Here is a 57,671-nt window from a genome sequence, read left to right as displayed (position 1 = left end):
CAAGGTTGTAAAGTTTAACGCAAAAACAATTGAACCAAACCACCCCATCAAGTACTGACCCGGTCCCCCAATATTAAAAAAACCAGCCTTACTTGAAACCGCAAATCCTAAAGCTGTCAGAATCAAAGGAGTCATATTACGCAGTGTCTCACCTAGCGAGTAAACATCACCTAATGAACCAATGAATAGATTCTGATAGTTCTGTACTGGATCATAGCCGAATATCAACATCAAGATCGCGCCAATAATGAAACCCGCAATAATTGATATCAAAGGAACGGCTAAAGCCCGTATTGATCTACTATGCAGCATTTAACTAATCTCTCCCATCTCTTCCTACTCAGCTATTTTTCTTCCAGCCATCAGTAACCCCAGTTCCTCACTAGAGGTTCTTCTCGGATCAATTTCCCCCACAATCTGGCCTTCATGCATCACAACTACACGATCTGACAGTTTTAAGATTTCCTCAAGTTCAAAACTCACAAGTAACACACCGTGACCTGAATTACGCTGCTCGACAATCTTTTCATGGATATATTCGATTGCACCGATATCGACCCCACGTGTCGGATTAGCAGCTATCAACAAATCAGGGTGAGCATTTATCTCACGCGCTACGATCACTTTTTGCTGGTTTCCGCCAGAAAGATCTTCTACAAGCTCTTTTTCGCTTTGAGAACGAATATCAAATTTTTCAATCAGTGCGCGTCCGTCTTCATTAATTCTTTTATAATTCAAAAAACCTTTATTGCTGATTGGTTGCTTATAGTAAGATTTTAAAACAAGATTCTCAGCAATCGTCAGCGGCAATATCAATCCTATATTTTGACGATCCTCAGGAATGCATCCGATACCGGCCGCAGCGATTTTACGTGCATTTTGCTGCTGCAGTTGCTTATCGCCAAGCATAATTACTCCTTTTTTGACTTTTTGCAGTCCAGTGATAGCTGCAATCAATTCGCTTTGCCCGTTGCCATCAACTCCTGCAACACCAACAATTTCACCGGCATGAACTGTTAGGCTGAGATTTTTGAGTTTAAGCTGTCCATGCGCTTCAACGTTCAAATTCTCAATCCTAAAAATTTCCTTTCCCTGATCAGTCTCTTGCTTCTTGACAGCAAAATTAACTTTATGCCCGACCATCATTTCTGCCAAACTCTCTTCTTTGGTTTCAGAAACCTCAACGGTATCGACCAACTTGCCCATGCGAATAACAACACAGCGATCAGCAGCTTCTTTAATTTCTTTGAGTTTGTGTGTTATAAAAATAACAGATTTGCCTTCCGCTGCCAGAGTGCGCAACACTTTCATCAGCTGTTTGATTTCTTGCGGTGTCAATGCCGCAGTCGGCTCATCAAAAATGAAAATATTAGCTTTACGGTACAATGCTTTCATGATTTCAACACGCTGTTGCATTCCGACCGTAATATCACGGACTTTTGCATTCAAATCAATTTCTAAGTGGTACTTACCAGCTAAAAGTGTTATATCCGCAGCTGCCTGTTTATAATTAATTCGCCCTGCCTTAAGTGGCTCGTCTCCTAAAATAATGTTCTCCAGTACAGAAAAAGCTGGTATCAGCATAAAATGCTGATGTACCATGCCTATGCCTAATTTCTTTGCTTCACGTGGACTTTCCATTCTTACTATTTTGTCATTGATTATGATATCGCCTGAAGTTGGTTGTAATAGACCTGATAGCATTCCCATTAAAGTTGACTTTCCTGCACCGTTTTCACCAAGCAGGGCCAATATTTCACCTTGTTTCAATTCCAAGGAAATATCGTCATTTGCTTTATAGTTGCCAAAATTTTTGGTAATGTTCTTCATTTGAACAACGTACTTTTCCATACAGTTCTCCTTCTTTAACACGACTTGCATAAGTAGCAAAATGGCGAAGTTTTGGCTTCTCGCCAAATCCTCCACCATTTAAATGTGTGCCAGCCATAGACCAGCATACTGCTTTAGAACTTTATTTAGGGTTTACAGTAATCTCTCCATTTTCAATCTTCTTTTCATATTGTTGAACTGATTTCCAGGCACTAGCAGATAAGTTATCATTGATAATCCCTACACCATTGTCCTTCAAATCATACGTAACTGTCTTGCCGCCTGGAAACTTGTTCTTAGCTGCCTGTTTAGACAAGTCTTCCACAGCCGTTCCAACCTTTTTGACTGCTGATGCTAAGGTAACATTACCACCTTTGTAGGCTCCATCGGCTTTTTGGTCCTGATCGACCCCAACAACCCAAACTTTTTTACCATTTTTTGCTTCATTTTTAGCTGCTGTAAAGACCCCAGCACCAGTTCCACCAGCTGCGTGGAAGATAACATCTTCATTATTGTTAAACATAGCGGTCGCTAAAGACTGTCCAACATCAGCTTTAGTGAATGATCCTGCATACTTAACATCGACCTTGATTTTAGGATTAACAGCTTTAACACCTTGCCTGAATCCGGCCTCAAACGTTTTAATAACATCACTTTGAATTCCGCCAATAAAACCTACGCGCCCTGTTTTAGTAGTTTCAGCTGCTGCAACACCAGCCAAGTAGGAAGACTGTTCCGTTTTAAAAGTCACAGAAGCAACATTTTTCCGGCCTTTTACCACAGAATCAATAATTGCAAAGTTTGTTTTAGGATTGTCTTTGGCCGCTGAACTGATTGCGTTATCGATTTTATAACCAATTCCGAAGATAGTTGCATATTTAGCCTTAATCAGCTTATTAATATTGGGCAGAAAATCTGAGTCATCATTTGACTGGGCATAGTTATAACCATTGATCCCCTTCTTGAGTCCCTGGTCTTTCCCCCAACTCTTTAAACCTTCCCATGCAGACTGATTGAATGACTTATCATCAATTCCTCCACCATCAGTAACTAATGCCGCTGAATATTTTGTTCCCTTATTTGCTGATGAATTACCACCGCATCCCACAAGAATGGTTCCGACCATCAGTGTTGCCGCTAAAACTGCCACTACTTTTTTCTTCAATGAATGCATCCCCCAATTTATTTTTCTACGCCGAAAAGTATACTTTATTCCAAGTTAAAAATCAATACATTTATAGATTATAAACTCCAATTGTTCGTATATATTAAAAAGAAAACTAACAAATGATGTTATAAGTTTACTTAAAGCCAATTTTGACGAACACTATTATTATGATGTATAATCCAATCCATGAAATTAAGTCTTTTTAATTCTGCTTAGAAAGGTCGCAAAATATGACAGAAAAAGTTTATTTTAACCATGATGGAGGCGTTGATGATTTAGTCTCTCTTTTTTTATTATTGCAGATGGACGAAGTGAGCTAGTCGGTGTTGGTGTTGTTGACGCCGATAGTTACGTTATTCCAGCAGCTGAAGCTAGCCGTAAGATTATCGATCGTTTCAGTCATGCGGCTGTTCCACCTGTTGCAATTTCAAACTCGCGCGCAGTCCATCCTTTTCCTAAGGAGTGGCGCTTAGCAGCTTATTCTGAAAACTCGTTGCCATTATTGAACGAAAACGGAAAAATAGAAACTCCTATCACTGCAGAAGCTGCGCACCTTGATCTTTTACACAAACTGCAAGCATCCACAAGCCCTTTATCCTTGCTCTTCACAGGTCCGCTAAGTGACCTTGCCAGAGCTTTAGAAATTGATCCTGCAATCGAAAAAAAATTAAGCGGTTAATTTGGATGGGTGGTACTTTTTTGGATAAAGGGAATGTCGCCGAGCCTGACTGTGATGGTACTCAAGAATGGAATGCTTTCTGGGACCCAGAAGCTGTTAAGAGAGTTTTCGATTCTTCGATACCAATTGACTTGGTTAGCCTCGAAAGCACAAACAATGTGCCACTGACTCAGGCCATCCGGCAACGCTGGGCTTCCCAACGCCGTTTTACAGGACTTGATTTTATTGGCAACAGCTATGCCTTCGTTCCAGAATTAAGTTTCTTTGAGACGAACTCGACGTATTATTTATGGGATGTTTTAACGACCTGCTACTTCTTTGATCCAAGTATCGTTAAGACCAAAGAAATAACTTGTGATGTTAAAGTGGACTTTCCTTCTGATGGGCGCACCTTCTTAACCTCAAAGGGGCGCCGAGCAAACTTAATCTATGACGTTAATAATACTAGATTTTTTGATTTAATTGATGAACTTGCTAAAAAAGCTGATTAGTTTAACTGCATACCCTTTTTCTTCGGTTTTGAATTGGGGTATAATGGTTGAAAGTAACTATTGGATGCGTTGAATTCTGATAACGTTACAAAAACATCTAAAAAGGTGAACCTGATGGCAAAATCAACTGATATCAAATTACCAACGACAATTGAACTTGAAAAGAGCGTCCAGCTTTTTAAAGCTTTTGGCGACCAGACACGCTATAAAATATTGTTTTTACTCACTGAACGCAGCCTTTCAGTTAACGAAATTGCAGAAATAATTGGTATTTCACAGTCTGCGATTTCACATCAATTAAAATTGCTTCGGCAAACTGGACTGGTACGGGGAATCCGTTCTGGACAAAAGGTTAACTATCAGCTATCGGATCGCCATATTATGACGATATTCGAACAGGTTAGGGAACATGTCAGTGAAAAACGCACTGGGGCTGCTAACTAAAAAGCAACTGGGGCTGTGCCAAATTTAACTTTTGGCACAGCCCCTCTTTTATTCCGTATAAACGTGTTCCATAAGTCAAAATTCTCCGTCTAACTTCGAATTACTCATGGCAAAGTACTCGCTACGTTCGTAGTTTCGAGTTAGTACTCAAATTTTCCCGACTTATGTCACACTCCCAGTCGTTTTGCTTTAGAGATTAATGTTCGCTCATATCTAAGGATAGGTCTGCACACTTTTTTTACCAGCTCATTGCTTAATTTCCCAGGAAATTAAAAGTTCAGAAATACCTCCATACTCGTTTCCTATAGAACACTATTCGGCATCCCTTGAAAGTAGTTTTTCTATTTCAGCATGTTTTACTTTACCACTAGCCGTTCGTGGAAGCTGTGGCACCACAACAAATCTCTGTGGCACTTTATAGTGTGCTAGGAACTTGCGCCCATAGTTTTTTAGTTTTTTAACTTTGAGTTTAAAGTCTTTTTCGGTTTCAACAAATGCACAGGGAACTTGCCCCCATTCTTTGTCAAAAACTCCAACCACTGCAATTGCCTTTATACCCGCAACCCGACTATAAACCTTTTCAATCTCAGTCGGAAAAACATTTTCGCCTCCAGAGATAAACATCTCATCCTTACGTCCCTTGATAAATAAAAAACCCTCTTCATCAAAAAAACCAATGTCTCCAGTTTTGAACCAGCCATCTGGCGTCAGCTTAGCTTCAAAGCCTGCTTGATCGTTGAGATAACTTCGGGCAACATTAGGTCCCTTGACTTCAACTTCTCCTATGTGGTTTCTGCCTTTTATACGTACTTCTACCGGAAAAAGGGGCTTACCCACAGCACCAATCTTAGAAGGAGCATCGGCAAAGTTCAATGCTACAATCTGGGAACAAGTCTCAGTCATTCCGTATGACTGAATAACACTGATCTTCTTCTGACGGCAATCATTCAAAATCGCAGCGGCAATTGGTGCACCTCCCAACAAAAATGTGCGAAAGGCATTATTGTACCCTCCTGACGGATATACTTCTAAAAGGCGCTTTAGCATCACTGGGACAACCGACATTATACTTATTGGTCGCGTGGCAAGCAGTTCACTGATTTTCACGGGGTCAAAATGAGGTACTAGAACAACGCCCGTTCCGTATATCAAACTGCGCATCATTATCGACAAACCACTAACATGAAAAATAGGCACAGCACAAAGCCATTGATCATCTGCTTCCAGCCCTAGGTTTAGTACTGAACCAATGGCGGAAAAGAAATGATTGCGGTATGTCTGCAAAACTCCATGCGGTCGTCCGGTGGTCCCTGAGGTATACATAATTGATGCAATACTTTCATCCTCAAAAGTTGGTATTATTTTTAATTTACCGGTTTTAAATTTCTTTATTTCTGAAATGAAGTAATAGTTTTCATTTGATTTCACGAACTCTGAAAATTGCTTTTTCAACGAGTCATCAACGAACATAACTACGACCCCTGCATCTTTTCGCTGTCGTTCTAATTCTGCAAAAGCCAGTCGAAAGTTCAAAAGAACCGGTTGCACACCTATCTGCTGCAATGCAAGTATCATAAAGTAGCTTGCTGGTGTGTTACCTGTGATAAGTGCGGTTCGTTTACCTAGCCGTTTATCAAAACCAACTAATTTTTTTGCAATCCTATACACCGCATCCTGCAATTGCTTGAAAGTCCACGTTTTATCCTCGTACATTAAAGCCAAGCGATGTGGTGCTAGTTTTACCTGTTTAATTAACCAATTTTCCATAATATCGTTTCCTGCCACCTTATTTTAAGGAAACTTTGGAAATTTTCCAAAGTCAGGATGTCTTTTTTCGTTAAATGCATCGCGTCCTTCCTTTGCTTCATCAGTTGTATAATAAAGCATTGTCGCATCTCCAGCGAATTGCTGCAACCCTGCAAGGCCGTCCGTATCAGCATTCATTGCTGCTTTGATAAAACGAAGTGCTGTTGGTGATTTCGTCAGTAGCTCATCACACCATTTCAGCGTTTCCTTCTCAACGTCATCCAATGGTACTACCTTGTTTATCCAATTCATTTCAAGAGCTTCTTGTGCCGTATACCAGTGATTTAAAAACCAAACCTCTTTAGCGCGCTTATGTCCGATGACACGTGCCAAGTAACCTGAACCGTACCCTGCATCAAAGCTTCCAACTTTTGGTCCTGTTTGTCCAAACATGGCATTATCAGCTGCAATTGTCAGATCACAAACCAACTGCAGTACATTTCCGCCACCGACAGACCAGCCTTTTACCATTGCAATTACAGGTTTAGGAATTATTCTGATCAGATGTTGTAAATCTAAAACATTCAACCGCGCAATTTTATCTGGTCCCACATATCCGCCATTACCGCGTATCCCTTGGTCACCGCCTGAGCTAAATGCCTGATTTCCTGCACCAGTTAAAACAATAACGCCGATCGTACTATCATCACGACAAATACTGAATGCTTCCATAAGTTCACTGATAGTTACAGGAGTGAAAGCATTCCTTTTTTCAGGACGATTGATCGTTAGTTTTGCAATTGCACCTGTCCTTTCAAAAATAATCTCAGAATAATCCTTAACTTTCTCCCAACGATGTTTTCCCATATTCTTCTTCCTTTCTGTTAAAATAGAGCTGCAACTAACTTGGGGAGGCTTGACCATGAATCTACTTGAAGAGTTAAATATAAAAATTGAACACAGCACCTCACAAAAAACAATTATCTCTTTAAAAGTGAGTGATGTCATTAAACAACCTTATGGTTTTGTACACGGTGGTATAAATGCTGTGTTAGCTGAAACAGCGGCAAGTATCGCTGCTAACTGTGTAGCACCTGACGGTCAAATCGCTATCGGTGCCAGTGTCAACACTAACCATCTCACACCTGTTTCATATGGCGTTCTCAAAGCAATTGCACACCCCATCCATATTGGCGGTTCCCTGCAGGTGTGGCAGGTTGAAATCTTTCAGTTTCCCTTGCATAAACTGAGCAGCACCAGTGTTGTCACAACTGTATTTCATGCAGCACCCAAGTAATAGTACGCACACAATGTAATTTTAGCACATGAAGCTATTTTCACTTCAACACATGCATCATTCTACTCCTAACTTAGCTATTTCCTGAAAACAAGCTACTTTGTTTCTGATTTGTGAAATTTTGAACCCTTATCTTCCATGAATTTCTTACTTTGTTCAAACATGCTTGAGAAGGTCTTCTCAATTTTATCTGTGTCATGACTCATCCCGCTGCGTATCCATTGTGAAATAACCCCAATAGCACCATTCGTAATATAAGCATAAAAGTAATCAAACTGGACATCTGTCAACCAATTTATACGTTGCATCAGAAATGGACGTGTTGCCTCCTTTGCACCATCAAAAATTTCCTCCAAAAATGTATATCCTTTTTGTTTGTCAATAATAACCTTAACTATTTCTGGATCGGTACTTTTCAATACCTCAAAAATAGTCCCAAGCATTTCACAACTATCACCCTTAAACCTCTGCTTGATCAAATACATGCTTCTTCGATACAGTTCATCTTGCAAATGCTGCATCAGATCAAGTGGATTTCGATAATAACGATAAAAAGTTCCGCGATTGATGTCTGCACTACGGCAGATATCAGTCACAGTTATCGTTTCCAATTCCTTGTACCTTAATAATTCAAGAAAACTTTCCCGAATCACTTTCTTAGTGTAAAGCGTTCTTCGATTATTTCTTTTCCCTGTCACGATATCACTCCGTCATTTGATTTCTATATCTGCAACACCTAGTTTCATCATGGACTAATTCGTTGTACTAAATCTTAAAGCTATATTTGTATAGTCCATTAAAAACATTTAACTACAAAACCTCATCTAAGAAGAACTGCTTTTTTGCTAGGTCTGACATAAAGCGCTCCCAATAAGTAATACGGTGCAAAAATAATAATTCCTGTGACTAACATCCACGCTGCTGGAGACTGCATTGCCATACTTTTATTCATCCAATTGGCCAAAAATGCACCACTGTCTATTAATGCATGTAAAAAAACAGGCAAAAATAGATTGTGCGACCTCAAATAGACTGCACCAAGTATCATTCCTAAACTAAAAGCAAATTCGATTTGATATATAGTCGCCAAAAGCGATTGTTGGGTCAAATTAGTTAAATGAGCAGCACCAAAAACCATACTAGACGCAACTAAAGCTAACAGCGGACCGTACCTCAGGTGGTGCCACTTTGTTACTAAAGTTCGCAGCAATATTCCTCTGAACAGAAGTTCTTCAAAACCGCCTACTAGTAGACTTAACATGAATATTTTACTTGTGAGCATCCAAGGCGGAGCCTGTTTTATCTGAAAGTAGTTCACAAGAGTCGGGATTAGTGTAGGGAGACCCAAAAACAAACCTGTTTTCCAATACTTACGCTTAAAAGCTAAAGGAATTCTAAAATACATCTGGTTCACCGTAATGACCAGCACAAAAATACACAGTTCGCTAAAAAGCATCGTATTCCAGTAATCTATGAATTTTTGTCCCACAATCCAGCGCAATAATTTCAACAAAGTCATTACAAAAATGACAAAAAATAGTACTGCTTTAACATTGTGCTCTTTCATCTCCATGTAGCAAACACCCCATTCAATTTAAGAATAGCACCTTACATTTACTTAGAACAGTTTTAACCTTTATCACTGCAACAACATTTATATTTTTAAATAAATACAGCTATTTTTAGATTTAATTCAAAGTCGAAAAAAAACTAAGCAGCCATACCCTAACCTGATTTTGGGCATAACTGCTTAACTTTTACTGCAATATCTGTATTGACTATAATATCCTTCTCATCTGTCTTTACACTTTTTCTTGTTTGCATCTTGTTGCAATTTAAATTTTGCTAATAATATAATCAGCAAATTCTCTTGTTCCCAGTTCATGCGCATCTGTTATTTTTTGAGCAAAGTCAATAGTGACATAGCGCTGTCCAATTGCAATTGCGACAGCCTGTTCAATAAGCCGCGCAGCTTTTACCCAACCGATGTAATCGAACATCATCGCTCCTGATAAGATTAATGAGGTCGGATTCAGTTTGTTCAACCCAGCAAATTGTGGTGCTGTTCCGTGCGTTGCCTCAAAAATAGCCTGTCCCGTCTGATAATTGATATTTGCACCTGGAGAAATACCGATACCTCCCACCTGAGCCGCTAAAGCATCCGAGATATAATCGCCATTCAAGTTCAACGTAGCAACAACATCAAACGCAGAAGGATTCAATAATGCTTGCTGAAAAAAATTATCTGCAATAATGTCATTAACAATGACCTTTCCATCTTGTTTGGCAGCTACCAGCTGCCGCTGAGCTATCGCTTCGCCTTCTTCGTTTTTGGTATTTTCATAATGAGTCATCGGGTAGACTTTATCTCCAAAACTTTCAGCAATCTCGTATCCCCATTTTTTAAAACCGCCTTCTGTCTTTTTCATAATGTTACCCTTATGCACCAGTGTTACTGTATGCAGCCCATGTTCAAGTGCATATGTGATGGCAGCACCAACAAGGCGTTTACTTCCCTCGCTTGAAACTGGTTTAAGCGCAAATGCTGAAGTCTTAGGAAAACGCACTCTGTCAGCCAAACCTGCTTTTTTGAGCAGCCTCAACAGTTCCTGTCCAGCAGCGCTTCCCGACTCAAAGTCAATTCCTGCGTAGATATCTTCTGTATTTTCTCGAAAAACAGCTATCTTGACTTTATCGGGTTCTTTGACGGGCGACGGCGTTCCAGGATAATATTTTACAGGCCTAAAACACGCAAATAGATCTAACTTCTGTCGCAAAGTCACATTGATGGAGCGGTGTCCCTGTCCAACCGGCGTCGTCAATGGTCCTTTGATCGCAACAAGATATTTTTTCAACGTCGTAACTGTTTCCTCAGGTAACCACTCACCCGTTTCACGAAACGCTTTTTCACCTGCCAAAGCCGGAAACCAATTAACTTTCCGCTTATCCGCATATGCTTTTCTTACTGCCGCATCAAAAACTCGCCTAGCAGCTTCCCAGATTTCAGGACCAATCCCATCCCCTGCTATAAATGGAATCGTTGGATTATTAGGAGTCAAAAGTTCTCCGCCTGCGATTTGAATTCTCTTAACTTCCATAACTTTCATCTCCCCTTATTAGTTCCGCTATCTGACACAATGCCTTTCTTTAGGACCAATATATTCAGAATTAGGTCTAATTAAACATTTCTGACTTCGCTGTTCCATCACATGTGCCAGCCATCCCGCCGTACGACACGCAGCAAAGATCATAGTAAAGGTCTCTTTCTTTAAACCTAAACAGTGATAGATAAGCGCCGTATAATAATCAACATTCGGATGTAATTGTTTATTTTTGAGCATATAATCTGCCAACTGCTGCTGGATTTCAAAATACTTCTGATTGTTTGTTTCTTCAGCTAATTTTGCAGCAATCTCTTTCAAAATAAAAGCCCTTGGATCCCCGTTTTTATAGATTCGATGCCCAAATCCCATTATTTTTCGTTTAGCGTGGGCCTGCTCTGCTACAAAACTTAGGGGATCCATCTCATTTTCTACGATTATGCTCAACATTTCAAAAACGCGTTCATTTGCTCCTCCGTGCAACGGACCTTTCAACGCACAAACAGCTGCAGTCAAACAAGAATAGTAATCGGAAAAAGTCGAAGAAACAACACGTGCTGTGAAAGTTGATGCATTAAATTCATGATCGGCATGCAGAATCATGACTGTATTGAACATTCCAGACAATTCTGCATTGGGCCGTTTTCCTGTCAACATATACAAAAAATTGTCAGCTACGCCTAGAGTGGGATCAAGATCAATCAAAGGATCATCATCGCGGATTCTAACTATTGCTGCGATTGCCGTCAGCATTTTTGAAAGTATCTTAGGCGGTTCGTCATGTTCAACATCATTAGTTGTTCCTAAAAGCGAAGTCGTTGTTCGCAAAATGCTCATGGGATGTTGCGGTTCCCTAGCGATATAACTCAGTAAGCGGATTGTTTCCGCTGGTAAAACCATCTTGCTCACCAAATCATTCCTAAACCTCAACAGTTCATCTTGATCCGGCAAGCGTGTATTCCATAATAGAAAAACAACTTCCTCGAATGTTTTCTGGGCCAGCTCTTCAATCGGATAACCAGCATAGGTTAACCTTTGATTATCCGTCGAACTGATTTTTGTTTGCCCTGCGACAATACCAGCCAATCCCTTTACGTAACTCATCTAATCCCCCCTCATATTTTTATGCGTCTAGCTTTTTCTTGACCACTAAAGGTAAAATACCGTGTTCTTCATAATAAACTCGATCTATCGGGGCATCAAATCTGATTTTGACGTTAAATTTTAGCGTATGGTCCTTATTAACAGCAGTTACATGGGCTATCTCTCCATCTGGCAAGATTGAGATCTTCTCATCTCCTGTCAGCCCAAGTTTAGCCGCTGTATCTCCCGCAAGGTACTGCAATGGCAAAATACCCATCATTACTAAGTTGGACCGGTGAATCCTCTCAAAACTTTCAGCAATAACTGCTTTCACTCCTAAAAGTAGCACTCCTTTGGCTGCCCAGTCCCGAGAAGAACCCATCCCATAATCTTTCCCTGCTAAAACCACAGTTCCGATCCCACGTTTTTTGTATTCCATTGCAGCATCATAGATGGTCGTTTCTTCTCCACTCAGCCAGGACTTAGTGAACCCGCCGAGTTTGTTTGGTGTCAATTGATTTTGCAATCTGATGTTAGCTAACGTACCACGCATCATAACCTCATGGTTGCCTCGCCGAGAACCGTATGAGTTAAAGTCAGCCGGGGAGACACCATGTCCTAGCAAATACTTTCCAGCTGGGGTTCGCTGACCAATAAAACCAGCTGGTGAAATATGGTCTGTCGTAATCGAGTCGCCCAATTTCGCCAGAATCCGCAACCCTGTTAAATCCTCTTGTGCATCTGTTTCAGAGAAAAAATCTGGTTCAGCGATGTAAGTTGAGTTGGCATCCCAATGATAGGTCTCAGATTTGGGAGCTTGCAATTCGTTCCACATACTGTTTTGTCTGAAGATATCACTATAGTTATTAGAGAACAGCTGCGGTTTGACAAACTGATGAATAATTGTACTAATTTCTTCTTGACTAGGCCACAAGTCTTTAAGATATACGGCTGCACCTGTTCGCAGATCCTTTCCTAGCGGTTGCGTCTCAACATCAATATTCAGTGTTCCTGCCAAAGCATAGGCGACTACTAGAGGGGGCGAAGCCAAATAGGTATCTTTAATCAATGGATTGACCCTTCCCTCAAAATTACGATTTCCGCTCTCAATTGCTGCAACTGGATACGGCTCAGCCGCTAATCTTTCCTGCAACCCGTCCTTCAGCTTGCCAGAATTACCAATACATGTCATACAACCATAACCTGCAATTTGAAATCCAAGATTATCTAAATAACGCTGCAGATCCGCTGCAGCAAGATAATCTGTCACGACACGTGATCCCGGAGAAAAAGAAGTTTTGACGTATTTTGGAACTTTCAAACCAGATGCAATTGCATTTTTAGCAATCAAAGCTGCTGCAATCAACACTTCAGGATTAGAAGTGTTGGTACAACTCGTAATAGCTGCTAGCCCTAAATCGCCCGGCTGCAGTTCAAACCTTTTTCCCTCTACCTCAACTGGGTACTTTGGCAGTTTGGCGTAACTCGCAAATTGTTGCGGTAACTTTTCAAGATAAACCAAATCTTGCGGCCTTTTTGGCCCTGCAACATTACTGCGAACCGTTGATAGATCCAGTTCTTCATATTCAGAATAGTGTCGGACTTGATCTTGCTCAACATTGTACATAAAATGGTTCGCAGAGGCATAATCTCTCACTAATTGAATTTGTTCAGGCGTTCGATCTGTTAATTTCAGATAGGCTAATGTTTGCTCATCTATGGGGAAAAAACCGCATGTAGCTCCGTATTCAGGGGCCATATTAGCAATGGTGGCACGGTTTGCCAACGGTAATGTTTCTAAGCCAGGACCATAAAATTCTACAAATTTGCCGACAACATTATGTTCACGCAGCAACCGCGTCAAAGTCAGTGCCAGATCAGTTGCTGTAGCAGTCGCAGATAATCTTCCAGTCAACTTAACACCTACAACTTTAGGCATTGGAAAATATGATTCTTGCCCCAGCATGCTCGCTTCAGCTTCAATCCCACCAACACCCCAGCCAAGAACACCTAAGCCATTGATCATCGTAGTATGTGAATCCGTCCCCACCAGTGTATCTGGAAAAGCAATCTTTTCACCCTCTGTCGTGCAACGCACCACTGATGATAGATATTCAAGGTTGACCTGATGAATTATTCCAGTATCAGGCGGAATAATTGTCAGATTGTCAAAACTATTCTGTGCCCATTTCAAAAAAGTGTACCTTTCCTTGTTACGTCGGAACTCTTGTTCAACATTGTATGCAAATGCCTCGTCGCTGCCCGCCATATCTACCTGAACAGAGTGATCAACCACAAGATGGACTGGGACATCTGGATTAATTTGCTTAACATCCCCACCACGCCGCTTAACCTCTTCGCGCATGGCAGCCAGATCAACCAAGGCCGGAACACCGGTGAAATCTTGCAGAACAACTCTTTCAGGCTTATACGGCACATCAGCCTCATGCTTTTCATCCCATTTCACAAAGGTTTCTAAAAACTGTTCCATCTTAGAATTGTCCGCACTATGCCGTAAAGTTAGCTCCAACAATATTCGAATTGAATAAGGTAAAGTTTCAATATTCTGTTTTTGGTTTTCCATAAAAGAAGCAATGTCATAGTAGCCGTACTCTTGTCCGCTTGACTTGAAAACTCTTTTGTAATCAGAAGTCATTTTTACACCTAGATTCTGTTTAATTAAAAATTAACTTTATTTTTAACAATTCTAACATAATTCTAATTACAAATAATGTCACACAAAGCCCTGTTATCAACGAAATACTGCTGTATTTTTTCATTTAATCTCACTTTTTTTCTTTTACCAAGGTAAACTTATCATAAACTTACTATTCCAATGTCAATAGCCATAAAATAATCAAAATATTAAGCAATTCTATTTTAAAAAAAAGAGCTTAGCTTACACACTAATGTAAGCTAAGCTCTTTTTATGCTATTATTCATGAATTTCAAGTGGCAAGCCATCTGGGTCAAAGAAAAACGTCATTTTATCATGTGTATAATCGTCTTTTCTTACAGGCTCAGTTTGAATTCCAACCTTATTTAGCTGTGCTACGGTCTCATCCACATTTGACACCGCGAAGGCCAAATGCCTCAAACCACAAGCTTCCCCTTTTGGATAAGTTAATCTTGCAGGCGCATCAGGCTTAATAAAGACTTCTAACATCAAACCATTTTTTTGCAAATCCACTTTGACATCATTTTTAGCCGCACGCTGATGCTGCGCTACAATTTCAAATCCTAGCTTAGTAACATAAAAATCCAATGTTTTCTTCAAATTGTGCCCGATTATAGCAATATGATGAGTTCCCTTAAATTCCAAGTTGCCTACCCCATTTCAAATTTAATTATCCGCTTCTGCATAATCTCTCAACTCAAAGTGACATCCATTTTCATCAACTACACCGTATATTTTCTTCTTTTGCTCTTCATCCACACACCCCAATTCAATCACACCATAATTATGTTGTGTGTCTGTGATTTCAACTTCCTGCACTTTTCCTACAAGGAATTTTTTCCATATTTCAAATTTTTTTCGCAGTTTCTCAGCTTGCTCCACTGACTTAGCCAGTGTATAGCCTTCATCTAGATAGCGTTTAATCGCCTGAACCTTAAATGACATTTCAAATTTATACTTGCGGGTCGCATTTTTCTTGCCCGAAACAGCCTGAATATAGCCCTTTTCCTCCCAATATCTGAGTTGTCTCGCGGAAACTCCCGTCATTTTGCTGAGATCCCCAATTCCAATAATGATGTCTGCTTTTAAAGATTTTTTTTTGCCGATCATCAAGCTCTGCCCTCCACTCATTCTCGTAAATAACCAAATCATCTTAAAAACACTTTTCTCGCTATTATTATCTCACAATCTTTAACAAAACATAAATTTATGTTTACGCTTTCTTTATTCTTTGCTGCTATCCTTGTGATTGTACAGATAAATAAAGATTGGACGTGCATCTGTTATGAATACTACTAATAATATTGTACCTGCACAAGTAATTGCATTAAAAAAACAACAAGTAATTTTAAAAACTGAAACGAATGAAGTCATCACGGTCGCCGCTCCGAAAGGTAAAAACAAGCACAAAATATTCATGTTAACAATGACCGATTTACTGAGAAGCGGTCTTTGGATTCCTGTCAACCGTGTTCTGCACCAATTAATGCGCTACGATTGGTTTGATACACAAATCATAAATTATAGTTTCTGATTAATTGGATGATCCTTCAACTAAAAATCGAATGCTCACTAATATAAGAAACTGGATCAAAAGTTAAATCTTGGTCCGGTTTTCTTATTTATTGTGTGTGAATATAGTCCGTAAGTCAAACCACGCCAGCTATTGACATACTCCCTGTGTTTTTTGTTTATATTATCAGCTTGTCTCTACAGGAAGATCTGCGCTCATTGCAAAGAGTCCGGCCTTGTTAGCTCCTTATAATTGGTCCGTAGCATCTTTCCAATCAAAGTGATACGATAAATTAGTAGTTAGTTAATCTCTTGGGATTGGGAAGGAGCTGGATATCTTGTTCACCCTATTTGTTCTTATGCTCCAACGTCTAGGTATTATTCTTGTACTAGCTTTTTTGTTGGTCAATGTTTCATTCTTCAGAAAGTTAATCACTAAAAAAACAACGAAAGCACAAATCGCATTAATTCTGATCTTTACTATTTTCGCCGTGATTTCAAATTTAACAGGTGTCGAAATCACTAAAAATAATACACTTGTCCAAACTCCCTTTTTGACTGGCCTGCCCCAGTCTGACTCGATCGCTAACACACGAACCTTGGTCATCACAGTCGCTGGTATAGTGGGTGGCCCAATCGTCGGTGGTGTTGTTGGTTTTCTTGGTGGTATTCATCGTGTAATTCAAGGAAATTTCTCTGATTATTTTTACATCGTGAGTTCGACTCTCGTCGGCTGGGTCATTGGTTTGATTGGAAGAAGTATAAAAACACATAATGCCTATCCTAAACCTTGGACAACTGCATTTTTAGGTATCATAGCCGAGTCGATTCAAATGACTTTTATTGGCATCTTCAGCGGTCTAGCTCTTGTAAAACTAATATTTATTCCTATGCTCTTACTTAATAGTATTGGTGCATCCGTATTTATCTCCATCCTAAATGCCTATCTATCTAATGAACAACAATTAAGAGCAGTCCAGACACATGATGTTTTAAACCTGACCAACAAGACTCTACCTTACTTCCGCCAAGGGTTGAATATTAATTCGGCCCAGAAAGCTTGTAATATCATCAAACGCTACACCAACTTTGATGCTATCGGTATAACAGACCGTGTCAATGTTCTTGCCCATGTCGGGGCCGGTGAAGATCATCATGTCGCAGGTCAAGCCGTGCTGACGGATCTTTCCAAACATGTAATTGCAAGTGGTGAAAGCAGATACGCCTATCATAAGGAGGAAATCGGCTGCCCCCATCAAAACTGTCCCCTTGCATCAGCAATCGTTCTCCCACTCAAAGTTAACGAAAAAACTATTGGGGCTTTAAAAATGTATTTTACAAAAGCAGAACGTTTAACACAGGTTGAAGAAAATTTAGCCAAGGGTCTTGCTTCCATCTTTTCAAGTCAATTAGCTTTGGGACTAGCCGAGGAACAATCTAAATTAATCAGCGATGCTGAAATAAAATCACTGCAGGCACAGATAAATCCTCATTTCTTTTTCAATGCTATCAACACTATTAGCGCTCTGATGCGGACAGATGTTGATAAAGCACGTGCTGCACTGTTACAGCTTAGCACCTTCTTCCGCTCAAGTTTGCAAGGTGTCCAAGAAACAGAGATTCCCTTACAGCAGGAAAAAGAACATGTGAACTCTTACATGTCCCTTGAACAGACACGTTTCCCCAACAAATACACTGTCAGTTATGACATTCAAGCTGACATGGATGTAAAGGTTCCTCCATTTTGCCTGCAAGTTTTGGTCGAAAACTCTGTCAAACACGCTTTTCCCAACCGCAAAAATGATAATAAGATACATATTTCCGTCAAACAGAAGAACAGTCACCTGCAGATAGATGTTACAGATAACGGCATCGGAATTAAGCCCAGTCTGCTTAAACGTTTGGGACAGGAAACCATTACTTCTTCCACTGGGACAGGAACGGCACTCGCAAATCTAAATCGCCGCTTGATCGGACTTTATGGCAATGAAAGTCATCTCCAAATCAGGAGTACAACTGCAGGAACAACGATTAAAATAATGATTCCTCTCAAGGAGGCTTAAAGATGAATATACTGATTGTTGATGATGAACCGCTATCCAGAAGTGAGTTGTCATATTTACTAAAACAAAATATCACTGTTACTAGCGTATCCGAAGCTGAAGGAATTAAAGATGCTCTTGGAACTTTACTTGCACAGAAAATCGACCTGATCTTCTTAGACATCTCCTTAAATGAAGAAAATGGCTTCACTCTCGCGAAAGAACTCAAACAATTAGCTGACCCGCCGTTAGTGATATTCGCAACAGCCTATGATAAGTACGCTCTGCAAGCTTTTGATATCAATGCTATCGACTATGTTCTCAAGCCCTTCGAACAGACGCGTATTAATCAAGCACTTAAAAAAGCAAATGCCGCTCTCTCAAATCGAAGACAGTTGGATAAGGCGGGGAAAATAAAAACTAACCCTATGACCGACTTTATTACGCTCACCGCCGAAGAAAAAACGGCTGTAATAAAAACAAAAGACATTGTTTCAGCAACTGTTGATAATGGTTTTTTGACAGTTACCACAAATGATAATCGTACTTTTGTTTCACATGAAACATTGAGCTGGATTAAAAAACAGCTGGATCCACAGAAATTTATCCAAGTACATCGCAGTGCGATTGTTTGTGTTGACTTTATCCGTGAAATTCAGCCATGGTTCAATCATACCTTTGTTTTAATCCTGACCAACGATGCCCGCGTACCAGTTGGGCGTTCGTTTATAAAAGAATTAAAACAGCGTCTTAATATGTAGTTGGTTGTACCCCATAGTCATTAACCCGTTATTTTTCATCATTCGCAGGCCATTTTTTGCATTTAGCCTATAAAATGGTCTTTTTGTGTGTCTTTTATTTATGATATAGATGTAAAAACACGAAAGGATGATGACTTATGTCACAGCAAAATAAAAACGCTACCACAAAAAAAACTAAACCAGCGCCTTTTCTCGTACAGATGGGCATCTATGCAAGTATCCTTTTCGTTTCTAACATTATCTCTAGTTTAGTTCCAGCCTCATTTCCAGTTCCAGCTCCCGTTATCGGGATGCTCCTTCTCTACTCACTACTTTCATTGCATATTCTGAAAATTGAGTGGGTAGACTCATTCGGTGCGATTTTAATCAATTTAATCGGTTTTCTCTTTGTTCCTTCAGGCATCTCTCTCGCAGCTAATCTGGACATCATGCGCGCCGAAGGAGTTCAAATTGTCGCTGTTATTATGATTTCAACCGTTATTTTACTACTTGTAACAGCATACACTACACGGTTTTTTATCTGGCTCAAGAAAAAACACCCTGCACGTTCCAAGAAGACTAAAGTTTCCAAAGGAGTCCCAGTTCGTGCACTTAGTCATGTGAAAGGAGAGAATTAATCATGCAAATACTTACAACGCCATTCTTTGGAATCTTTCTCTCACTGATCGTCTACCTTGCTGGACAATGGCTTTTCAAAAAATCCCACGGTTTGTTCTTCTTTCAACCACTGTTTGTTGCAATGGTTCTAGGCATTACAATATTAGTCGTTCTCGCTAAGTTTTTAGGACAAGATGTCGCCAATCTTTATAACACCGCCTATCGTCCAGGCGGAGACATTATCTTTTGGTTCTTGAACCCAGCAACAATTGCTTTTGCCGTTCCACTGTACAAGCGTAATGATGTTGTGAAGAAATATTGGGCAGAGATTCTTTCGGGTTTGCTTTTCGGAACTGTTATTTCTTTGTTTGCCATTGTAGGCGTCTCAAAACTGCTCGGTCTAAATCGAATCGGTATTGCATCAATGTTGCCCCAAGCTGCAACAACTGCGATTGCATTACCAATCTCTAAAGCGATTGGCGGAAATTCAGCTATTACCGCCATGGCATGCATACTTAATGCTGTCATTATTTATGCACTAGGTAGTTGGCTAGTTCGTCGATTCCACTTAGACAGTGATCCCATTGGTGAAGGACTTGGATTAGGTACTGCCGGCCATACAGTCGGTTCTGCCTTTGCTTTAAAACTTGGCTCAGTTCAAGGATCAATGGCAGCAATAGCTGTTGTCATTATCGGAGCTGTTGTTGATCTAGTCGTTCCCCTCTTCTCACATTTAGTACTTTGACTTTAATGTTGTCAACTTTATCTCTACCTCGCACAAAAACATGGAGCTATGCCCAGATTCGACATGGCTCCATGTTTTTGTAACTAAACTTCCTTACCTGTGCATCCTATTTCTCGTTTCCTTCTTCAATTCTCTTCCCTATATTCTTAATAAGCTCAACATCTTTACGATATTCACTAGCCGACATTTCAACTGCAGAAAAACAGGAAGTCATTTTGTTCTTTATTTCACATTTCTTTTGCTTGGCCTTCTTTGTCAAACAAATAAAAACCTTGCGAGCATCTTCAACACTGTGCTTACGCTCTATCCAGTCATCTTTTTCCATTCGTTTCAAAAGTGGGGTCAACGTTCCATTATCCAAGTTCAATTTGGCTCCAAGCTCCTTAATCATCATCGGCTCCCCAGTTTCCCATAAAGCCAATAAGGTAATGTACTGCGGATATGTCAGTTTGTACTCCTTGAGCGCTCCCGCATAAAATTTGTTGTATATCTTTTGTGCAGTATAAATAGCAAAACATAATTCATCATCCAACTTATTCGGTACATGTTCTAATCCCATGGTGAATCTCTCCTATTTTCTAAAGATTTCAGTCCATTGCTGTAGCAAAAATAATCAAAATTAACTTACCGGTTCGACAATAACATAACGCCGTGGTTCCCTGCCGTGCGAATATGTCTTCACCTGCTTATCATGCGCTAAAGATGCATGAATTATTTTTCTCTCAAATGAAGGCATAGCATCTAAGTGAACTGCTTTTTGCTGCTCTATTGCATCGCGTGCAACGTTCTGCGCTAAGCGCTCCAACGTTTTCTGGCGCTTTTCTCGATATTCGCCAACATTCAGCATCAAACGCAGTTTAGCAAAATTTCTTTGTTCTAAATAATTCTGTGCTAAAACCTGCAAAGCATTTAAGATCCGACCATGCTTACCAATAAGTGTGCCTTCCTGCTTTGTATTAAAATTATAAACGACATTACGCGATTCAAAATCAACTGAGATTGAAGCTTTGATCCCCATCTGTTCAGTAATATCTGCTAGGTAGTAGCCCAACTGACGAATAACCATATCTTTTTCATCACTTGTATTTTTCTTTGGTCTGTCTTTTCGTGTTTGCTTCTCCTGTATATTCTGTCTTGTTTCTTGATGGCCATCTGTAACTCTTTTTTTCTTTTTGGATTTGGGGTCAAGTTTAATCTTCACTTCGGCCTGTTTTTTGCCAATTCCAAGAAAGCCCTTTTTCCCAGTCGTTATAACCGTTACTCTAACATCATCTCTAGTTTTATGCATAGCAGTCAGACCATTTTCAATGGCTTCTGAAACGGTCCAGCCTTTATAATTAGACACTATTATTACCCCCTAACTAATATTAGCGCTGTCAAAAAGATTCCCGTTCTCCAAATAGTTGCTACATACTAGTCATTATAGCATTTTATTACCTATATTTTCTCCTAAAGATACGTTATCGTAATTTAGTTGTCTAGTATTTGAATTCAAACATTTTTATTCAGATTGTAGTAGAATGTATTTTGTATTTTAAATCAATTAAAAGCGAGGTTTTTCGATGAAGAGTTTAATTGACACCTACACACTAAGCAACGGCTCAAAGATACCGATCGTCGGGTTTGGCACATGGCAGACACAAGCTGGGCCTCTTGCGGTCATAGCTGTTAAATCTGCATTATCATCTGGATATCGTCATATAGATACTGCAGAAATGTATGGCAATGAGAAAAGTGTGGGAAAGGCTATTAAGGAAAGTGGCATATCTCGTCGGACACTTTTTGTGACAAGTAAATTGAATAATGAGGCACACAGCTACACAGCGGCAAAAGATGCCATTGAAAAAACACTCAAAGATCTCCAAGTTGATTACCTCGATCTATTTTTGATCCACTGGCCTAATCCTAAGGCAGCCCGTGATGCCCGCTGGAAAGACCGTTTACAAGACACATGGCGTGCGCTTGAAGATGCTTACGATAAAGGCAAACTCAAAGCAATAGGCGTCTCAAACTTTAGAAAAAGGCATTTTGAAGTATTGGAAGAAACACAGCGCATTACCCCAATGGTGAACCAGATTCGGATCTGCCCAGGTGACGTGGATCGAGAAACAATAGAGTTCTGCCGCAGTAAAAATATTTTATTAGAAGCTTATAGTCCCCTAGGAACGGGCAAAATTTTTTCTAACGATACACTGAAGAATTTAGCAGAAAAAAATGGGCGAACTATAGCTCAAATATGCCTTAGATGGTCACTGCAGCATGGATTTCTACCACTGCCAAAGTCGATCCATGAGGACCGTATTGAAGAGAATTCACATCTTTTTGATTTCGAGTTATCAGATGCAGACATGAAGTCCATTGATGACTTGGATGGAGTTGTAGGCTATGCGCCTGATCCTGACAAAGTTGATTTCTAACAATATTCGCACCTTGACTAAAAAGCGTAATGCTTGAGCTAACCAAAGCATTGCTTGAAGGTCTGATACATCTAAAAATCTTCATCTGGCAATATATAAATAGTTAACACTTATTTTGGTCAAAAATTAAATTTTAATCTAGTTTCCCGTATAAATATGTTTCATAGATCGTTAAGATTTTAATGTTATACAATTTTAGATTGCAATAAACAATACTTATGCATAAAGGAGCGTTAAAATGAGCGATAAAATAAATCAATCTTTAGTCAAAGATGACCTTTATCTGGCGGTCAACGGTACATGGCTCAAAACTGCTAAGATTCCTGCTGATAAGCCACTGACTGGAGGATTTGCCGATTTAGCTGATAATATTGAAAAAACATTGATGCATGATTTTAAAGAATTAAGTTCTGCAGATACTCCTGATCCAAGAGACCCCTATCTACTTGAATTCTTGAAATATTATAAATTAGCAACAGATTTCTCTAAACGTAATGCAGACGGGTTTGCACCTGCACGCAAATACTTAAAAAAAATTGAAGACTTAAAAGATTTGTCAGATTGGGAAAAACAACTGACGGACTTGACGCTGGCAGGTTACTCATCACCTGTCCCGCTTTATGTCGAACCTGATATGAAAAACACCAAACTATATGCTCTATATGCGGGAGTTCCAAGTCTTATTTTGCCTGACAAAACCTACTATTCTCCCGAAAACCCATCATCTGAAAAGTTATTGCAAGTCTACTCTACAATGCTGACTAAGTTACTAGAACTTGCGGGTTATTCATCGGCCTTTATACAAAAAACAATTACCCGTGCGCTGGCTTTTGATAAATCACTAGTTCCTCACGTTAAAGACAGCACGGAGCTTGCTGATTATGTCAAATCATACAATAAATACAGTTTAACTGACTTCACAGATACTAGCCGTCAGTTTGACCTTCATCATTATATCAATGACTTGATTGGTCATGAACCGAATCAAGTCATTGTCACCGAACCAAAATATTACGCAGCGTTGAACAAGCTCGTTAACGAAGAGACTTTCACTAACATGCAGAGCTGGATCCTAGTAAAAGCAATCCTAGCGGTCAGTCCCTACCTTTCTGATGATGCACGTACTACAGCAGGAATTTACTCACGTACAATCTCTGGCAGTAAAGAAGCGATGAAACCGATTAAAAGTGCTTATTATTTAGCAACTTCACAGTTTGATCAAGTTGTCGGACTTTACTATGCACACAAATACTTCGGTGAAACAGCAAAAAAAGATGTCACAGAGATGGTCAAAAAAATGACTAATATTTATAAAAAACGGCTATCTAGTAACACATGGCTAAGTAAACAGACACGTGAAAAGGCCGTTGTTAAGCTTGAAAAATTGGGAATCCAAGTCGGTTACCCAGATAAACTTGACCCATTGTATAAAAAATTCAAAGTCGGTCCCGGTTCTCTATTAGAGAACAGTTTAGCTTTTGACTTGATCGCATTACGTGATCACTACGCCAAGTGGAATAAGGAAGTTGACCGAACACGATGGGAAATGAGCGCACACACTGTCAACGCCTACTATAACCCCTCATACAATATTATCGTTTTCCCAGCAGCCATTCTGCAAGCTCCCTTCTACAGTCTTAAACAGTCTGCAAGCGAAAACTACGGAGGTATAGGTGCTGTTATTGCGCATGAGATCTCACATGCCTTTGATAACAATGGCGCACACTTCGATGAACTGGGAAATCTTCACAACTGGTGGACTGAAGAAGACCTTAAGCACTTCGAAAAACTGTCTCAAAAAATGGTCACTGAATTCGATGGTCTTCAGACACCCGCAGGTAAAGTTAACGGAAAACTAGTGGTCTCAGAAAATATTGCCGATGCTGGTGGCTTAAGTTGTGCCCTTGAAGCGGCCAAAAATGAACCGGATGCTGACTTAAAGGCTTTCTTCTATAACTGGGCAAGTGTCTGGTGTATGAAATCATCACTTGAACGACAAAAACTGCTTTTAGCAATTGATGTTCATGCTCCTCATGAACTAAGAGCAAATATCCAGCCACAGAATTTAGCCGACTTTTACACTACCTTCAACATACGAGCCAAAGATGGTATGTATTTAGATCCTGCTAAGCGGGTAAACATCTGGTAAAGATTTTCAAGATAAACAGCAAAAAGAGGCAGGACAGCTTATTTCCCAGGAAATAGGCTGTCCTGCCTCTTAGTATATTTTCAAAAAATGATAATACCACTAAATAATACTATTTTTTCTTACTTCTGTAAGCCCTGCGCTTAGCTCTTTCAAGTGCCCGTTTTTTTGCTTTTTCTGCTTTTTGTTTTTCTTCCCGCTCTTTATTAATCTTGAACGGATTATTAAGGAGCATCGTCTGCCCTACTGAGAAGGCATTGGTAATAACCCAGTAAAGAGAAAGTGCTGAAGGTAAACTAATCGCGGAAAAAAGGATAATCGCTGGCATACCATAAGTCATAGCAGCTGTCATCCCATTTTGCTCAGGCTGTGACATGACGCTCAACTTGGATGTGGCAAAAGTAAAAATAGCTGCCAGAATTGGTAGGACAAAGTATGGATCGCGATCACCGAGCTGCATCCATAAAAATGATCCTGTTTTCAAAACTTGAGATCTCAAAATTGCTTGATATAAAGCCAGCAAAATAGGCATTTGCACTACAATAGGTAAACAACCGGCTACAGGATTCACCCCAGCCTCAGCATATAGCTTCTGCTGTTCCTCACGCAATTTACCTTGCGTTTCCTTATCCTTAGCAGAATACTTTTTTTGCAGTGCTTTAAGTTTCGGTTGCAGTTCAGTTGTCTTGCGCATACTTTTGGTCTGATAAAACATCAGCGGCAAGAGGACAACGCGAACGATGATCGTAAATACAATAATCCCCCAGCCATAACTATTACCGAATATCTTACTTAAAAACTGGATAGCTTGGATAAAGTTCCAAATAATGTAATGGTCCCAAATACCAGAACTATTCTGTGTCACAGTCGATCTGCTACAGCCAGCTAAAACAAGCATTACCAAGCCGGTACTTAGAAGCAGGCTGATCCGTTTCGCTTTCTTCACTGCACTTCCCTCACTTTAAACATCTCTTTAATCTTTTTGTAATACATGAGCTAAGCGCAGAACATGTATTAAATGTTTCTTGGTTTCAGCCATTGACAATCCGGAAACAGCAGGTCGTGCGATCACAATAAAATCACAATCCTGCTTGAGTTGCGGTTTAAGTTCAGTCAAGCTCTGTCTTATACGGCGTTTTACCCAATTTCTAGCCACAGCATTTCCAATTTTTTTACCAACTGAAATTCCCACTCTAAAATGGAGTTGCTGTGGCTTCTCAATCATATAAATAACGAACTGCCGGTTAGCACATGACTTTCCTTGCTCAAATACTTTTTGAAACTCCGTTTCTTTCTTGACACGGTATGATTTTCGCATAATACATCTCCAAGTGTCTTGTAAAAGTCTCCATAACAAAGAAAAGACCACTGACGGTCAGTGGTCTATGCAGACAATACTTTTCTACCTTTACGGCGTCTACGTGCTAAAACATTACGACCGTTACTCGTACTCATACGTTTGCGGAAACCATGTACTCTTGAACGATGACGCTTCTTTGGTTGGTAAGTTCTCTTCATAGGATTTAACACCTCCTTAATCCAATAAGCATATTCAGCAATCGTAATCAGAATTCTACTAAAAAAACATACTTCTGTCAAGTTGCCTTACTGAACTATCCTATCATAATTTGGGTTTCAATAAAAGACAATTTAAAAAAAAGACAATTTGAAGTTATCCACAAAATTTTCCGTTGAAATTCAAAAACCTGTGGATTCCCTGTTATTCACAGATTTTATTCACAGGTACTCCCCAGCACTTAAAAACAGTTTCACAGGTTGTTTATATCTTTTCCACAGCTATAATCTAGTTTGTGGAAAACCTTTTTAAACCTTGTTGTTAAAGGCACCTAAAAGAACATCGTCATGTGGAAAACTTTATGTTGAATGAAATATCCACTGGTTACGTTAGCCTGTGGAAAACTTATTCAACAGCTTGTTATTTGTAATTCTGAGTTTTACACAAACCTGTGGAAAACTTATTAATTAAATGCTAGAATAGCATAGTGATAATTCAGAAAAGGAGGTTCAATTGTGCCTGATCTTGAAACTTTATGGCAATATATCTGCGATGAGTTCAATAAAAAACTCTCGAGCATCAGCTATAACACTTGGCTCAAAGCTGTCAAACCTGTTCAGTTTAAGGCCAATACCCTAGTCCTTGAAGTACCCACGGCGCTCCACAAGGACTATTGGAAAGCCAACTTGAGTAAACAAGTGACTTCCATGATAGCTGACTCGATAGGCCAAAAAATTAATGTCATCGCTAAATTACCGGAAGAACCGAATCCTTTGGATACTACCTCATATGCACAAAAAGACACTTCAGCTGCAAGAGATCCTTCGCGGCCGACCTTTATGCGCGAAACAAAATTGAATGACAAGTATACATTTGAGACCTTTGTTATCGGGAAAGGCAATCAAATGGCGCATGCAGCTGCACTTGTTGTCGCTGAGGAACCAGGTGCCTTGTATAATCCGTTGTTCTTCTTTGGTGGTGTAGGTTTAGGAAAAACCCATTTAATGCATGCCATTGGACATCAAATGCTGGCAAATAATCCTGAAGCAAAAGTCAAATACGTTACCAGTGAGGCATTTGCAAATGATTTTATTAATTCGATTCAAACCAAACGTCAAGAAGAATTTCGCAAAGAGTACCGCAGCGTTGATCTTCTACTTGTTGATGACATCCAATTTTTGCCGACAAAGAAGGAACACAGGAGGAATTCTTTCACACCTTCAACGCTCTCTATGACGACAAAAAGCAAATTGTTCTTTCATCAGATCGCCTTCCAAACGAAATACCTAAGCTGCAAAAACGTTTGGTATCCCGTTTCAAATGGGGACTTTCAGTAGACATCACCCCACCTGATCTTGAAACAAGAATAGCTATTCTTAGAAACAAAGCAGACGCTGATGACTTGGCTATCCCTGATGATACCTTGAGTTACATAGCGGGCCAAATCGACTCTAATATCCGAGAATTAGAAGGAGCTCTTGTGCGTGTGCAGGCCTACTCATCAATGACACACATGCCGGTAACTACCAGTCTAGCGGCCGATGCATTGAAAAATCTCAAACTAAATGGTAAAACCAATGAAATATCAATTGCAGTTATTCAAGACAAAGTTGCTAAGTACTACCATGTTTCGATTAGTGATCTAAAAGGAAAGAAAAGGGTTAAAAATATAGTGACCCCACGTCAAATCGCTATGTACTTAGCACGTGAGCTTACCGATGCTTCTTTACCGAAAATAGGTCATGAATTTGGTGGTAAAGATCACACCACTGTAATTCATGCACATGAAAAGATTTCCGGCGCTTTAGAAACAGATACAGATTTACAAAGGGCGATCAATGATCTAAAAAGTGAATTAAAAAAATAATCCACTTGTGGACAAATGTGGATAAAAAAGCGTACTTATACACAAGATATTAACATGTGGATATCTTATGATTTCATAGTTCATTTCAGTTTTCCACAGCATCCACAGCACCTACTACTATTACTAGGTTTATTATTATTAAATATATCTACAGGAGGTTCCCATGAAATTCACAGTTAATCGAACAAACTTCATTAAAAGTCTAACCGACGTTCAGCGAGCAATTTCAGCTAAAACTACTATTCCGATATTAACCGGATTGAAATTAACACTCTCAGAAAAAGGATTAACATTAACCGGAAGTAATGCTGATATCTCTATTGAAACCTTTATCTCAGCGGATGATGATGGTGCAGAACTACAAATTGAAAGACCAGGAAAAATCGTATTACCAGCTCGTTTTTTTAGTGAAATTATCAAAAAATTGCCAGAATCTGTGTTAACAATCAACGTAACGGATAATTATCAGACTGAAATAACATCTGGACAAGCTTCTTTCACCATTAAAGGTCTAGATGCTGACAACTACCCACACTTACCTGAAATTGACGAAGCACAGCAATTATCACTAACAAGCGATATTTTGAAACAGATTATTAGTCAAACAGTTATCGCTGTTTCTAATCAAGAAAGTCGACCAATCTTGACTGGAATTCACCTTGTAATTAAAAATAACAGCCTAATGGCTGTCGCAACTGATAGTCATAGATTGAGTCAACGCAAGCTAACAATTGATAGCGCGCAAGATAATGCATACGACATTATTATTCCTGGTAAATCACTGAATGAACTCGCCAAAATGCTTCCTGATGATGCTAGCGATGTAGAATTAAGAATTTCGGAAAATCAAATACTTTTTGTTTTTGGAAACACCTCATTCTATTCACGCTTACTGGAAGGAAACTATCCCGATACAGAACGCTTGATTCCGCAAACCTCAGAGACAACGATTGAGTTCAATGCAGTTGAGTTCTTGTCTTCTATCGAGCGTGCTTCATTGCTCTCTCACGAAAGTCACAACAATATTGTGAAGCTTTCGCTAGAGGTGAGTGAACAAAAGGCAACCATTTACAGCAATTCTCCAGAAATTGGGAATGTTGAGGAATCCTTGAAATTTCAAAATCTAACGGGTAATTCACTTGAAATATCATTTAATCCTGATTATATGAAGGATGCATTGCGTTCCTTCGGACAAACGACCGTCACAGTTTCATTTACAAAACCTTTACGTCCATTCACACTTGTTCCAAGTGAAGATCATGAACACTTTATACAGCTGATTACTCCAGTTCGAACTTTTTAAAGTGTGGGGAATTTCTGTCTCTGATTTAGAATTGTATTCTGTATAAGGACCAAGTAAAAACAAAGAATACCTCGAAGTTGAAGCAAAAAACTTTAACTCTGGAGGTATTTTTTTGTAGCAAAAGATGCAGCATAGCTGATGGTTTAAAAATAAGCTAATTTGTAATTAAACTGGCTTATAGCCGTTTTTTTGCTTAACTAGTATAAATACATTCAAGAGGTATAAAATGCCTCTAATGGCTCGTATGAGCTTTGTAAAATTGTCTTTTAAGGCAAAAAAGGTTATAATTAAACTACAAGTTAAGGGTGGGTGACGTCCGTTGAAAAAGGAAATTTTTTTGAAAACGCAATACATAACACTAGGACAATTTTTAAAGATTGCCGGAATTATTGACTCGGGTGGACAAGCAAAATGGTTTTTGCAGGAGAATAAGGTTTTAGTCAATGGCGAACCTGATGCTCGCCGTGGGCGAAAGTTGCGTGCGGAGGACAAAGTGACAGTCCCCAATGCAGGTACTTTTTTTATGCGCTCTAAGCAGCAGGAAAAATAATGTATTTAAGTGAGCTAACATTGAAAGATTTTCGCAACTACAAAGACGTTAAGATTTCTTTTTCTCCACAAATAAATGTCTTGATCGGCGAAAACGCACAAGGCAAGACCAATTTACTTGAGGCAATTTATGTGCTTGCGATGACAAGAAGCCACAGGACTAGCAATGAACGTGAGCTTTTGACATTTAAAAAAGAGCAAGCAACTATTTGCGGAACAGTTGAGCGCAAATTGGGCAAGCTCAAATTAGAGTTAATGTTAAGCAAAAAGGGAAAAAAAGCAAAAGTGAACCATTTAGAACAAGCACGGCTTTCACAGTATATTGGTCAGATGAATGTGATTTTGTTTGCTCCTGAGGATCTTTCGCTTGTGAAGGGTGCACCGGCGGTCAGAAGAAAATTTGTCAACATGGAATTTGGGCAAATCGACCCGCACTATCTGCATAATCTGAGCCAGTATCGAGCAATCTTGAAGCAGCGCAATAGGTATTTGAAACAACTACAAGCAGGAAAAGCGACGGATCTAGTTTTACTGGGCGTACTTTCAGATCAATTGGCTGCGTTTGGTTCTGAAATAATTGCACGGCGGTTAAAATTTTTAGCGAAACTTGAGAAATATGCGCAGGATATTCAAAAAAGTATAACTTGCTCTAAAGAAGAGCTGACTTTTGAATATGAGTCAAGCATTGCTGAAGTTGCAGCGAAAACGGTTGATGAGCTGTATGGCACCTTGCGCAGTGTTTTGCGGATAACAACAAAAAAGAAATATTTCAAGGAACAACTCTATATGGTCCTCATCGCGATGATGTCCGTTTTTTGATCAATGCTAAAAATGTTCAGACTTACGGTTCACAGGGACAGCAACGGACAACAGCTTTAGCTGTCAAATTGGCTGAAATTGAACTGATGAAAGAAGAAACTGGTGAATATCCAATCCTGCTTTTGGATGACGTTTTATCTGAACTTGACGGAGAAAGACAAACGCATTTATTAAAAACTATTCAGAATAAGGTACAGACCTTTTTGACGACACCTAGTCTGAGTGAAATTACTAGGCAGTTGATTGATGATCCCAAAATTTTTAGGATTGCACATGGGAAAATTGAGCTGAGAGAAGAAAACTAATGAATAACGCTTTTGCTTAAAGTATAGTTTTGAGGAGGAAGAAGTTTGACAGACAAAGAAAAACAAGAAGAGGTAAAAGAAGAGCGTGCCAAGGATTATGATGCAAGTCAGATCCAAGTTCTGGAAGGCCTAGAAGCAGTCAGAAAACGTCCAGGAATGTATATTGGTTCAACCAGCTCACAAGGGCTTCATCATTTAGTTTGGGAAATCATTGATAATGGGATTGACGAAGCACTGGCAGGCTTTGCAGATGAGATCAATGTTATTGTGGAAAAAGACAATAGCATTACTGTTAAAGATAATGGTCGCGGGATACCCGTTGATATTCAGGCTAAAACCGGGCGGCCAGCATTGGAAACTGTTTTTACAATTTTGCACGCTGGAGGAAAATTCGGCGGTGGTGGCTACAAGGTTTCAGGGGGGTTGCACGGCGTTGGTGCATCTGTAGTTAATGCTTTGTCTACTAGTCTTGATGTCAAAGTATTGCGTGACGGAAAAGTCTATGCAATGGATTTTCAAAGGGGAAAAGTGGCCAAAGAAATGCGTGTTCTTGGGACTTGCGGTGAACATGAACATGGCACAATTGTACATTTCTTACCAGATCCAGATATTTTTACGGAAACAACTGTTTATGATATTAAAATATTAACAACGCGAATAAGAGAGCTAGCCTTTTTGAATAAGGGACTTAAGATAACAATTGATGATCTGCGACCAGAAAAACCGACACACAACACTTTCCATTACGAGGGTGGTATCAAACATTATATTGAGTTCTTGAATAAGGGCAAAGAAGTAATCTTTGATGAGCCTATCTATGTTGAGGGAGAACAAAAGGGGATCACGGTCGAAGTTGCATTGCAGTACACTAATGATTATCATTCAAATTTGCTGACTTTTACAAATAATATCCATACTTATGAAGGCGGGACGCATGAAGCAGGATTTAAAACTGCTTTGACACGAGTCATCAATGATTACGCACACAAAAATAATTTGATGAAGGAAAACGAAGATAATTTGTCAGGTGAAGATGTACGTGAGGGATTAACAGCTGTGGTCAGCATTAAGCATCCAAATCCGCAATTTGAAGGACAAACTAAGACAAAACTGGGAAATTCAGATGCACGGACAGTTACGGACCGCATGTTTGCAGAGCACTTTAGCAAGTTTATGATGGAACATCCAGCTGTTGCACACAAAATAATAGATAAAGGTATTCTTGCTTCAAAAGCACGGGTCGCCGCTAAGCGAGCACGAGAGGTGACGCGAAAGAAAAATGGTTTGGAAATCAGTAATTTGCCGGGGAAATTGGCTGATAATACGAGCAAAGATCCTGCTATTTCAGAATTATTTATTGTCGAGGGTGATTCTGCCGGCGGATCTGCCAAACAAGGTCGTTCACGGCTGACACAAGCAATCTTGCCCATTCGGGGAAAGATTCTGAATGTTCAGAAGGCGACCTTAGATCGTATCCTTGCAAATGAAGAGATCCGTTCGTTATTTACAGCTTTGGGAACCGGTTTTGGCAATGAGTTTGATGTTGCTAAAGCTAATTATCATAAGTTGATTATTATGACAGATGCCGATGTCGATGGAGCTCATATCCGTACGCTGCTGTTAACTTTATTCTACAGATTTATGCGGCCGATGATTGACAAGGGCTTTGTGTATATTGCTCAGCCGCCCTTATACCAAGTTCGACAAGGAAAAATGATCAGGTATATCGATTCAGATGAAGAACTGGAAGAAACATTGAGTAAACTGCAACCAAGTCCAAAACCTGCTATTCAGCGATACAAAGGATTAGGGGAAATGGATGCAGAACAACTGTGGGAGACCACAATGGATCCAGAAAAAAGAAGGCTGCTGCAGGTTAGTTTATCTGATGCCGAGGAAGCTAATAATGTTTTTGACATGCTGATGGGGGACAAAGTCGAACCACGGCGCGAGTTCATTGAAACAAATGCGACATTTGTCGAAAACTTGGATGTATAACAATATTTCCGGGGAAATAAATGTTTTTTACTTTATGAAATGTCAGAAATATTTAGAAGTAGGAGGTAAGAATATTGGTTGAGTTACCAAATCGAGTGGAAAAAACTGATTTATCCGGTATTATGCGTAAATCGTTCTTAGATTATGCGATGAGCGTTATTGTAGCCCGGGCTTTGCCGGACGTCCGTGATGGGTTGAAACCAGTTCATCGACGTATTCTGTATGGGATGAATGAGTTAGGTGTTACACCGGAAAAACCGTATAAAAAGTCTGCGAGAATTGTCGGAGACGTAATGGGAAAATATCATCCTCATGGGGATTCAGCTATATATGAGTCAATGGTTCGGATGGCACAGGATTTCAGTTACCGGTACATGCTGGTTGATGGACATGGGAATTTTGGGTCAGTCGATGGTGATGGCGCCGCTGCGATGCGTTATACAGAGGCTCGTATGAGCAAAATAGCAACTGAAATGCTGCGGGATATTAACAAAAATACGATTGATTTTAAAGAAAATTATGATGGTACTGAACGCGAACCCCGAGTTTTACCAGCACGTTTTCCTAATCTGCTAGTTAATGGAGCAACTGGAATTGCTGTTGGAATGACTACTAATATCCCACCCCACAATTTGAAAGAGGTCATTTCTGGTTTACATATCTTGATGGATAATCCAGAAGCAACAACAGCTGATCTGATGGAAGCTATCAAGGGACCAGATTTTCCGACCGGTGCGATTGTTATGGGAAAATCCGGAATAAGGAAGGCATATGAAACTGGCAAGGGAACGGTCACATTACGTGCAAAAGTTGATATTGAAGAAAACAAAGGCGGCAAAGAGGTCATTGTGGTACATGAGATACCATATATGGTCAATAAAGCGAAATTAATTGAGCGCATAGCTGAACTGGCGAGAGAGAAAAAGATTGAAGGAATCACTGATATCAGAGATGAGTCTGACCGCGAAGGAATGCGGATCACGATTGATGTGCGCAAAGACATGAGCGCTTCAGTTGTTTTGAATAACTTGTATAAAATGACATTGATGCAGACGACTTTCAGTTTCAATATGCTAGCAATTGTAAATGGAACACCGCGAATTTTAAACTTAAAACAAATTTTACAGTATTATCTTAAACATCAAGAAAGTGTCATTCGGCGCCGGACTGAGTTTGAATTAAAGAAAGCTCAAGCAAGAGCGCACATTCTGGAAGGATTGCGCATAGCATTAGATCATATTGACGCAATCATTAACATTATTCGTGGTTCAAAAAGCGGTGAGATTGCTAAAGCACGGTTGATTGATGAATACCAATTATCAGACAAGCAAGCACAGGCGATCTTGGATATGCGCTTGGTCAAACTGACTGGTTTGGAACGTGACAAGATTGAAGATGAATATCAGCGACTAATGGAAGCAATTGCTGATTACAAGGATATTTTGGCACACCAAGAGCGAATTGATCAAATTATATACAAAGAACTGCTTGAAATTCAGGAAAAATACGGAGATGAACGGCGAACTGAATTGATGGTAGGCGAGGTTTTGAGCTAGAAGATGAAGATTTGATCGAAGAAGAAGAGGTTGTCGTGACATTGACTCATAATGGGTATGTGAAGCGTCTGCCAACCAGCGAATTCAAAGCACAACGTCGAGGAGGACGCGGGGTTCAAGGAATGGGTGTCCATGATGATGATTTTATCGAGCACTTGATCACAACCTCAACTCATGAGGGGATCTTATTCTTCACTAACATGGGGAAAGTCTACCGGATGAAGGGATACGAAATTCCCGAGTATGGACGCACCGCTAAGGGAATTCCAGTTATTAATTTATTAGGGATCGATTCCGGTGAGAAGATTCAGGCCGTAATTAATGTTTCGAAAGAGAACGAAGGGCAGAATAATTATCTCTTCTTCACTACGCGACAAGGAATCGTCAAAAGAACGGCCGTTGAAGAATTTTCGAACATAAGGAGCAATGGACTTAAGGCTATCACGCTAAAAGAGGGTGATGAGTTGATAGGCGTTCAGATCACTAATGATGAGCGCAATATCATAATTGGAACACACTTAGGTTATGCAGTTAGTTTCGCTGAAAAGGCTGTGCGGTCGATGGGTCGCTCGGCAGCGGGCGTCCGAGGGATTCGTTTGCGCGAAGATGATTATGTAGTTGGTGCGGATATTCTGTATCCTAACAGCCGTGTTTTTGTTATCAGTGAAAAAGGTTTTGGAAAACAAACTGCGGCGGCGGATTATCCAATTAAAGGCCGTGGTGGCAAGGGAATTAAAACTGCCAATATTACTAAGAAAAATGGTCCTTTAGCTGGCTTGACAACAGTGCTTGGGGGAGAAGACATTATGCTGATTACGGATAAAGGGGTAATGATTCGTTTCGGCATTGAAAGTGTTTCTCAAACTGGACGTGCGACACTCGGTGTCCATTTGATTAAGGTTGATGCAGATGCGGTTGTTTCAACTATGGCGAAAGTTGAACCTGAACAAATTCCAGAAACAGCAGAACAAGATACAGACCAGAATTAAAAAATGTATTTTTTGAGAGGATCTCAGTAAGCTTGCGTATTTAATAGTTGTAGGCGCGTCTGAGGTCCTCTTGCATTATTGATCTTTGAATGTTATAATTTTTATTCGTTAGTATCTAACTAGAAATAGCTTTAGATTACTTTCCTTGTTCTTAAAAAATAAGAGCCAATAGTCCATAAGGAGGTGTAAACAGTCATGACTTACGAAATTACTTATATTATCAGCCCAGCAATCGATGAAGCTGCTAAATCTGCTTTGGTAGAACGTTTCGATGGAGTTTTAAAAGATAATGGTGCTGAAGTCGTAGATTCAAAAGACTGGTCTAAGCGTCGTTTTGCTTACGAAATCGGTGGTTTTACAGAAGGTATTTACCATATCGTTAACGTAAAGGCTGATGATGCACAGGCAATCGATGAATTTGATCGTCTTGCTAAGATCAATGAAGGAATCTTGCGTCACATGATAGTTAAACGTGAAGCTTAATTATTTTGAAATTAAAAAAGGAGGAACGGAATCTTGATCAATAGAGCTGTACTTGTAGGTCGATTAACACGTGATCCCGATTTGCGTTATACCGCCAATGGAGTGGCTGTTGCAACTTTCACGGTTGCTGTCAATCGCCAGTTTACTAATCAGCAGGGAGAACGCGAAGCTGATTTTATTAATTGTGTGATTTGGCGTAAAGCAGCGGAAAACTTTGCTAATTTTACGCATAAGGGTTCATTGGTTGGAGTAGATGGGCGAATTCAAACTCGTTCATATGAAAATCAGCAGGGCGTCCGTGTTTATGTGACTGAAATTGTTGTTGACAGTTTCTCATTGCTTGAGTCTCGTTCGCAGTCTGAGCGCTATCAACAGCAGCATGGCGGCAATGATTCGCAAGGTTCCGCTTCTTCTCAAAATGGTTCTAATCCAAACAATGATAATTTGTTTGGAAACTCAACTAAAAACAATTCTGCTAAGGCACAAGATAACAATACAGATGTTGATCCTTTTGCAGATAATGGAAAACAGATAGATATTTCGGATGATGATTTACCATTTTAATCCAAAAGGAGGGAAATTAAATGGCACAACAACGCAGAGGCGGACGCCGTCGCCGTAAGGTTGACTTTATTGCAGCCAACCATATTGACTATATTGATTATAAAGACACAGATCTTTTGAAGCGTTTCATTTCAGAACGAGGAAAGATTTTACCTCGTCGAGTAACGGGAACGAGTGCTAAGAATCAACGTCGTTTGACTATTGCAGTTAAACGTTCGCGTATTATGGGTTTCTTACCATTTGTTACAGAAGATTAAGAAAAATGAAGGCGAGGTTTTCCGAGCCTTATTTTTTTTGTCTTAAAAACTGTTAATTGAAATTTAATACTATATATAGTGCCTTGCGATAGGTAGTTGCCCAATATGTTGAAAAGTCAAGTCTTTTATTTCTTGAAATTAGTGCATATAATAGGACGATGTGAGCTGCTTAAAGAGTAATTCAACTATTGTTTTCTAAGCTGCAGTGATGAAGAGTAATAGTTGATGTTTTTAAGAGCGTTTAAATTTCAAGGGGGACAGCAACAAAATGTTTAATCGATATGTGGATGTGTTGACCAATTTACCAAGTTATTCTAAAAATGTTTTTCGCAAAGGGTACTTTAGCTGGCTGCTACATCAATGTCGTGGTTGGGGAAAGTTCAGTTATGGTTTATTGGTGTTTAACCTTGTGTTGCAGATTTTTTCATTAGTGCAATCATTTGACGTGGCACCACTACAGTCTGTGATCTCGTTTATCGGGGGAAATCTTTCTGTAGCTTGTGTCATTGGAATCTCGAATCGTTCAGGAATTCAAGGCTGGGCAGGTGCAATAAGTGCTGTCTGTATTGCTTCAGTGGGATTTATGGCTGGCAACTATGCGACTGCGTGGGAACAGATTGGCTACCTGCTTTTTCTAGATTTCTTTTGCATTTTGGATCCCAAGTGGAATGACAACATTCAAGCAGAAAAATTTGAGAGTTGGCTGGAGTGGATCGCATACATTGTGTTCTTCGGTTTTGCGTGGGCAGTACTTTATTACATTTTCAGTCTGACTAGTGACCCGCGTGTTTTCTTGGATAGTTTGAATTTGGCAATGGCTATCACCGGTTCACTGCTTGAACTGAATCGAAAACGAGAACAGTATTACGTGTGGACGATAAGTTCAGTTTTTACAATTGCCCTCTGGATGCAAACAATGATTCAAGGAGATGGAAATTTTGCTTTGATCTTCAGTTACAGTGTTTTCTTCTTGAATGACATGTATGCCTTTTTCAGTGTTCGGGGATGGTTTCGTTCGGACACACATACACGAGCTTAATTAATATAGGATAGTAGCAAATAAAGAAAGCCGCGGATAAGTTATTAAAACCGCAGTTTTCTTTTTTTGTGTATGCTTTAAAGTATTATAAAATAATGCATGCAGTGTATGTTTTAGTATCTGGTGTAAGAGTTCGCTGTTTGTGATAAAATAGAAGGCACGATGAACTTTCAGTGTTTTATGCTATCATATAAAGCTGTATACTGTACTGATTAGAGAAATTAAAATTGATTAGAACTAGGAACAGCTTTTAATCTGATTAACAGTTTTTGTTAATATCACAGAATGTGAGGAGAAGATAGTGAAACAAATTTTTTCGAAGGATTTCTGGCATCTGCCAGATTTTATGAAAAACAGTAAAATAATGTTAATCGCAATTTTTCTTTTGCTGCTCTCAATAGTTTGCGAGATAATGGCATTTATCGTGAATCCGATCTTAGGACTGGTTCTTTTGGTCTTGGTTTTGTTAACGATAGGTGTAGCTTTTTATACGCTGAAGGAAATTACTGAAGATACTAACGAGTATATCTCGGATTTGTCTTATCGAATTAAGCGTGGAGAGCAAGAATCATTGATAAAAATGCCGATTGGTATTTTATTTTTGAGTGAAAAAGGCGAAATAGAGTGGATCAATCCATATTTGCAAAAGTATTTCGGAAAGAATGAAGTTTTAGGAAAGCAGATTGCAGAAGTTGATGAAGAATTAGCTTCTCTAATCAAGAAAAATTCGAAAGCAAAGGATGCGCAAGAAGTTTCTTGGGGAGACCGTCAATTTCAAATGCTGATCCAAAATGACATTCATGCTGTATATTTGATGGATGTAACTCGATATGCTCAAATTGAACAGCACGATCGGGAGACGGGAATTGTCGTTGGCCAGATTTTCTTAGATAATTACGATGAGGTTACTCAGACAATGACTGATAAAAAAGTTTCCAACTTAAGCAATTATGTCACTAATGAATTGTCGAATTGGGCTAAACGTTTTGAAATGTATCTAAAACGTGTTGATGACGATCATTTTTTTGTAGTAGCTTATACGGGAGTTTTAAAGCAGTTGGAGGATGAGAAGTTCAAAATATTGGATCGTATTCGTGAACGGACTTCAAAACAAAATTTTCCACTTACATTGAGTATTGGAATCGCTTATGATGATGATAATCTGGCTGCTTTGGCTCGATTGGCACAAAGTAATTTAGATTTGGCACTCGGACGTGGTGGGGATCAAGTCGTGGTGAAAACACCCAACGGGCAAGCACGTTTTTATGGCGGCAAAACAAATCCGATGGAAAAGCGGACTCGTGTTCGTGCGCGTATGATTTCTCAGGCATTACAGGAATTGATGGGGCAGTCGGATCAAGTTTTTGTAATGGGACATAAGCAGCCTGATATGGATTCCGTCGGTGCATGTCTCGGTATTAGACGGATTGCTGCTATGAACAAGAAAAAATGTTGGATTGTTATTGATAAAGATAACCTGCATTCGGACGTAGTTCGCCTGATGGAGGAACTTGGACAGTATCCTGATATCAAAGGCAAGATTATTTCAACTGAAGAGGCGTTGGAAAAAACAACAGAGCGCAGCCTGCTGATAATGGTTGATCATTCTAAACCCTCAATATCAGCCAGCGAAGAGCTTTATGCTAAGTTAATCAATCGGGTAATGGTGATTGATCACCATCGGCGCGGTGAGGAGTTCCCTGAGAACCCTATTTTAGTTTATATTGAACCTTATGCCTCATCTACCTGTGAGTTGATAACAGAAATGTTTGAGTATCAATCAAAAGAAAGCGATCCAATCAACAAAATTGAAGCAACAGCGATGTTGACGGGAATTATCGTAGACACAAGATCGTTCTCTTTGAGGACAGGAACCAGAACATTTGATGCGGCTAGTTATCTGCGGTCAGTCGGTGCAGATTCTGCTATGTCGCAGCATTTTATGAAAGAAAATGCCGATAATTTTCTACAACGTAATCATTTGATTGATCGTGTAGAGTTTATTGGTGATGATATTGCTTTATGTGCAGGAGAAGAAGAGAAGAGTTATGACCCAGTAACTGCAGCTCAAGCTGCGGATGCTCTCCTTACGGTCAGCGGAGTAGAAGCATCATTTGTTGTCACACAGCGTCAGGATGGCAAAGTAGGCATATCAGCACGCAGCAATGGCAAAGCGAATGTACAAGTTGTCATGGAGCAGCTCGGCGGTGGCGGACATCTTTCTAATGCTGCAACACAATTGGAAGATGTTTCTGTCAGCGAAGCACGAGAACAACTTTTGAATATTCTGAAAAAAGAAGATTAAAGTTTTATTTTGAGGAGGAATTGGAATGAAAGTTATTTTTGTACAAGATGTTAGAGGCAAGGGCAAACGTGGGGAAATCAAGAGTATTCCAGACGGGTACGCTAATTTTTTGATAAAAGCAAATAAAGCTAAGGCTGCAACTGCCCAAGCTTTGAGTCAACTGAAGGCACAGAAACGTGCTGAAGAGAAAAAAGATGCTGAGACTTTAGCAGAAGCAAAAGTTCTCAAAGAGAAGTTGGAATCCGGTGAAATGGTTGTCGAATTGAAAGCCAAAGCTGGAGAAGATGGAAGGCTTTTTGGTTCGATTACAAGCAAGCAGGTAGCACAAACACTTGCCAAGCAGTATGGTTTAAAGATTGATAAACGTAAGATGGAGTTACCAGAACCGATTAAAGCTCTTGGGTACACTAATATTCCTGTTAAATTGCATAATCAGGTTACTGCTAAAATCAGAGTGCATGTAGCAGAAAAATAAGTGTTTTTGGTAGATTTAGCAGTATATTTGATGTTGCAGCGTATTTGGAGTGAGAGGAAAAAAGATGAGTAATGATGTTTTAACAGATCATTTACCGCCACAGAATATTGAAGCTGAACAAGCTGTCTTGGGCTCGATTTTTTTGCGCTCGGATGCATTAGTTGAAGCAATGGAATATTTGCAGCCTGATGATTTTTATCGACGTTCGCATCAGATAATTTTTCAAGCAATGATTGATTTAAATAATCAAGATGAAGTAATCGATGTTGTTACGATGAATGATTATTTGAGTGCTAAAAATCAAAGTGAAGATGTCGGGGGGGTCAGCTATATTGCTGAATTAGCGACAGCCGTTCCGACTGCAGCTAATGTGGCTTATTATGCGCGAATTGTTGAGGAAAAAGCAATTATGCGCCGGTTGATAGCAACTGCTTCGAATATCGTTACCCAAACTTACAGTCAAGAAGAAGATGTCCCAACATTATTAGATGATGCTGAACGGCAAATTATGGATGTTTCTGAACGCCGAAATCGCAGCGGATTTAAATCAATTACGGATGTCTTGAATAATACGATTGAACAGATTGACAAACTATATCAGAACAACGAAGATATAACAGGTCTAGCAACCGGCTATAATGAATTAGACAAAATGACTGCTGGTCTGCAACCTGATAATCTAATCATTCTAGCTGCTCGTCCCGCTGTCGGTAAAACAGCTTTTGCGTTGAATATAGCACAAAATGTGGGCACTAAGACGGATCAAACTGTAGCGATCTTCTCGCTGGAAATGAGTGCAGAATCATTAGTTAATCGAATGCTCTGCGCCGAGGGAAGTGTGAATGCTAATCACCTACGGACGGGACAATTGAATGATGAAGAGTGGCAGAATTTGGTTGTCGCTATGGGTTCATTGTCACAGGCATCAATATATATTGATGATACTCCAGGAATTAAAATGGCTGAAATAAGGGCTAAATGTCGTCGTTTAGCGAAGGAAAAGGGCAATTTGGGATTGATAGTCGTCGACTACCTTCAGTTGATTGAGGGAACTAATAAGGAGAGTAGGCAGCAAGAGGTTTCTGAAATCTCACGACAACTTAAAAAATTAGCTAAAGAATTATCAGTGCCAGTGATTGCCTTGTCACAGCTTTCACGTGGAGTTGAGCAACGGCAAGATAAGCGTCCTGTTTTGTCTGATATTCGTGAATCAGGATCCATTGAACAAGATGCTGATATTGTTGCTTTCTTGTACCGAGATGACTATTACGAACGGCAAGAGGGCGACGAGAATGAAGGCAACGGTAGCAAAGATGATGAGACACAGGATGTTGGTGAGGTAGAAGTGATCATTGAGAAAAACCGTTCTGGTCCGCGTGGAACAGTGAAACTTTTATTCGTAAAATCATATAATAAGTTTTCATCAGTGGCGTATGTCCTGATAATGGTTAAAGAGATAAACCATTATAAGCAATGAAAAGTCAAAAGAAGCAAGGTTAAAATTTAAATTTTAACCTTGTTTCTTTGTTTATTTCGCATAAATGTGGCCCTAGTTTTAATCAAGGGCAGATTGTGAAGAACAGTCGTTTTACCAGTTGGACATGGAGCGGCTGAAACGTGGTATATGGGGATGACTTGAAACTACGAAAAAATGTATTTAAGTTCGGCTTCAAGGTAGGCCGAAAAAAAGAAATTTCGACTAATCTGAACGACACTACGGAGCCTCCTTAGGACCGTCTATTCAGCTAGGTGAGATCTTTCGGTGATTTATTTGTGGCTTAGCATATGTTCAAAATAAGGCTTGCACTGCCTAGTTTAAAGTTCGTTATTTTCGTATTTAAAAAAACTTTTTTTTGTAATTATTCGTTATTTACTTGAAAGATTAACTTTTGACTGATACAATTATCGAGGTTAATGATTAAGAGAATGTTGCGCAGTTTGTATAAATCATTTAATGAGGTGAAATTCAATGTCATCAATAGTAGTTGTAGGTAGTCAATGGGGCGATGAAGGAAAGGGAAAAATTACGGATTTCCTAAGTCACGATGCAGATGTAATAGCCCGGTATCAAGGCGGTGACAATGCAGGACATACGATCGTATTTGGCGGAGAAACCTTCAAACTTCGTTTAATACCATCTGGAATTTTCTATTCTTCCAAAACAAGTGTAATCGGCAACGGTGTAGTACTGAACCCTAAATCCTTGGTAGAGGAATTAAAATACCTAAAGGATCGTGGGGTTTCAACCGATAATTTGCGCATTTCAGATCGTGCACATGTTATTCTGCCTTACCATATTCTCTTAGATGGATTACAAGAGAAAGCTAAAAAAGATCAGAAGATCGGAACAACTAACAAAGGAATTGGACCAGCATATATGGATAAAGCAGCACGGATTGGTATTCGTGTGGCAGATTTGCTGGATAAGGAGATTTTTGAGGCAAAATTGCGTCAAAATCTTGAGGAAAAGAATCAGGAATTTACACGTTTCTACGACCATGAGCCTTTGAAATTTGAGGACATTTTTGAACCTTATTATGAATATGGGCAACAATTTAAAGATAATGTTGCGGATACTTCAGTAATTTTGAATGATGCACTTGATGACGGCAAAAAAGTTTTATTTGAAGGCGCACAAGGTTATGCTTGATATTGATCAGGGAACTTACCCATTCGTAACTTCGTCGAACCCAGTTGCTGGCGGAGTGACAATCGGTAGCGGAGTTGGACCTTCTAAAATTGACAAAGTAGTAGGGGCATGCAAGGCCTATACTTCAAGAGTGGGTGATGGACCATTCCCAACAGAACTGAATAATGAAACAGGGAATTTTATTCGCGAAGCAGGACATGAGTATGGAACTGTTACACATCGTCCACGGCGCATCGGCTGGTTCGACAGTGTGGTGTTGCGCCATGCGAAGCGTGTTTCGGGACTGACTAACCTTTGTTTGAACTGTGTGGACGTATTAACCGGTTTAGATGAGATAAAGATTTGTACATCATATGAACTGGATGGAAAAACTATCTATCACTATCCAGCAAGTTTGAAGCAATTAAGTAAGTGCAAACCAGTTTATGAAACGCTGCCGGGATGGAAAGAGGATATTACACATATTAAGAAGCTTGAAGATCTGCCTGTCAATGCGCGCAACTATATAAAGAAGATTGAAGAATTAGTGGGTGTTAGGATTTCAACTTTCTCGGTAGGGCCTGATCGTGAGCAGACTAATGTTTTAGACAATGTATGGGAACAAATCTAACCACTGTTTAGTGAAGTAAAATTTATTGAATAAAATTTCAGATTTCTTAGGCTCATTTATTTACAAATGAGAGTAAATAATGGAGCACGTTTATACGAAAAAATGCAGGAGCTAGGTTAAAAGTTAAATTTTGAAGTGCTCTATAATAGTTAGACAAAAATCTAATTATTATGGAGCGCTTTTTATGACCAAATATACGTATGAATTCAAAGTTAAATTAGTTCAAGGGTACTGGAGTGGAGATGTTTCTTACCCTGATTTAATGCGTAAATATAATATTTCAAGTATGACAACTATTCGAAAATGGGTTATGCAAGCAAGTGCACGTGGATTGGCTCAAGATTTATTTTTTGACCAATCCTTTTTAGCTGTACGAAACTCGCCGCAGTAGTAGTTAAAACTGATTAAGACAGGAACTCAAGTGCATGCTTGCTATTTTGACGAATAAAAACAGCAAAAATTTTTTTGAGCAAGGAATCCCTTATTTGGCGCCGTGAAAAGGACATAGCTCAAATATTGATAATATGTTATCCTCGTTTTTTGACCTTAACCGTTATAGAATGAAGATGAATGTTCATTAAAAGATTGATGTCTAGCAAAACTGTCTTGTGGTCCATAGAGAGTACGGTGCTAAGAGTTAATTGTTATAGGAGTGATGATAAATGGCATTTTCTAATGATACAGAAAAGGCGATCAGGACAGTTATGAAACAAAAAGCATGCACATACGAGGAAGCGATAGCTTTTTTAATTGATGTCGTACAAAAGCAAAGATCTGTGAACTAAGAAGTTGCGGTTCAGCCTTGCTGCCAGGGGAGTGTGAGGTTGATGTTGGCTCTAAGTTCTTTTTCTTGCTTAAGAAGTCTTAGCTGTCTTTGCTTTCGTTCAGAATATTTTGAGCAAATGCTTTTTTCTTCTTCTGACATGGGGATGACAGAATCCAATGAAATGTTTTTGTCAAGGACGACAAAAGTTAAAAAAGCGGTTGCTCCCAGAAAACGTTCACCTGTTTCAAGATGTTCTCCGATTATTTTTGCGAAAACTTCAATTGAACGCTTTCCGACACCGCTAACATAGGTTTCAATATAGAAAAAGTCTTGTAGCTTGAAAGGTGCAATAAATGTGAAACGGTCAAGCGAAGCAGTAGCTGTTTTTTTGTGTGCAACATAAGATGCGGAAATTGAGGCAGTGCTATCCAGTAATTCAAGCAAACGTCCGCCGTAAACAGTTTCATGTTCGTTTAAGTCGCTTGCAAGCACACGGTGGCTTGTAATTGCTAAAGTTTGTCGACAATTCATAGTGGTTTTAGAACCTCCCAGAGCTTTTTATTTGAGTTTTTAGTATCATGATAGCACATTAATAAAAGCTATGAAAAATACGAAGAAGGCCATCAATGTTTCATGTGAAACATTGATGGCCTTCTTGACGAAATAGTACTCATTTTTTAATGTATTTTATTCCAATCCCCGTCAATCCACTCAAAAAAGAAAAGAGTGGTGAAAACAAACTAAAAAAAACAAAAGGAAGATACGAGAAGGTGGAAATACCAAATGTTCCAGCAACGAAGCTGCCTGCTACTCCCCAAGGGATAAGGTAGTTAATGACTGTGCCGCCGTCTTCAAGGGCACGGCCTAGGACAACAGGATCAAGTTGCTTACGTTTGTAGACAGTTTTAAATGCATTTCCCGGTAAGATCACGGATAGAAACTGTTCGCCAACAAAAATATTAGTGCCAATGCTTGCTAAGAGCGTTGCACTGATTAAACTGACAGTGGATCCTAATTTTTGAGCTAAAGCGTTCATAACAGTTTCGATTAAGCCGGTTTCCATGAGAAGCCCTCCCAACGATAGTGTCAAAATAATCAAGGCAACTGTTGGCATCATGCTCTCAATTCCACCACGTGAAAGAAGGAGATCGATCTGCTTATTGTCTGTGTGAGAAACAAAACCACTCTCAATAACGACTCCAAGTGATCTAAAACTAGTATGTGGATTTTGAATAAGGATCATACCGATAGAGATGCAGATATTTAGTAGGATAGTAAAGACAGCTGGAACCTTTTTCCAAGCGCAGATAAACATAAAGAGAATAGGAATCACTGCCCAGAAGGAAATTGAAAAATTCTTTTCCAGAATGGAAACTACCTCGTCAATCTGGCTTAGGCTGGCACTGTGATTATTCCAACCTAATATGGCAAACAAAACCAGTGAGCAAACAAAAGCTGGAATGGTTGACCACATCAAATTTTTAATATGTTTGAACAAATCGGCCTCAACGACGGCAGCGGTCAAGTTAGTGGACTCCGATAGGGGCGACATTTTATCACCGAATATTGCTCCAGAAACGATGGCTCCGACCACTAAAGCTGAATTCAAACCGAGGGTTGTGCCGATGCCAAAAAAAGCTATTCCAATAGTTGACATGACGGTAAAAGCACTTCCGACGGCGCTCCCAACAACAGCGCAGACAATAAAAATTGATGGAACAAAAAATTTAAGACTGAGGATCTTGAAACCAACTACCATTAAAGTTGGAATGATCCCTGCTTTGATCCAGACGGCAATTAGTGAACCTACCAAAATAAAAATGAAGATTGGGACGATCCCAGGCTGAATTCCAGTAATAATGCCCTTGTTTAGAAGTGCAAGGGGGAAGCCGCGGAATAGGGTATAAAGCATAGTAAGACTGATTGAAAATAAAATTGCGATACTAGGGGCTATTTTTAAAACTATAACACCTGTAGAAATACTTAATATGATTATTGCAAGAACGATACTTGCTTCTAGTAATGAGACTTTTTTGGAACGCATGGATTTAACCTCCTGATAATAAATTTAATTTTTGTAAGAAATTACATATTACTGTGGCAAAAAAATATCCCTAGCTTTTTAGCTAAGGACGATTTCACTCGTGGTACCACCTTAATTTTAAAACGAATAAACGTTTTTCTTTAAAAGAGTATTTAAAAATAAACAAACCGGTTCAACGTAATTCGAAGTTTAAGCTTGATCGGTTCGCAGCAACCACCGACTTTCTTAACGATTGGCTTAAATTCTACTGGATTGAACTAATAATTGTGCGACATGAGCTAGATGTTATACTATGTGGCATATCTTGTCAAATTTTAAGCATATTTTTTGCAGAAGCACTTTAGTGTACTTGCACAGAGAGGACTGTCAGCTCTTTTAATAATAGGGTTGACACTAAAATCTCAGCATGTTAATCTTTTTGTAATCTAATAACTGAACGTTAAATGTCATAACAAGTAGTTTTTCTATCTGGGTGTCAGGAAGTCGGTGGTTGCTGCGAACCGATCAGGGTAGTTTGACGAAATACATTGACAGAGTTTCTCTGAACGGTTAATAACTAGACTCCGTTATCGTCTAGTGAGTGGAAGATTAGTTTTTTGTATCTTCAAACTGGGTGGTAACACGGAATGTCGTCCCTATTGCAATTATTGCAGTAGGGGCTTTTTTTAGTTTAAAAAGGGATGATAGAAATGCATGGAGTTTTTGGTGGAATAGCTGCTTATCAGCGCTGAAGTTAAATAGTGTAAATGATGACCGAGCTTTAATGAAAAAGGGAGTGGATTAAATGAAAGAGGTTAAAAGGGTTAGTCTGGTTGAGGCAAGTGGTATTTTGTTTTTAGTGTTACTAATAATGGGGATTGGTGTGATTGGTTTTGGACTCTCGCCACAAGTTCCTGTTATGTTGGCAATGGGAGCAATTATTCTGTGGGCAAAAGTAAGACGATTTAGTTGGGCAAGTGTCAATCTGGGCATTAAAGACGGAATAGAAAAGGGAATTATTCCTATTTTTATTTTTATACTGATTGGTGCCATGATCAGCACGTGGATCGCAGCAGGGACGATTCCATCATTGATGGTTACAGGATTCAAAATAATAAGTGTTCGCTGGTTTCTGCCATCTGTTTTTGTAGTGTGCACATTAGTTGGTGCAGCAGTGGGGAGTGCTTTTACAGTAGCATCGACAGTCGGCATCGCTTTTATGGGCATGGGAATAACAATGGGATTAAATTCAGCGATGATAGCAGGTGCTATTATTTCAGGTGCCATATTTGGTGATAAACTTTCACCACTTTCTGAAACCAATAATCTGGCTTCAGCAGTGGTGGACACAGAATTATTTGAACATATCAAAAACCTTTTATGGTCAACTCTTCCAGCGGGGATATTGACGACTGTCTTGTTTATGATAATGGGACATGATAACTCTACCATGAGTCTGGATCGAATCAAGCGAACAGTTGCTATTTTAGATGCGCATTTTAACATTTCTCTTTGGGCAATAATTCCAATTATTCTGGTTTTTGTATGCGCAGCTATTAAAATGCCGGCAGTTCCAACAATGTTGTTAAATATTTTTGTCACGAGTGTTATGATTTTTATCCAGAATCCACGACTCCCGTTAAAGCAGTTAGCGAGCATCATTACAAATGGCTTTGTTGCAAAAACTGGAGATACGACTGTCAACACGCTTTTATCACGTGGAGGGATTGTCAGTATGATGCCAACCGTTGCTTTAATTGTTTTGACTTTATCGCTCGGCGGACTTTTAGTCAGATTTGGATTAATAAAAACTGTAATGGATCCCTTGGGAGCACATCTTAATAGCTCAGGTAAGCTGATAGCGGCGGGGATTTTTACATGTATTGGTGTTAATGTATTCGTTGGCGAACAATTTTTATCGATTATTTTACCTGGGCGGGCATTTAAACGAATGTTTAATGCTGGTGGTTTGGCGAATAACGCGTTAGGTCGAGTTCTTGAAGATGGTGGTACGGTTATTAACTACTTAGTTCCGTGGGGAGTAGGTGGAGTTTTTTTGGCTAATACCTTGAGCGTGCCCACGTTGCACTACCTGCCTTTTGTTTTCTTCAGCCTCCTATGTCCTCTTTTTTCACTTTTGAGCGGCTTTACAGGAATAGGTTTAAAACGGAGTATTTCTCCCCAATCGGCGGAAAGTTCGAGACTTGTAGAAGAAAAGCAGAGCAATTAGTACTTTCCTAAAAAATTCATATGGACTGAAACATGCTATAAACTAGAAAACAAAGTGAAGGGTATATGATGTGATGCGCATAACTACAGACATTGTAAACAGCTCTTCAATTACATGTAAATGAATGTACGCAGCAATATTCAAAGAATAACGTCTATTGTATCCTTCTTAACTATGCGTTTTTTCAGAGAGAAAATTAAGTATGCAATCGTTTTACTAAAGTCAGCACAACTGCTATACTTAGCCATATATAGGTAGCGTTAATTTTTAATGTTTATAAGCTGAAAGTCAGCTGGTAGGAGGAGTTGAATGCGCTTTTTCACACTTTTAGAATTAAAAGAACAAGCACTAAGAATACAAAAAAGATATAAGATACAGCTTTTGAGTGCTATCAAAGGGCGAGCCCGTCTGAGTTCACCATACTGGAAGGGAAACGATCTTTTGCTAAACGATTTAAGCAACTATCTTGAAACGATAGATGAAATAAAAAGTGTACATACTACACCTTTGATCGGAACGATTACGATTCAGTATTTGATTCCAAAGGAGTTCCCGCTTGATCGCATTTTGGAGATAGAAAAGGCAGTTGACGCAATTCATCGAAAAAGGGGGGTTTTGAATGAATAACCTAATTGGCTTAGGGGTAATGTCTTTAGGGATGAAAGGTTATCAGAAGATTCTGCGTACACAAAAGATAACGGTAAAATATGCTAACCGATATCGCTTAAGATTACAATGCAACAGATGGAAGAATAGATATATTCTTGCTTATCTTGAAAAGGAATTAAGCAAGGGGAAAAACATAAGTGTGGTTCAAGGCTCTGAAGTATTGGGAACACTTTTGTTTGTTTTTGAGAAAGAAAGTTTTACTCAAGAAGAATTTACTGCATTTTTAAATTATGTGGTTAGACAAACTGATTTGGCATACGAATATGCACCAGTAACGTTGTTAAATCGTATTTACGAACAAAAGATTCGTGCAGATGGCTTGTTGAAGCACGCTACGTTGGGGTTAGTCGATGTTGATACTGCCTTTTTTCTTTACACCGTTATTCAAGGTACAAGGTTAATGAAGTCGACTCCGCAAACAGCTTTAGGATTTTTATGGTGGAGTTACACGATCTTAGAACGCTCTAATAGGAAGCGTGTTGCAAATTGAGAATAATCCATCAGTTACCTGGCAGATTAAGAATCCAATTGACTAAAAAAGAGGTTCAACCGTGGGGAAAAGGGGCTCTTGAGGCTTGTGCAAGACGAGCAGCTTACATCTATAGCGCTAGTTACAGTGAGCACACACACAGTTTGTTAGTTTATTATGAGCATCAGACAAATGCTGAGGAAATAATCACATCATTAAGTGAAAAAATAGGACCGCACCAAAGATTTAGCGGAAGCAAAGTACTGAGTTTAACAGGGATAATGGGCTTGTCTTTGCTAACCGAGGAGTACCTGAAGGTGTACGGTGCAAGATTCTGCACGCGTTCTTTAGTAGCATTAAACTTGTTGGGAAACATTAGTTTGAACCCGCATGTTTTTAAAAAGGGGCTTACGCAGTTGGTAAGGCTTCATCCCACTGCGGAAAGTTTGACAGCTGTTAGTGTTTTGGCGGCACATTTGACGCTTCAACCCCTTACGGCAACGATAGTATGATGATGAGCGGCTTCTCTGACTATCTTGAAGAATTGACAAGCAGACAAAGTCATAACTTCTTGTATAGTTCTGTCAGAAAAAATTCCAAAATAATTCATCGTATTGAAAATGATGAAGTGGTAGATGTTCCATTAGCGAAAGTCAAAAGCGGTGAAATAATTGCGTTTTATACGGGTGAAAAAATTCTCGTTGATGGTGAGATAATGGCAGGGAATGCAGTGATAAATGAAGCAAGTATCACAGGTGAATATCAAGCTGCTGTTAAAACTAAGGGTAACGTTGTCTTTGCAGGAACAGTTATAGAAAGTGGACAACTTAGGGTAAAAGCTGAAAAATTAGGAACTCAGACTGAAGAAGCGGCGATTTATCGTCTACTAGCAGAAGCAGAAACAAATAAAAGCAGGCTGCAGAAATCGGCGGATGCCCTTGCACAGAAAATGGTCCCTATCTCATTTGGAGTTGCAACAGCTACCTATTTGTTGACGCAAAATTGGCTCAAAGCTGTTGGAATTCTTGTAATAGATTTCGTGTGTGGAGTGAAACTATCAAGTGAAATAGCTATCCTAGCAACGATGAACCATTTCACACAGAAAGGTATTGTTATTAAGGGTGGTCAAGCGATAGAAAACACAGCCCGAGTAAGGGAAGTTATTTTTGACAAAACTGGAACCTTAACAGTTGGAAAACCGGTAATTCAAAAGATATTAGTTTCAGAAAACTTCTCACAGGACGAATTGCTGCGTGCAGGTGCGTATGCTGAACAACACGCCAGCCATCCTCTGGGGCGGGCGTTAATGGCTGAAAGCGAGAAGAGAGGACTTGCTTACCCTAGCCTTCAGATTGCGGATGAAGAGGTTATAACTGGTTACGGAATTATTGCTAGGAATTACCAACAGAAGGATACAGTCATTGTTGGTTCCCTAAAAATAATGAGAAGATTCAAAGTGCAGGGATTCGAACGGATTTCTGAAAATTACACCGAACTGAGCAATGCGATCTATCTTGCTGTTAATGACAAAGCGTTAGGAATAGTTTTGATTAGCGATCAAGTACGTCCAGCGATGGCTAAAACAATCCAGCAGTTAAGAAATTTAAATATTGCTAAGATTACTATGCTGACAGGTGATAGAGGTGCTGCAGCGTCTGAAGTGGCAGAGCAATTAGGGATCACGAATGTTAGAAGCGAGTTGTTACCAAGAGATAAGGTTGATTATATTAAGAGGGCTGAAAAGAACCATCCAGTAATGATGGTGGGTGATGGTTTAAATGATTCGGCTGCATTGAAATGGAGCACTGTTGGTGTCGCCTTAGGCTCGCATGCTAGTGATGCTGCCAAGAGTGCAAGCGATATTTTCATCAATGATGGGCGCCCAGAAGTTATCTCGGACGCCGTCTATGCATCACAGAAAACAATGAGGGTCATTAAACAAAATTATGCTGGTGTTTTAGGATTTAATGTTTCGGCGATTATTCTAAGTTTCAATGGGAAAATAAATCCCATTGTCGGGGCATTTATTCACAATGGAACAACAATAGGGGTCATACTACGTTCGTTGTTAAAGCTTCATTAAGAAGGGGAAGGTGGCAAAAGGCATGTTGATTTTACACGAAATACCTGGGCGAATTCGTGTCTATTACGAGACCTTGGTTTTTTCTGAAAAGAACCGCAGGCGAATTCAAGGAAATCTTGCGCAGAAAAAGGGCATTCTTAGTTTTCGAGTGGAACCGCGCATAACAACTTTAACTGTTCGTTACGATCCAGCAGTTTTGGATCTGAATGAGGTGGTTAGAACACTGCTAGTTTTCCAACTTTATAATGATGGTGAGCACATTTCAAGAACCTATGTGCAGGGGCAGAAGTCATTTGAGAGAGAAGTGCAGAGATCTGCAATATCTGGTATTTTGCTGGCGGCGAGCTTTGGATTGAAACTTGTTGGATATCCAAATGTTTTGCTTGATACTTTTGCTACTGTTTTTACAGGATATACGATCTTATCCCATGGTGATCGCAGAAAAGGGCGCTTCCATCATCCTGACGTCTTAACTGCTTTTATTACTTCATTTACGCTAGGGCCAAAAAAGATGACGGAAGTGGCACTTACATCTTGGGTTATCAATTTGCTTGAATTGATAAATGACTATCAAAAATTGAATAATCATCAGGCATTGTTGCAAAAAAGTATATAATTTGAAGTTTCTTAGAAAAAATATTACACTTAATGAGTATTGATGAGTTATTTTAATGTGAGGAGATGATATAATGATTAATTTTGACAAGGATTTTTTGGCTGGATTTGTTAGCGGAGCAGTTGTTGGTGCAACAGGGTACAAGTTACTCGAAGATAATGCTGGTGATTTAAAACGTTTGGTAAAAAGCACGGGAAATTCTTTAAAGACATCAACATCAGGAAATCTCAATGCAGAGCCGACGCTTGAAGAATTGACGATGCAAAAGGAAAATTTAGAAGATCTGATTGCAGAAAAAGAACTAAAGCTTAAAGATGAGACGGATAAAAAATAGCGATGAACTTTATAAGATCCAAAGGACTCGGGATGTCTGGCAGGAATTAGTTGCTGAACTTAAACTGAGTCTTTTTTGTGTGTAAGAATAATCAGGATACAATAAAAAAAGACTTGCAGCAACTGCAAGTCTTCCATAACTCATTCTGTTAACAACAAACTGCTCAGGTAGGATTCGAACCTACGACCTCTTGATTAACAGTCAATTATTCTACCACTGAACTACTGAGCAATGACAATTAATAGCACGTATATATTTATACCATATCATCAATGCTTTGTAAACATCTTTTTTTGTTTAATAAGCAGCAGTATGTAGTAGGTAAAATTGTTTAAGCTAAAATGAAATAGGATCAATCAAATTCTTCATATTCGTTAGGATCTTGATTGTCGATGCGCCCATCTGCCTGTGTTAAAGCATTGATTGCAGCGAGTTCTGAGCCCTCCAATTTAAAATCAAAAATATCTAGATTGGCACGTTGATGAAGTAGATTGCTTGACTTAGGAATTGGAACGACTCCGCGGTCAATATGCCAACGCAGAACTATTTGACCAACGTTTTTGTGATACTTAGCAGCGAGCTTTTGAATCGTCGGATCTTGGAGAACTTTACTCCCGCGTCCGAGAGGGCTCCATGCTTCAGTTGCAATTCCGCGTTTTTCGTCTTCTTGCAACATCCGTTCTTGAATCCACAGGGGATGTACTTCGATTTGATTGACTGCTGGAGTAACACCTGTTTCGTTAGTAAGGCGATCAAGATGTTCAGGTTCAAAGTTTGAAACACCAATTGAACGAATCAAACCTAGCTTCTGAGCGGTGATGAGAGCTCGCCATGCCTCAACATAATGATCTCTTTTAGGCAATGGCCAATGAATCAGGTATAAGTCAAAATATGTGAGTCCCATGCGGCACAGTGATTCCTGAATACTCATCAGCGCATCATCATAATGATGGTACTTACCTGGTAACTTCGAAGTAATGGTGAAGGCCGAGCGAGGTACACCCGAACGACGAACGGCTTCCCCGACGATGCCTTCACTATCGTAATTAGTAGATGTATCAAGCAAGCGATATCCATCCTGAATAGCGGAGAGAACCTGATCAATTCCTTGACCTCCGCGTACCTGATAGGTTCCAAGACCAATAAAGGGGATGCGATGACCATCGTTAAGGGTTTTTTTAGGAATATTCATAAGTAAGTCTCCTCCTCAATTATTTTAGTAGCATTTCACAATTCACAAAAAATCCGCCACTAACGTGCATCTTTAAGATAATACTTTAAGATAGTTTTGTGAAATATACTGCTTTCGACAATGCATAAAATTTACCGTAAAATGAAAAAGCAGATGAAATAACACACCAGCCTATGGTAATATTAGGATAGAGCTTAGGAAGGGAGGTGGGCTCATGGATAAAAGAGAAAAAGGTCTTATTTTTACCAGAATCGATGATATCGAAGCAGTATTGCGCGAAGGACAAAATGTTTTAAGCACTTCAGAAGTTATAAATGTGCTGCGCTCCCTTAAAAATGATATCAATACGATCTAATTTTTTACTAGTAATTTCTTTTCTGGTTGAATAAGCGGCAGACTGAGTCAAGCAAATAAATTAATATTCGTATGTACGTCAGAAACAAATGGGCATTAATTTATTTACTTAAACACATGCAATGGGATTCACGTAGATCCCCAACAAAAAAACTCACTAGCAAGATCAGTTTAATTTGCGCAGTGGGTTTTTTTATTGTAGCAAAGTAAGTTGTCTTACATTCTTTGATGACTGATAATAGCATAATATTCAAGAATAGAGAGGTGCGGTACAGGTGGCAAAATTTGATAATCTTTATGATCACTCATTTTATTATTTTATAGGAGTTTATGCTTTTCAGTTGTTCTTGGCATGTGTTCTGTACCTTTATTTACCTAATATAATTCCATTACACACAGGACTAAATTCCGTGGATTCTTATAGCAAGGAAAAATGGTTTAGTTTGTTTGTTCCATGTTTAATGATGTTTTTCAGTTGTATGTGCAAATCTGATTTTATAGAGCAATGGTTCCCACAAGCTATATTCAGCATATCTTTGGTGAAATTATTTATGCTTTTGCTGCAAATATTAGGCTTGTTGGCTTCGATAAGGTACTTTTTGGCCTTGATAATGCTTGCTCTCAAGTGAGTAACTGTTTTCTGCACAAAAAAACAGTAACCATAAGGACTTTGACATCCTATGATTACTGGTAGTAAACCTCTGATGGGTGGCCAGGGGATCGAACCCTGGACCCACGGATTAAGAGTCCGTTGCTCTGCCAGCTGAGCTAGCCACCCATAACTTATCAACAAGAGATATGTTACCATTTATGTCGATGAGATGCAACCTAAAAATTGAAAAAAATTACAAAAGGAGATTTTTTATCAGGCAGCACCAAGATTCTGAATTAACTGTGACGACGTCCAATAGTTTTGAAGATGCGTTTCAGCAGAAAATAAAGAAGTGGAACGCAAATAGCGGTTGAGATAGAGTTAATCACCGTTGCTGGTAAGCTGAAAAATGACGCAACGATGGCAGCCTTGAATGACGTCCCTACCATCAAAGCTTCAGCGATCGATGTACAGTATGAAGTAATAATCTTAAGAGCACCAGCTGCAACTGCAATGATGGTAATATTTCGTTTGCTATCGTTGTAGCGCATTAGCTTCATTATAGAACTAACAACAATAGCAACAATTGCTATTTCCAACATCGTCAGCCATGATGTTAAGGCGTAGCCGTTCAATATATCAAAACCACCTAGTCCAATTATTCCCGCTAAAGCGCCATTGCGCAGCCCAAGAAACAAAACAGCGAGAATTGCTAAGGTATTACCGAAATGAATAAAAGGCCTTCCAACAAGGGCAGGAATCGGTATTCTGAAAATAAAGATACCAAGATAAATAAGAGCAGTAAAGAGTCCAGTCATTATTATTGCTTGGAGCGAATTTTTATTGTAATGTAGCATTCCTATCCCTTCCTTTGAAGCTGTTCAATTTCTTTTAACAATTGTGGCAGATGCGAAGCGTAGTCGACACCATAACGATTATCAAACTCTGGAATTGCAAGTGAACTTTGGATCGATTTGCTAACAAATTCCATAGATTTTTTAACGGCCCCTTTAAGACTTGCACCATGTACTAACATAATAAAAAGCACACTGGCAAAAATATCTCCAGTACCAAAGTAGCTGCCAGGCAGTTTGGGTCGCTGCTGATCCCATATTTCCTGGGAAATTTCATCATAGCCCAGAACAGCAACTTGACCGTTTGTTAAATGAACACCCGTTAAAATGGCTTGTTGAATATCAAAACGGTGCCTTAGTTCTTTTAACAGTGCATGTGCTTCAGTAAGAGTCAGCGGATGCTTGGGTGGTTCATTGCCCAAAAGCAAGGCAGCCTCAGTTACGTTAGGAGTAATTAAGCTGGCTTTGACGATCAATTTTCGCATGCCTTTGACATAGTTGTCATCAAAGCCATGATACAAGCTGCCGTTGTCCCCCATCACTGGATCAATAAGGTTAAAAGACTGGGGAGCAACGAGTTTGTCAAAATAATGCAAGATGGTATTTAAGGGTCTCTGTCCTAAATAACCAAGATAAGCAGCTGAAAATTTAAGCCCTAGAGACTCCCAATGATCTATTATTTTTACAACTTCATTACTTAAGTCGAGATATGTGTTGGCACCAAATCCACCTGTGTGAGTTGAAAGTAAAGCTGTTGGCAGAATGTTTGGCCTAAGCCCCGCTGCTCCCAACAAGGGCAGCGCAACTCCCATTGAGACTTGACCAACACAAGATAGGTCTTGGACGACGAGAACATTTGTCGCCATAATGTCACCTCCGTATACGCTAATAAAGTATCAATAGTATAACATAACTCAAGGTGAATCATTGATTCATTTTGTGCTTAGCGCATGGAGGATGACAAACTGAAGGCTAGTTGGTTTTAGATTAAGGATAGGTTATAATGAAGTGGACTATGGTTTGATGAGTTTAGTAGCTAGATTTTATTTGAAGAAATAACTGAAGTTGAGCGTAGATTATAATCAACCAGTAATAAAAATTACAGAAATGTTTTTGGACCGCTTAAGCAGTCAGTGTAGGAAGCGGTTATTGGAGGGAGTTAGAAGATGAAGAAGATATTAGTTGTGGATGATGAAAAACCAATTTCTGATATAGTTAAATTTAATTTGACAAAAGAAGGCTTTGATGTTTACACGGCCTATGATGGCGAGGAAGCTTTAAAGCAAGTTAAGGAAGTTAATCCAGATTTGATCTTACTTGATATCATGCTACCGAAAATTGATGGTCTCGAAGTTGCACGCGAAATAAGAAAAACACACGATATGCCGATTATTATGGTGACAGCTAAAGATGCTGAAATAGATAAAGTACTGGGCTTAGAATTGGGAGCCGATGACTATGTCACTAA

At 39.4% G+C, this 57,671-nt stretch carries 53 protein-coding genes, 2 tRNA genes and 5 pseudogenes (2 of these 60 cut by a window edge); 36 read left to right on the top strand and 24 right to left on the bottom strand.

Annotated elements, in window-relative coordinates; genetic code table 11:
- The 3 genes from JCM15457_RS09030 to JCM15457_RS09020 form a co-directional block, all read right to left on the bottom strand.
- Nucleotides 1-312, bottom strand: the 5' portion of a protein-coding gene (locus JCM15457_RS09030; RefSeq protein ID WP_034989465.1) for an ABC transporter permease. It extends 774 nt beyond the left edge of the window; only the first 312 of its 1,086 coding nucleotides appear in the window; it begins with the start codon at nt 310-312; the stop codon falls past the left edge of the window.
- Nucleotides 313-336: 24 nt separating this feature from the next.
- Nucleotides 337-1,851 (bottom strand): ABC transporter ATP-binding protein, encoded by a 1,515-nt coding sequence (locus tag JCM15457_RS09025; RefSeq protein ID WP_034989464.1) that lies wholly within the window; start codon nt 1,849-1,851, stop codon nt 337-339.
- 121 nt (nt 1,852-1,972) lie between these two features.
- On the bottom strand, nt 1,973-3,004 hold the full coding sequence (locus JCM15457_RS09020) for a BMP family lipoprotein (protein ID WP_034989462.1): 1,032 nt from the start codon (nt 3,002-3,004) through the stop codon (nt 1,973-1,975).
- A gap of 224 nt (nt 3,005-3,228) precedes the next feature.
- On the opposite strand from JCM15457_RS09020, the pseudogene JCM15457_RS09015 reads away from it, so the two are divergent.
- Together JCM15457_RS09015 and JCM15457_RS09010 are read left to right on the top strand one after the other, a co-directional pair.
- Nucleotides 3,229-4,168: pseudogene (locus tag JCM15457_RS09015) on the top strand (nucleoside hydrolase).
- A 114-nt stretch (nt 4,169-4,282) separates the two neighbouring features.
- Nucleotides 4,283-4,612, top strand: coding sequence for an ArsR/SmtB family transcription factor (locus tag JCM15457_RS09010; RefSeq protein ID WP_034989459.1), 330 nt, complete (start codon nt 4,283-4,285; stop codon nt 4,610-4,612).
- Nucleotides 4,613-4,924: 312 nt separating this feature from the next.
- On the opposite strand, the gene JCM15457_RS09005 is transcribed toward JCM15457_RS09010, so the two are convergent.
- Nucleotides 4,925-6,379, bottom strand: a complete 1,455-nt coding sequence (locus tag JCM15457_RS09005; RefSeq protein WP_034989457.1) for an o-succinylbenzoate--CoA ligase — start codon at nt 6,377-6,379, stop codon at nt 4,925-4,927.
- Nucleotides 6,380-6,403: 24 nt separating this feature from the next.
- Nucleotides 6,404-7,225, bottom strand: coding sequence for a 1,4-dihydroxy-2-naphthoyl-CoA synthase (gene menB / locus JCM15457_RS09000; protein WP_034989455.1), 822 nt, complete (start codon nt 7,223-7,225; stop codon nt 6,404-6,406).
- 55 nt (nt 7,226-7,280) lie between these two features.
- Here menB and JCM15457_RS08995 point away from each other — a divergent pair, with 55 nt between their 5' ends.
- Nucleotides 7,281-7,655, top strand: a complete 375-nt coding sequence (locus JCM15457_RS08995; RefSeq protein WP_034989453.1) for a PaaI family thioesterase — start codon at nt 7,281-7,283, stop codon at nt 7,653-7,655.
- Nucleotides 7,656-7,750: 95 nt separating this feature from the next.
- Here JCM15457_RS08995 and JCM15457_RS11735 read toward each other — a convergent pair whose 3' ends face one another.
- The 7 genes from JCM15457_RS11735 to JCM15457_RS08960 form a co-directional block, all read right to left on the bottom strand.
- Nucleotides 7,751-8,353 carry a TetR/AcrR family transcriptional regulator gene (locus JCM15457_RS11735; protein WP_051993417.1) on the bottom strand — a complete coding sequence of 201 codons (603 nt, stop codon included), beginning with the start codon at nt 8,351-8,353 and terminating at the stop codon, nt 7,751-7,753.
- 122 nt (nt 8,354-8,475) lie between these two features.
- Nucleotides 8,476-9,228, bottom strand: a complete 753-nt coding sequence (locus tag JCM15457_RS11730; protein WP_051993416.1) for a CPBP family intramembrane glutamic endopeptidase — start codon at nt 9,226-9,228, stop codon at nt 8,476-8,478.
- 262 nt (nt 9,229-9,490) lie between these two features.
- The gene (gene icd, locus JCM15457_RS08980; RefSeq protein WP_034989450.1) at nt 9,491-10,753 is read right to left on the bottom strand and encodes an NADP-dependent isocitrate dehydrogenase; all 1,263 of its coding nucleotides are present in this window, start codon (nt 10,751-10,753) and stop codon (nt 9,491-9,493) included.
- Nucleotides 10,754-10,780: 27 nt separating this feature from the next.
- Entirely contained in the window at nt 10,781-11,860 is a 1,080-nt protein-coding gene (locus JCM15457_RS08975) for a citrate/2-methylcitrate synthase (protein ID WP_034989448.1), read from the bottom strand.
- Nucleotides 11,861-11,879: 19 nt separating this feature from the next.
- Nucleotides 11,880-14,495, bottom strand: coding sequence for an aconitate hydratase AcnA (gene acnA, locus JCM15457_RS08970; protein WP_034989445.1), 2,616 nt, complete (start codon nt 14,493-14,495; stop codon nt 11,880-11,882).
- A 279-nt stretch (nt 14,496-14,774) separates the two neighbouring features.
- On the bottom strand, nt 14,775-15,161 hold the full coding sequence (gloA2, locus tag JCM15457_RS08965; protein ID WP_034989443.1) for an SMU1112c/YaeR family gloxylase I-like metalloprotein: 387 nt from the start codon (nt 15,159-15,161) through the stop codon (nt 14,775-14,777).
- Nucleotides 15,162-15,182: 21 nt separating this feature from the next.
- Nucleotides 15,183-15,626 carry a MerR family transcriptional regulator gene (locus JCM15457_RS08960; RefSeq protein ID WP_034989442.1) on the bottom strand — a complete coding sequence of 148 codons (444 nt, stop codon included), beginning with the start codon at nt 15,624-15,626 and terminating at the stop codon, nt 15,183-15,185.
- A 175-nt stretch (nt 15,627-15,801) separates the two neighbouring features.
- On the opposite strand from JCM15457_RS08960, the gene JCM15457_RS08955 reads away from it, so the two are divergent.
- From JCM15457_RS08955 to lrgB, 5 genes are all read left to right on the top strand, one after another.
- A complete protein-coding gene (locus JCM15457_RS08955; protein WP_034989440.1) occupies nt 15,802-16,050 on the top strand; it encodes a hypothetical protein in 249 nt (82 codons plus the stop codon).
- 337 nt (nt 16,051-16,387) lie between these two features.
- Nucleotides 16,388-18,091, top strand: coding sequence for a LytS/YhcK type 5TM receptor domain-containing protein (locus tag JCM15457_RS08950; RefSeq protein ID WP_034989537.1), 1,704 nt, complete (start codon nt 16,388-16,390; stop codon nt 18,089-18,091).
- A gap of 2 nt (nt 18,092-18,093) precedes the next feature.
- Complete coding sequence (locus JCM15457_RS08945; RefSeq protein WP_034989439.1) at nt 18,094-18,831, top strand: LytR/AlgR family response regulator transcription factor; 738 nt, start codon at nt 18,094-18,096, stop codon at nt 18,829-18,831.
- A 137-nt stretch (nt 18,832-18,968) separates the two neighbouring features.
- Nucleotides 18,969-19,448, top strand: coding sequence for a CidA/LrgA family protein (locus JCM15457_RS08940; RefSeq protein WP_051993415.1), 480 nt, complete (start codon nt 18,969-18,971; stop codon nt 19,446-19,448).
- Between the two features lie 2 nt (nt 19,449-19,450).
- Nucleotides 19,451-20,173 carry an antiholin-like protein LrgB gene (gene lrgB / locus JCM15457_RS08935; protein WP_034989437.1) on the top strand — a complete coding sequence of 241 codons (723 nt, stop codon included), beginning with the start codon at nt 19,451-19,453 and terminating at the stop codon, nt 20,171-20,173.
- Between the two features lie 106 nt (nt 20,174-20,279).
- On the opposite strand, the gene JCM15457_RS08930 is transcribed toward lrgB, so the two are convergent.
- Both JCM15457_RS08930 and jag read right to left on the bottom strand, forming a co-directional pair.
- On the bottom strand, nt 20,280-20,732 hold the full coding sequence (locus JCM15457_RS08930; protein WP_034989435.1) for a MarR family winged helix-turn-helix transcriptional regulator: 453 nt from the start codon (nt 20,730-20,732) through the stop codon (nt 20,280-20,282).
- A 60-nt stretch (nt 20,733-20,792) separates the two neighbouring features.
- Nucleotides 20,793-21,518, bottom strand: a complete 726-nt coding sequence (gene jag / locus JCM15457_RS08925; protein ID WP_034989433.1) for an RNA-binding cell elongation regulator Jag/EloR — start codon at nt 21,516-21,518, stop codon at nt 20,793-20,795.
- 217 nt (nt 21,519-21,735) lie between these two features.
- On the opposite strand from jag, the gene JCM15457_RS08920 reads away from it, so the two are divergent.
- Together JCM15457_RS08920 and JCM15457_RS08915 are read left to right on the top strand one after the other, a co-directional pair.
- The gene (locus tag JCM15457_RS08920) at nt 21,736-22,590 is read left to right on the top strand and encodes an aldo/keto reductase (protein ID WP_034989430.1); all 855 of its coding nucleotides are present in this window, start codon (nt 21,736-21,738) and stop codon (nt 22,588-22,590) included.
- A 238-nt stretch (nt 22,591-22,828) separates the two neighbouring features.
- The gene (locus tag JCM15457_RS08915) at nt 22,829-24,739 is read left to right on the top strand and encodes a M13 family metallopeptidase (protein WP_034989428.1); all 1,911 of its coding nucleotides are present in this window, start codon (nt 22,829-22,831) and stop codon (nt 24,737-24,739) included.
- 109 nt (nt 24,740-24,848) lie between these two features.
- Here JCM15457_RS08915 and yidC read toward each other — a convergent pair whose 3' ends face one another.
- The 3 genes from yidC to rpmH form a co-directional block, all read right to left on the bottom strand.
- Entirely contained in the window at nt 24,849-25,682 is an 834-nt protein-coding gene (gene yidC / locus JCM15457_RS08910; protein ID WP_034989426.1) for a membrane protein insertase YidC, read from the bottom strand.
- Between the two features lie 27 nt (nt 25,683-25,709).
- A complete protein-coding gene (rnpA, locus tag JCM15457_RS08905; protein WP_034989423.1) occupies nt 25,710-26,054 on the bottom strand; it encodes a ribonuclease P protein component in 345 nt (114 codons plus the stop codon).
- 65 nt (nt 26,055-26,119) lie between these two features.
- Entirely contained in the window at nt 26,120-26,254 is a 135-nt protein-coding gene (rpmH, locus tag JCM15457_RS11965; protein ID WP_057743847.1) for a 50S ribosomal protein L34, read from the bottom strand.
- Between the two features lie 513 nt (nt 26,255-26,767).
- On the opposite strand from rpmH, the pseudogene JCM15457_RS08900 reads away from it, so the two are divergent.
- From JCM15457_RS08900 to JCM15457_RS12540, 17 genes and pseudogenes are all read left to right on the top strand, one after another.
- Nucleotides 26,768-27,531 (top strand): annotated as a pseudogene (locus tag JCM15457_RS08900) (DnaA ATPase domain-containing protein); the annotation flags it as partial.
- 24 nt (nt 27,532-27,555) lie between these two features.
- On the top strand, nt 27,556-28,119 hold the full coding sequence (locus JCM15457_RS12730) for a helix-turn-helix domain-containing protein (RefSeq protein ID WP_439645838.1): 564 nt from the start codon (nt 27,556-27,558) through the stop codon (nt 28,117-28,119).
- A gap of 163 nt (nt 28,120-28,282) precedes the next feature.
- On the top strand, nt 28,283-29,422 hold the full coding sequence (dnaN, locus tag JCM15457_RS08895; protein WP_034989422.1) for a DNA polymerase III subunit beta: 1,140 nt from the start codon (nt 28,283-28,285) through the stop codon (nt 29,420-29,422).
- Nucleotides 29,423-29,741: 319 nt separating this feature from the next.
- Entirely contained in the window at nt 29,742-29,972 is a 231-nt protein-coding gene (gene yaaA, locus JCM15457_RS08890; RefSeq protein WP_034989420.1) for a S4 domain-containing protein YaaA, read from the top strand.
- Nucleotides 29,972-31,095, top strand: a pseudogene (gene recF / locus JCM15457_RS08885) (DNA replication/repair protein RecF). Before yaaA ends, recF begins: the two are co-directional and overlap by 1 nt.
- 45 nt (nt 31,096-31,140) lie before the next feature.
- On the top strand, nt 31,141-33,093 hold the full coding sequence (gyrB, locus tag JCM15457_RS08880; protein WP_034989417.1) for a DNA topoisomerase (ATP-hydrolyzing) subunit B: 1,953 nt from the start codon (nt 31,141-31,143) through the stop codon (nt 33,091-33,093).
- 74 nt (nt 33,094-33,167) lie between these two features.
- Nucleotides 33,168-35,638 (top strand): annotated as a pseudogene (gene gyrA / locus JCM15457_RS08875) (DNA gyrase subunit A).
- A 195-nt stretch (nt 35,639-35,833) separates the two neighbouring features.
- Complete coding sequence (rpsF, locus tag JCM15457_RS08870; protein ID WP_034989414.1) at nt 35,834-36,121, top strand: 30S ribosomal protein S6; 288 nt, start codon at nt 35,834-35,836, stop codon at nt 36,119-36,121.
- Between the two features lie 33 nt (nt 36,122-36,154).
- Nucleotides 36,155-36,685 carry a single-stranded DNA-binding protein gene (ssb, locus tag JCM15457_RS08865; RefSeq protein ID WP_034989412.1) on the top strand — a complete coding sequence of 177 codons (531 nt, stop codon included), beginning with the start codon at nt 36,155-36,157 and terminating at the stop codon, nt 36,683-36,685.
- 20 nt (nt 36,686-36,705) lie between these two features.
- Complete coding sequence (gene rpsR / locus JCM15457_RS08860) at nt 36,706-36,942, top strand: 30S ribosomal protein S18 (protein WP_034989410.1); 237 nt, start codon at nt 36,706-36,708, stop codon at nt 36,940-36,942.
- 268 nt (nt 36,943-37,210) lie between these two features.
- Entirely contained in the window at nt 37,211-37,981 is a 771-nt protein-coding gene (gene pnuC, locus JCM15457_RS08855) for a nicotinamide riboside transporter PnuC (RefSeq protein WP_034989407.1), read from the top strand.
- Nucleotides 37,982-38,282: 301 nt separating this feature from the next.
- Complete coding sequence (locus JCM15457_RS08850; RefSeq protein WP_034989406.1) at nt 38,283-40,286, top strand: DHH family phosphoesterase; 2,004 nt, start codon at nt 38,283-38,285, stop codon at nt 40,284-40,286.
- 25 nt (nt 40,287-40,311) lie between these two features.
- Nucleotides 40,312-40,761 (top strand): 50S ribosomal protein L9, encoded by a 450-nt coding sequence (gene rplI / locus JCM15457_RS08845; RefSeq protein ID WP_034989405.1) that lies wholly within the window; start codon nt 40,312-40,314, stop codon nt 40,759-40,761.
- Nucleotides 40,762-40,825: 64 nt separating this feature from the next.
- Nucleotides 40,826-42,238, top strand: coding sequence for a replicative DNA helicase (gene dnaB, locus JCM15457_RS08840; RefSeq protein WP_051993413.1), 1,413 nt, complete (start codon nt 40,826-40,828; stop codon nt 42,236-42,238).
- A gap of 492 nt (nt 42,239-42,730) precedes the next feature.
- Nucleotides 42,731-44,021 (top strand): annotated as a pseudogene (locus tag JCM15457_RS08835) (adenylosuccinate synthase).
- 184 nt (nt 44,022-44,205) lie between these two features.
- Nucleotides 44,206-44,412 (top strand): helix-turn-helix domain-containing protein, encoded by a 207-nt coding sequence (locus JCM15457_RS08830; protein WP_034989403.1) that lies wholly within the window; start codon nt 44,206-44,208, stop codon nt 44,410-44,412.
- 271 nt (nt 44,413-44,683) lie between these two features.
- Nucleotides 44,684-44,806, top strand: coding sequence for a hypothetical protein (locus JCM15457_RS12540; RefSeq protein WP_268870130.1), 123 nt, complete (start codon nt 44,684-44,686; stop codon nt 44,804-44,806).
- Between the two features lie 11 nt (nt 44,807-44,817).
- Here the strand turns inward: JCM15457_RS12540 and JCM15457_RS08825 are convergent, their stop codons facing one another.
- Both JCM15457_RS08825 and nhaC (JCM15457_RS08820) read right to left on the bottom strand, forming a co-directional pair.
- Nucleotides 44,818-45,318, bottom strand: coding sequence for an acyl-CoA thioesterase (locus tag JCM15457_RS08825; protein ID WP_034989402.1), 501 nt, complete (start codon nt 45,316-45,318; stop codon nt 44,818-44,820).
- 139 nt (nt 45,319-45,457) lie between these two features.
- The gene (gene nhaC / locus JCM15457_RS08820) at nt 45,458-46,831 is read right to left on the bottom strand and encodes a Na+/H+ antiporter NhaC (RefSeq protein WP_034989397.1); all 1,374 of its coding nucleotides are present in this window, start codon (nt 46,829-46,831) and stop codon (nt 45,458-45,460) included.
- A gap of 784 nt (nt 46,832-47,615) precedes the next feature.
- Here nhaC (JCM15457_RS08820) and nhaC (JCM15457_RS08815) point away from each other — a divergent pair.
- The 7 genes from nhaC (JCM15457_RS08815) (at nt 47,616) to JCM15457_RS08785 (ending at nt 53,211) form a co-directional block, all read left to right on the top strand.
- Nucleotides 47,616-49,040, top strand: a complete 1,425-nt coding sequence (nhaC, locus tag JCM15457_RS08815) for a Na+/H+ antiporter NhaC (RefSeq protein WP_034989396.1) — start codon at nt 47,616-47,618, stop codon at nt 49,038-49,040.
- 309 nt (nt 49,041-49,349) lie between these two features.
- Complete coding sequence (locus JCM15457_RS08810; RefSeq protein ID WP_034989393.1) at nt 49,350-49,667, top strand: HMA2 domain-containing protein; 318 nt, start codon at nt 49,350-49,352, stop codon at nt 49,665-49,667.
- The gene (locus JCM15457_RS08805) at nt 49,660-50,199 is read left to right on the top strand and encodes an HMA2 domain-containing protein (RefSeq protein WP_034989392.1); all 540 of its coding nucleotides are present in this window, start codon (nt 49,660-49,662) and stop codon (nt 50,197-50,199) included. The genes JCM15457_RS08810 and JCM15457_RS08805 overlap by 8 nt, the downstream gene beginning before the upstream one ends.
- The gene (locus JCM15457_RS08800; protein WP_034989390.1) at nt 50,196-50,690 is read left to right on the top strand and encodes a hypothetical protein; all 495 of its coding nucleotides are present in this window, start codon (nt 50,196-50,198) and stop codon (nt 50,688-50,690) included. Before JCM15457_RS08805 ends, JCM15457_RS08800 begins: the two co-directional genes overlap by 4 nt.
- On the top strand, nt 50,687-52,261 hold the full coding sequence (locus JCM15457_RS08795) for a heavy metal translocating P-type ATPase (protein WP_081778237.1): 1,575 nt from the start codon (nt 50,687-50,689) through the stop codon (nt 52,259-52,261). Before JCM15457_RS08800 ends, JCM15457_RS08795 begins: the two co-directional genes overlap by 4 nt.
- A 22-nt stretch (nt 52,262-52,283) precedes the next feature.
- A complete protein-coding gene (locus JCM15457_RS08790) occupies nt 52,284-52,877 on the top strand; it encodes an HMA2 domain-containing protein (RefSeq protein WP_034989388.1) in 594 nt (197 codons plus the stop codon).
- A 73-nt stretch (nt 52,878-52,950) separates the two neighbouring features.
- A complete protein-coding gene (locus tag JCM15457_RS08785; protein ID WP_034989386.1) occupies nt 52,951-53,211 on the top strand; it encodes a hypothetical protein in 261 nt (86 codons plus the stop codon).
- A 159-nt stretch (nt 53,212-53,370) separates the two neighbouring features.
- Here the strand turns inward: JCM15457_RS08785 and JCM15457_RS08780 are convergent.
- Both JCM15457_RS08780 and JCM15457_RS08775 read right to left on the bottom strand, forming a co-directional pair.
- Nucleotides 53,371-53,442: transfer RNA gene (locus JCM15457_RS08780), tRNA-Asn, on the bottom strand.
- Nucleotides 53,443-53,563: 121 nt separating this feature from the next.
- Nucleotides 53,564-54,403, bottom strand: a complete 840-nt coding sequence (locus JCM15457_RS08775) for an aldo/keto reductase (RefSeq protein WP_034989385.1) — start codon at nt 54,401-54,403, stop codon at nt 53,564-53,566.
- Between the two features lie 214 nt (nt 54,404-54,617).
- On the opposite strand from JCM15457_RS08775, the gene JCM15457_RS12175 reads away from it, so the two are divergent.
- On the top strand, nt 54,618-54,758 hold the full coding sequence (locus JCM15457_RS12175) for a hypothetical protein (RefSeq protein WP_156406572.1): 141 nt from the start codon (nt 54,618-54,620) through the stop codon (nt 54,756-54,758).
- Nucleotides 54,759-55,462: 704 nt separating this feature from the next.
- Here JCM15457_RS12175 and JCM15457_RS08765 read toward each other — a convergent pair.
- From JCM15457_RS08765 to JCM15457_RS08755, 3 genes are all read right to left on the bottom strand, one after another.
- A tRNA-Lys gene (locus JCM15457_RS08765) sits at nt 55,463-55,535 on the bottom strand.
- A gap of 110 nt (nt 55,536-55,645) precedes the next feature.
- Nucleotides 55,646-56,206: an ECF transporter S component gene (locus JCM15457_RS08760; RefSeq protein WP_034989380.1), complete on the bottom strand. Its 561-nt coding sequence runs from the start codon at nt 56,204-56,206 to the stop codon at nt 55,646-55,648.
- 2 nt (nt 56,207-56,208) lie between these two features.
- The gene (locus JCM15457_RS08755) at nt 56,209-57,069 is read right to left on the bottom strand and encodes a pyridoxamine kinase (protein WP_034989379.1); all 861 of its coding nucleotides are present in this window, start codon (nt 57,067-57,069) and stop codon (nt 56,209-56,211) included.
- A gap of 300 nt (nt 57,070-57,369) precedes the next feature.
- Between JCM15457_RS08755 and yycF the strand changes: the two genes are divergently transcribed.
- Nucleotides 57,370-57,671 carry the 5' portion of a response regulator YycF gene (yycF, locus tag JCM15457_RS08750; protein WP_034989378.1) on the top strand. 412 nt of this gene lie beyond the right edge of the window, so the window shows 302 of its 714 coding nt (coding positions 1-302); it begins with the start codon at nt 57,370-57,372; its stop codon lies off the right edge, out of view.

It is taken from the genome of Liquorilactobacillus sucicola DSM 21376 = JCM 15457 (assembly GCF_000612445.1).
Taxonomy (GTDB): Bacteria; Bacillota; Bacilli; order Lactobacillales; family Lactobacillaceae; genus Liquorilactobacillus; species Liquorilactobacillus sucicola.
Note: the sequence above shows the minus strand (reverse complement) of the source record. Positions and strands in the feature narration are given on the sequence as shown.

Coding starts and splice junctions, on each gene's coding strand:
- JCM15457_RS08960 (WP_034989442.1), bottom strand. CDS start 15,626: ATGATCGGCAAAAAAAAATCTTTAAAAGCAGACATCATTATTGGAATT.
- JCM15457_RS08995 (WP_034989453.1), top strand. CDS start 7,281: ATGAATCTACTTGAAGAGTTAAATATAAAAATTGAACACAGCACCTCA.
- acnA (WP_034989445.1), bottom strand. CDS start 14,495: ATGACTTCTGATTACAAAAGAGTTTTCAAGTCAAGCGGACAAGAGTAC.
- JCM15457_RS08760 (WP_034989380.1), bottom strand. CDS start 56,206: ATGCTACATTACAATAAAAATTCGCTCCAAGCAATAATAATGACTGGA.
- JCM15457_RS12540 (WP_268870130.1), top strand. CDS start 44,684: ATGGCATTTTCTAATGATACAGAAAAGGCGATCAGGACAGTTATGAAA.
- rpsR (WP_034989410.1), top strand. CDS start 36,706: ATGGCACAACAACGCAGAGGCGGACGCCGTCGCCGTAAGGTTGACTTT.
- menB (WP_034989455.1), bottom strand. CDS start 7,225: ATGGGAAAACATCGTTGGGAGAAAGTTAAGGATTATTCTGAGATTATT.
- JCM15457_RS08950 (WP_034989537.1), top strand. CDS start 16,388: ATGCTCCAACGTCTAGGTATTATTCTTGTACTAGCTTTTTTGTTGGTC.
- JCM15457_RS09005 (WP_034989457.1), bottom strand. CDS start 6,379: ATGGAAAATTGGTTAATTAAACAGGTAAAACTAGCACCACATCGCTTG.
- JCM15457_RS09025 (WP_034989464.1), bottom strand. CDS start 1,851: ATGGAAAAGTACGTTGTTCAAATGAAGAACATTACCAAAAATTTTGGC.
- JCM15457_RS11730 (WP_051993416.1), bottom strand. CDS start 9,228: ATGGAGATGAAAGAGCACAATGTTAAAGCAGTACTATTTTTTGTCATT.
- JCM15457_RS08775 (WP_034989385.1), bottom strand. CDS start 54,403: ATGAATATTCCTAAAAAAACCCTTAACGATGGTCATCGCATCCCCTTT.
- nhaC (WP_034989397.1), bottom strand. CDS start 46,831: ATGCGTTCCAAAAAAGTCTCATTACTAGAAGCAAGTATCGTTCTTGCA.
- JCM15457_RS08955 (WP_034989440.1), top strand. CDS start 15,802: ATGAATACTACTAATAATATTGTACCTGCACAAGTAATTGCATTAAAA.
- JCM15457_RS08810 (WP_034989393.1), top strand. CDS start 49,350: ATGCGCTTTTTCACACTTTTAGAATTAAAAGAACAAGCACTAAGAATA.
- dnaN (WP_034989422.1), top strand. CDS start 28,283: ATGAAATTCACAGTTAATCGAACAAACTTCATTAAAAGTCTAACCGAC.
- JCM15457_RS08930 (WP_034989435.1), bottom strand. CDS start 20,732: ATGGGATTAGAACATGTACCGAATAAGTTGGATGATGAATTATGTTTT.
- lrgB (WP_034989437.1), top strand. CDS start 19,451: ATGCAAATACTTACAACGCCATTCTTTGGAATCTTTCTCTCACTGATC.
- JCM15457_RS12175 (WP_156406572.1), top strand. CDS start 54,618: ATGGATAAAAGAGAAAAAGGTCTTATTTTTACCAGAATCGATGATATC.
- rpmH (WP_057743847.1), bottom strand. CDS start 26,254: ATGAAGAGAACTTACCAACCAAAGAAGCGTCATCGTTCAAGAGTACAT.
- icd (WP_034989450.1), bottom strand. CDS start 10,753: ATGGAAGTTAAGAGAATTCAAATCGCAGGCGGAGAACTTTTGACTCCT.
- rpsF (WP_034989414.1), top strand. CDS start 35,834: ATGACTTACGAAATTACTTATATTATCAGCCCAGCAATCGATGAAGCT.
- JCM15457_RS08805 (WP_034989392.1), top strand. CDS start 49,660: ATGAATAACCTAATTGGCTTAGGGGTAATGTCTTTAGGGATGAAAGGT.
- JCM15457_RS08795 (WP_081778237.1), top strand. CDS start 50,687: ATGATGATGAGCGGCTTCTCTGACTATCTTGAAGAATTGACAAGCAGA.
- JCM15457_RS08945 (WP_034989439.1), top strand. CDS start 18,094: ATGAATATACTGATTGTTGATGATGAACCGCTATCCAGAAGTGAGTTG.
- JCM15457_RS08790 (WP_034989388.1), top strand. CDS start 52,284: ATGTTGATTTTACACGAAATACCTGGGCGAATTCGTGTCTATTACGAG.
- JCM15457_RS08975 (WP_034989448.1), bottom strand. CDS start 11,860: ATGAGTTACGTAAAGGGATTGGCTGGTATTGTCGCAGGGCAAACAAAA.
- JCM15457_RS08825 (WP_034989402.1), bottom strand. CDS start 45,318: ATGAATTGTCGACAAACTTTAGCAATTACAAGCCACCGTGTGCTTGCA.
- pnuC (WP_034989407.1), top strand. CDS start 37,211: ATGTTTAATCGATATGTGGATGTGTTGACCAATTTACCAAGTTATTCT.
- rnpA (WP_034989423.1), bottom strand. CDS start 26,054: ATGCGAAAATCATACCGTGTCAAGAAAGAAACGGAGTTTCAAAAAGTA.
- JCM15457_RS08915 (WP_034989428.1), top strand. CDS start 22,829: ATGAGCGATAAAATAAATCAATCTTTAGTCAAAGATGACCTTTATCTG.
- JCM15457_RS08785 (WP_034989386.1), top strand. CDS start 52,951: ATGATTAATTTTGACAAGGATTTTTTGGCTGGATTTGTTAGCGGAGCA.
- JCM15457_RS08830 (WP_034989403.1), top strand. CDS start 44,206: ATGACCAAATATACGTATGAATTCAAAGTTAAATTAGTTCAAGGGTAC.
- JCM15457_RS08755 (WP_034989379.1), bottom strand. CDS start 57,069: ATGGCGACAAATGTTCTCGTCGTCCAAGACCTATCTTGTGTTGGTCAA.
- JCM15457_RS09010 (WP_034989459.1), top strand. CDS start 4,283: ATGGCAAAATCAACTGATATCAAATTACCAACGACAATTGAACTTGAA.
- JCM15457_RS08920 (WP_034989430.1), top strand. CDS start 21,736: ATGAAGAGTTTAATTGACACCTACACACTAAGCAACGGCTCAAAGATA.
- nhaC (WP_034989396.1), top strand. CDS start 47,616: ATGAAAGAGGTTAAAAGGGTTAGTCTGGTTGAGGCAAGTGGTATTTTG.
- JCM15457_RS08940 (WP_051993415.1), top strand. CDS start 18,969: ATGTCACAGCAAAATAAAAACGCTACCACAAAAAAAACTAAACCAGCG.
- JCM15457_RS09020 (WP_034989462.1), bottom strand. CDS start 3,004: ATGCATTCATTGAAGAAAAAAGTAGTGGCAGTTTTAGCGGCAACACTG.
- rplI (WP_034989405.1), top strand. CDS start 40,312: ATGAAAGTTATTTTTGTACAAGATGTTAGAGGCAAGGGCAAACGTGGG.
- dnaB (WP_051993413.1), top strand. CDS start 40,826: ATGAGTAATGATGTTTTAACAGATCATTTACCGCCACAGAATATTGAA.